The 54,155-nt window shown below is 70.7% G+C and carries 59 protein-coding genes (1 of these 59 running past the window's edge); 14 read left to right on the top strand and 45 right to left on the bottom strand.

Annotation, left to right across the window (positions count from 1 at the left end):
• Positions 1–96 precede the first annotated feature (96 nt).
• From ASG87_RS07990 to ASG87_RS08005, 4 genes are all read left to right on the top strand, one after another.
• Positions 97–816, top strand: a complete 720-nt coding sequence (locus tag ASG87_RS07990; protein ID WP_056003482.1) for a pseudouridine synthase — start codon at positions 97–99, stop codon at positions 814–816.
• A 186-nt stretch (positions 817–1,002) separates the two neighbouring features.
• Complete coding sequence (gene arfB / locus ASG87_RS07995; RefSeq protein WP_056003485.1) at positions 1,003–1,425, top strand: alternative ribosome rescue aminoacyl-tRNA hydrolase ArfB; 423 nt, start codon at positions 1,003–1,005, stop codon at positions 1,423–1,425.
• The gene (locus ASG87_RS08000; protein ID WP_056003489.1) at positions 1,422–2,018 is read left to right on the top strand and encodes a lysophospholipid acyltransferase family protein; all 597 of its coding nucleotides are present in this window, start codon (positions 1,422–1,424) and stop codon (positions 2,016–2,018) included. The genes arfB and ASG87_RS08000 overlap by 4 nt, the downstream gene beginning before the upstream one ends.
• A gap of 37 nt (positions 2,019–2,055) precedes the next feature.
• Complete coding sequence (locus tag ASG87_RS08005; RefSeq protein WP_056003490.1) at positions 2,056–2,685, top strand: LysE family translocator; 630 nt, start codon at positions 2,056–2,058, stop codon at positions 2,683–2,685.
• Positions 2,686–3,300: 615 nt separating this feature from the next.
• On the opposite strand, the gene ASG87_RS08010 is transcribed toward ASG87_RS08005, so the two are convergent.
• Positions 3,301–4,326 (bottom strand): LysR family transcriptional regulator, encoded by a 1,026-nt coding sequence (locus ASG87_RS08010; protein WP_056003493.1) that lies wholly within the window; start codon positions 4,324–4,326, stop codon positions 3,301–3,303.
• A 128-nt stretch (positions 4,327–4,454) separates the two neighbouring features.
• On the opposite strand from ASG87_RS08010, the gene aceB reads away from it, so the two are divergent.
• Positions 4,455–6,071: a malate synthase A gene (gene aceB / locus ASG87_RS08015; RefSeq protein WP_056003496.1), complete on the top strand. Its 1,617-nt coding sequence runs from the start codon at positions 4,455–4,457 to the stop codon at positions 6,069–6,071.
• 85 nt (positions 6,072–6,156) lie between these two features.
• The gene (gene aceA / locus ASG87_RS08020; protein WP_056003499.1) at positions 6,157–7,452 is read left to right on the top strand and encodes an isocitrate lyase; all 1,296 of its coding nucleotides are present in this window, start codon (positions 6,157–6,159) and stop codon (positions 7,450–7,452) included.
• 95 nt (positions 7,453–7,547) lie between these two features.
• On the opposite strand, the gene ASG87_RS08025 is transcribed toward aceA, so the two are convergent.
• The 3 genes from ASG87_RS08025 to ASG87_RS19280 all read right to left on the bottom strand — a co-directional run bounded on the left by ASG87_RS08025 (position 7,548) and on the right by ASG87_RS19280 (position 11,524).
• Complete coding sequence (locus ASG87_RS08025; RefSeq protein WP_056003767.1) at positions 7,548–9,386, bottom strand: sodium:proton antiporter; 1,839 nt, start codon at positions 9,384–9,386, stop codon at positions 7,548–7,550.
• A gap of 227 nt (positions 9,387–9,613) precedes the next feature.
• Positions 9,614–11,119 carry a YifB family Mg chelatase-like AAA ATPase gene (locus ASG87_RS08030; RefSeq protein ID WP_082582838.1) on the bottom strand — a complete coding sequence of 502 codons (1,506 nt, stop codon included), beginning with the start codon at positions 11,117–11,119 and terminating at the stop codon, positions 9,614–9,616.
• Between the two features lie 147 nt (positions 11,120–11,266).
• The gene (locus ASG87_RS19280) at positions 11,267–11,524 is read right to left on the bottom strand and encodes an accessory factor UbiK family protein (RefSeq protein ID WP_082582839.1); all 258 of its coding nucleotides are present in this window, start codon (positions 11,522–11,524) and stop codon (positions 11,267–11,269) included.
• Positions 11,525–11,713: 189 nt separating this feature from the next.
• On the opposite strand from ASG87_RS19280, the gene glnK reads away from it, so the two are divergent.
• Positions 11,714–12,052 (top strand): P-II family nitrogen regulator, encoded by a 339-nt coding sequence (gene glnK / locus ASG87_RS08040; RefSeq protein ID WP_056003506.1) that lies wholly within the window; start codon positions 11,714–11,716, stop codon positions 12,050–12,052.
• A gap of 21 nt (positions 12,053–12,073) precedes the next feature.
• Here glnK and ASG87_RS08045 read toward each other — a convergent pair whose 3' ends face one another.
• Positions 12,074–12,598: a hypothetical protein gene (locus ASG87_RS08045; RefSeq protein WP_056003509.1), complete on the bottom strand. Its 525-nt coding sequence runs from the start codon at positions 12,596–12,598 to the stop codon at positions 12,074–12,076.
• A 109-nt stretch (positions 12,599–12,707) separates the two neighbouring features.
• Complete coding sequence (gene gpmA, locus ASG87_RS08050; RefSeq protein ID WP_056003511.1) at positions 12,708–13,451, bottom strand: 2,3-diphosphoglycerate-dependent phosphoglycerate mutase; 744 nt, start codon at positions 13,449–13,451, stop codon at positions 12,708–12,710.
• A 147-nt stretch (positions 13,452–13,598) separates the two neighbouring features.
• Here gpmA and ASG87_RS08055 point away from each other — a divergent pair, with 147 nt between their 5' ends.
• On the top strand, positions 13,599–14,246 hold the full coding sequence (locus ASG87_RS08055; RefSeq protein ID WP_056003514.1) for a hypothetical protein: 648 nt from the start codon (positions 13,599–13,601) through the stop codon (positions 14,244–14,246).
• 73 nt (positions 14,247–14,319) lie between these two features.
• Here the strand turns inward: ASG87_RS08055 and hemF are convergent, their stop codons facing one another.
• From hemF to ASG87_RS08070, 3 genes are all read right to left on the bottom strand, one after another.
• Positions 14,320–15,222, bottom strand: coding sequence for an oxygen-dependent coproporphyrinogen oxidase (hemF, locus tag ASG87_RS08060; protein WP_056003517.1), 903 nt, complete (start codon positions 15,220–15,222; stop codon positions 14,320–14,322).
• A 90-nt stretch (positions 15,223–15,312) separates the two neighbouring features.
• Positions 15,313–15,813, bottom strand: coding sequence for a hypothetical protein (locus tag ASG87_RS08065; RefSeq protein ID WP_056003520.1), 501 nt, complete (start codon positions 15,811–15,813; stop codon positions 15,313–15,315).
• 97 nt (positions 15,814–15,910) lie between these two features.
• Positions 15,911–16,627, bottom strand: coding sequence for a YdcF family protein (locus tag ASG87_RS08070; RefSeq protein WP_235499593.1), 717 nt, complete (start codon positions 16,625–16,627; stop codon positions 15,911–15,913).
• A 139-nt stretch (positions 16,628–16,766) separates the two neighbouring features.
• Between ASG87_RS08070 and ASG87_RS08075 the strand changes: the two genes are divergently transcribed.
• Genes ASG87_RS08075 through ASG87_RS08085 form a run of 3 tightly spaced genes read left to right on the top strand, consistent with a single transcriptional unit; the run spans position 16,767 to position 19,533 of the window.
• Entirely contained in the window at positions 16,767–17,972 is a 1,206-nt protein-coding gene (locus tag ASG87_RS08075; protein WP_235499594.1) for a beta-ketoacyl-[acyl-carrier-protein] synthase family protein, read from the top strand.
• On the top strand, positions 17,969–18,766 hold the full coding sequence (locus ASG87_RS08080) for a beta-ketoacyl synthase chain length factor (protein ID WP_056003523.1): 798 nt from the start codon (positions 17,969–17,971) through the stop codon (positions 18,764–18,766). The genes ASG87_RS08075 and ASG87_RS08080 overlap by 4 nt, the downstream gene beginning before the upstream one ends.
• Positions 18,763–19,533 (top strand): glycosyltransferase family 2 protein, encoded by a 771-nt coding sequence (locus ASG87_RS08085; RefSeq protein ID WP_056003526.1) that lies wholly within the window; start codon positions 18,763–18,765, stop codon positions 19,531–19,533. The genes ASG87_RS08080 and ASG87_RS08085 overlap by 4 nt, the downstream gene beginning before the upstream one ends.
• A gap of 12 nt (positions 19,534–19,545) precedes the next feature.
• Here the strand turns inward: ASG87_RS08085 and fabG are convergent, their stop codons facing one another.
• The 8 genes from fabG to ASG87_RS08125 form a co-directional block, all read right to left on the bottom strand.
• A complete protein-coding gene (gene fabG, locus ASG87_RS08090) occupies positions 19,546–20,277 on the bottom strand; it encodes a 3-oxoacyl-ACP reductase FabG (RefSeq protein ID WP_056003530.1) in 732 nt (243 codons plus the stop codon).
• A gap of 70 nt (positions 20,278–20,347) precedes the next feature.
• The gene (locus ASG87_RS08095) at positions 20,348–20,788 is read right to left on the bottom strand and encodes a hypothetical protein (protein WP_056003533.1); all 441 of its coding nucleotides are present in this window, start codon (positions 20,786–20,788) and stop codon (positions 20,348–20,350) included.
• Complete coding sequence (locus tag ASG87_RS08100) at positions 20,781–23,105, bottom strand: MMPL family transporter (RefSeq protein WP_200949032.1); 2,325 nt, start codon at positions 23,103–23,105, stop codon at positions 20,781–20,783. The genes ASG87_RS08095 and ASG87_RS08100 overlap by 8 nt, the downstream gene beginning before the upstream one ends.
• 2 nt (positions 23,106–23,107) lie before the next feature.
• Entirely contained in the window at positions 23,108–23,722 is a 615-nt protein-coding gene (locus ASG87_RS08105; RefSeq protein WP_235499595.1) for a LolA-related protein, read from the bottom strand.
• Positions 23,670–24,623 carry an acyltransferase gene (locus ASG87_RS08110; protein WP_056003542.1) on the bottom strand — a complete coding sequence of 318 codons (954 nt, stop codon included), beginning with the start codon at positions 24,621–24,623 and terminating at the stop codon, positions 23,670–23,672. The genes ASG87_RS08105 and ASG87_RS08110 overlap by 53 nt, the downstream gene beginning before the upstream one ends.
• Positions 24,620–24,940 (bottom strand): hypothetical protein, encoded by a 321-nt coding sequence (locus ASG87_RS08115; RefSeq protein WP_056003544.1) that lies wholly within the window; start codon positions 24,938–24,940, stop codon positions 24,620–24,622. Before ASG87_RS08115 ends, ASG87_RS08110 begins: the two co-directional genes overlap by 4 nt.
• Positions 24,937–25,647 (bottom strand): xanthomonadin biosynthesis protein, encoded by a 711-nt coding sequence (locus ASG87_RS08120; RefSeq protein WP_235499596.1) that lies wholly within the window; start codon positions 25,645–25,647, stop codon positions 24,937–24,939. The genes ASG87_RS08115 and ASG87_RS08120 overlap by 4 nt, the downstream gene beginning before the upstream one ends.
• Positions 25,648–25,735: 88 nt before the next feature.
• The gene (locus tag ASG87_RS08125) at positions 25,736–26,005 is read right to left on the bottom strand and encodes a phosphopantetheine-binding protein (RefSeq protein WP_056003547.1); all 270 of its coding nucleotides are present in this window, start codon (positions 26,003–26,005) and stop codon (positions 25,736–25,738) included.
• A 91-nt stretch (positions 26,006–26,096) separates the two neighbouring features.
• Here ASG87_RS08125 and ASG87_RS08130 point away from each other — a divergent pair, with 91 nt between their 5' ends.
• Positions 26,097–27,089 (top strand): hypothetical protein, encoded by a 993-nt coding sequence (locus ASG87_RS08130; RefSeq protein WP_056003550.1) that lies wholly within the window; start codon positions 26,097–26,099, stop codon positions 27,087–27,089.
• 7 nt (positions 27,090–27,096) lie between these two features.
• Here the strand turns inward: ASG87_RS08130 and glmU are convergent, their stop codons facing one another.
• From glmU to queD, 13 genes are all read right to left on the bottom strand, one after another.
• Positions 27,097–28,464 carry a bifunctional UDP-N-acetylglucosamine diphosphorylase/glucosamine-1-phosphate N-acetyltransferase GlmU gene (glmU, locus tag ASG87_RS08135; protein WP_056003553.1) on the bottom strand — a complete coding sequence of 456 codons (1,368 nt, stop codon included), beginning with the start codon at positions 28,462–28,464 and terminating at the stop codon, positions 27,097–27,099.
• 551 nt (positions 28,465–29,015) lie between these two features.
• Positions 29,016–29,543, bottom strand: a complete 528-nt coding sequence (locus ASG87_RS08140; protein WP_056003556.1) for a hypothetical protein — start codon at positions 29,541–29,543, stop codon at positions 29,016–29,018.
• A 185-nt stretch (positions 29,544–29,728) separates the two neighbouring features.
• The gene (locus tag ASG87_RS08145) at positions 29,729–30,157 is read right to left on the bottom strand and encodes a F0F1 ATP synthase subunit epsilon (protein WP_056003559.1); all 429 of its coding nucleotides are present in this window, start codon (positions 30,155–30,157) and stop codon (positions 29,729–29,731) included.
• A 116-nt stretch (positions 30,158–30,273) separates the two neighbouring features.
• Complete coding sequence (atpD, locus tag ASG87_RS08150) at positions 30,274–31,707, bottom strand: F0F1 ATP synthase subunit beta (protein ID WP_056003562.1); 1,434 nt, start codon at positions 31,705–31,707, stop codon at positions 30,274–30,276.
• 126 nt (positions 31,708–31,833) lie between these two features.
• Positions 31,834–32,763: a F0F1 ATP synthase subunit gamma gene (gene atpG / locus ASG87_RS08155; RefSeq protein ID WP_056003565.1), complete on the bottom strand. Its 930-nt coding sequence runs from the start codon at positions 32,761–32,763 to the stop codon at positions 31,834–31,836.
• 126 nt (positions 32,764–32,889) lie between these two features.
• A complete protein-coding gene (atpA, locus tag ASG87_RS08160) occupies positions 32,890–34,440 on the bottom strand; it encodes a F0F1 ATP synthase subunit alpha (protein ID WP_056003568.1) in 1,551 nt (516 codons plus the stop codon).
• Between the two features lie 112 nt (positions 34,441–34,552).
• Positions 34,553–35,086: a F0F1 ATP synthase subunit delta gene (locus tag ASG87_RS08165; RefSeq protein ID WP_056003571.1), complete on the bottom strand. Its 534-nt coding sequence runs from the start codon at positions 35,084–35,086 to the stop codon at positions 34,553–34,555.
• A 3-nt stretch (positions 35,087–35,089) separates the two neighbouring features.
• Positions 35,090–35,560 carry a F0F1 ATP synthase subunit B gene (locus ASG87_RS08170; protein WP_056003574.1) on the bottom strand — a complete coding sequence of 157 codons (471 nt, stop codon included), beginning with the start codon at positions 35,558–35,560 and terminating at the stop codon, positions 35,090–35,092.
• 83 nt (positions 35,561–35,643) lie between these two features.
• On the bottom strand, positions 35,644–35,931 hold the full coding sequence (gene atpE / locus ASG87_RS08175) for a F0F1 ATP synthase subunit C (protein WP_038622390.1): 288 nt from the start codon (positions 35,929–35,931) through the stop codon (positions 35,644–35,646).
• A gap of 79 nt (positions 35,932–36,010) precedes the next feature.
• The gene (atpB, locus tag ASG87_RS08180) at positions 36,011–36,850 is read right to left on the bottom strand and encodes a F0F1 ATP synthase subunit A (protein ID WP_056003577.1); all 840 of its coding nucleotides are present in this window, start codon (positions 36,848–36,850) and stop codon (positions 36,011–36,013) included.
• Positions 36,851–36,853: 3 nt separating this feature from the next.
• Positions 36,854–37,219, bottom strand: coding sequence for a hypothetical protein (locus ASG87_RS08185; protein WP_082582840.1), 366 nt, complete (start codon positions 37,217–37,219; stop codon positions 36,854–36,856).
• A gap of 244 nt (positions 37,220–37,463) precedes the next feature.
• The gene (locus ASG87_RS08190; protein ID WP_056003584.1) at positions 37,464–37,853 is read right to left on the bottom strand and encodes a phasin family protein; all 390 of its coding nucleotides are present in this window, start codon (positions 37,851–37,853) and stop codon (positions 37,464–37,466) included.
• A 149-nt stretch (positions 37,854–38,002) separates the two neighbouring features.
• Positions 38,003–38,365 (bottom strand): 6-carboxytetrahydropterin synthase QueD, encoded by a 363-nt coding sequence (gene queD / locus ASG87_RS08195; RefSeq protein WP_056003782.1) that lies wholly within the window; start codon positions 38,363–38,365, stop codon positions 38,003–38,005.
• 136 nt (positions 38,366–38,501) lie between these two features.
• Between queD and ASG87_RS08200 the strand changes: the two genes are divergently transcribed.
• Together ASG87_RS08200 and ASG87_RS08205 are read left to right on the top strand one after the other, a co-directional pair.
• On the top strand, positions 38,502–39,476 hold the full coding sequence (locus ASG87_RS08200) for a DUF2974 domain-containing protein (protein WP_056003587.1): 975 nt from the start codon (positions 38,502–38,504) through the stop codon (positions 39,474–39,476).
• A gap of 168 nt (positions 39,477–39,644) precedes the next feature.
• Entirely contained in the window at positions 39,645–40,313 is a 669-nt protein-coding gene (locus tag ASG87_RS08205; RefSeq protein WP_056003590.1) for an ankyrin repeat domain-containing protein, read from the top strand.
• A 40-nt stretch (positions 40,314–40,353) separates the two neighbouring features.
• On the opposite strand, the gene ASG87_RS08210 is transcribed toward ASG87_RS08205, so the two are convergent.
• The 15 genes from ASG87_RS08210 to sctC all read right to left on the bottom strand — a co-directional run.
• Positions 40,354–41,460 carry an ABC transporter permease gene (locus ASG87_RS08210; RefSeq protein WP_056003593.1) on the bottom strand — a complete coding sequence of 369 codons (1,107 nt, stop codon included), beginning with the start codon at positions 41,458–41,460 and terminating at the stop codon, positions 40,354–40,356.
• Positions 41,457–42,395, bottom strand: a complete 939-nt coding sequence (locus tag ASG87_RS08215; RefSeq protein WP_157510974.1) for an ABC transporter ATP-binding protein — start codon at positions 42,393–42,395, stop codon at positions 41,457–41,459. The genes ASG87_RS08210 and ASG87_RS08215 overlap by 4 nt, the downstream gene beginning before the upstream one ends.
• Before the next feature lie 7 nt (positions 42,396–42,402).
• Positions 42,403–43,371, bottom strand: a complete 969-nt coding sequence (locus ASG87_RS08220) for an HlyD family efflux transporter periplasmic adaptor subunit (protein WP_056003598.1) — start codon at positions 43,369–43,371, stop codon at positions 42,403–42,405.
• The gene (locus ASG87_RS08225) at positions 43,358–44,026 is read right to left on the bottom strand and encodes a TetR/AcrR family transcriptional regulator (protein ID WP_056003601.1); all 669 of its coding nucleotides are present in this window, start codon (positions 44,024–44,026) and stop codon (positions 43,358–43,360) included. The genes ASG87_RS08220 and ASG87_RS08225 overlap by 14 nt, the downstream gene beginning before the upstream one ends.
• Positions 44,027–44,188: 162 nt before the next feature.
• Entirely contained in the window at positions 44,189–45,520 is a 1,332-nt protein-coding gene (locus tag ASG87_RS08230) for a LysM peptidoglycan-binding domain-containing protein (RefSeq protein ID WP_056003604.1), read from the bottom strand.
• Positions 45,521–45,533: 13 nt separating this feature from the next.
• Positions 45,534–46,265 (bottom strand): type III secretion HpaP family protein, encoded by a 732-nt coding sequence (locus ASG87_RS08235; protein WP_056003607.1) that lies wholly within the window; start codon positions 46,263–46,265, stop codon positions 45,534–45,536.
• Between the two features lie 10 nt (positions 46,266–46,275).
• Positions 46,276–46,764 carry a hypothetical protein gene (locus tag ASG87_RS08240; RefSeq protein WP_056003609.1) on the bottom strand — a complete coding sequence of 163 codons (489 nt, stop codon included), beginning with the start codon at positions 46,762–46,764 and terminating at the stop codon, positions 46,276–46,278.
• A gap of 16 nt (positions 46,765–46,780) precedes the next feature.
• Positions 46,781–48,121 carry a FliI/YscN family ATPase gene (locus tag ASG87_RS08245; protein ID WP_082582842.1) on the bottom strand — a complete coding sequence of 447 codons (1,341 nt, stop codon included), beginning with the start codon at positions 48,119–48,121 and terminating at the stop codon, positions 46,781–46,783.
• Positions 48,102–48,740, bottom strand: a complete 639-nt coding sequence (locus ASG87_RS08250; RefSeq protein WP_056003612.1) for a FliH/SctL family protein — start codon at positions 48,738–48,740, stop codon at positions 48,102–48,104. Before ASG87_RS08250 ends, ASG87_RS08245 begins: the two co-directional genes overlap by 20 nt.
• Positions 48,737–49,420 carry a hypothetical protein gene (locus tag ASG87_RS08255; protein WP_056003615.1) on the bottom strand — a complete coding sequence of 228 codons (684 nt, stop codon included), beginning with the start codon at positions 49,418–49,420 and terminating at the stop codon, positions 48,737–48,739. Before ASG87_RS08255 ends, ASG87_RS08250 begins: the two co-directional genes overlap by 4 nt.
• Positions 49,410–50,204 (bottom strand): type III secretion inner membrane ring lipoprotein SctJ, encoded by a 795-nt coding sequence (gene sctJ / locus ASG87_RS08260; RefSeq protein ID WP_162258334.1) that lies wholly within the window; start codon positions 50,202–50,204, stop codon positions 49,410–49,412. The genes ASG87_RS08255 and sctJ overlap by 11 nt, the downstream gene beginning before the upstream one ends.
• A gap of 26 nt (positions 50,205–50,230) precedes the next feature.
• Positions 50,231–50,632 (bottom strand): hypothetical protein, encoded by a 402-nt coding sequence (locus ASG87_RS08265; protein WP_157510965.1) that lies wholly within the window; start codon positions 50,630–50,632, stop codon positions 50,231–50,233.
• 30 nt (positions 50,633–50,662) lie between these two features.
• On the bottom strand, positions 50,663–51,004 hold the full coding sequence (locus ASG87_RS08270; RefSeq protein ID WP_157510966.1) for a hypothetical protein: 342 nt from the start codon (positions 51,002–51,004) through the stop codon (positions 50,663–50,665).
• A 133-nt stretch (positions 51,005–51,137) separates the two neighbouring features.
• The gene (locus ASG87_RS08275; protein ID WP_056003624.1) at positions 51,138–52,400 is read right to left on the bottom strand and encodes an FHA domain-containing protein; all 1,263 of its coding nucleotides are present in this window, start codon (positions 52,398–52,400) and stop codon (positions 51,138–51,140) included.
• Positions 52,401–52,416: 16 nt separating this feature from the next.
• A protein-coding gene (gene sctC, locus ASG87_RS08280) for a type III secretion system outer membrane ring subunit SctC (protein WP_162258335.1) crosses the window boundary here: on the bottom strand, positions 52,417–54,155 show its 3' portion. It continues 226 nt past the right edge of the window; only the last 1,739 of its 1,965 coding nucleotides appear in the window; the start codon falls outside the window, past its right edge; it ends in the stop codon at positions 52,417–52,419.

Here is a 54,155-nt window from a genome sequence, read left to right on the forward strand (position 1 = left end):
ACTTGTCACCAGCACTTTGGTTGCGGTGAGAAAGGCACTGGATTCCGGCTTTCGCCGGAATGACGGTTCAGAAAGCACATTGCCCCCCGAATCCCCATGCTCGACATCCTCCACCAGGACGACACCCTCATCGCGGTGAACAAGCCCGCCGGCCTCGCCGTGCACCGTTCGAAGATGGTGGGCAACGCCGACACCTTCCTGATCGACCTGCTGCGCGAGCAGGTCGGCGGCAGCGTGTACCTGGCGCACCGGCTGGACCGCGCCACCAGCGGCGTGCTGCTGGTGGCGCGCTCGACCGAAGTCGCCACCGCGCTCGGCGAGCAGTTCATGGGCCGCGAGGTGCACAAGCAGTACCTCGCCGTGGTGCGCGGCTGGCCGGAGCCGGAAGAGGCCCTGGTCGACTATCCGCTGCCCGGCTCGCGCGACAGCGGCCCGCGCCGCGAAGCGCGCACGCGCTACCGGCGGCTGGCTACGGTGGAGGTGCCGATCGCGCTTGGCCGCTATCCGCAGCAGCGCTATGCGCTGGTGCTGGCCGAGCCGGAGACCGGCCGCTTCCGGCAGATCCGCAAGCACATGGCGCACCTGCACCATCCGATCGTCGGCGACTGCCAGCACGGCCGCAGCGACCACAACCGCCTGTACAAGCAGCACTTCGGCTGCCACCGCATGCTGCTGCACGCGTGGCGCTTGCACTTCAGGCATCCGGCCAGCGGCGAGCCGATGACGCTGCGGGCGCCGCTCGACGAAGCCTACGCAAACCTGCTCGCCCGGTTCGGATGGACGCTGCCCGGGGATGCCGGGAACGGCATCGGCTAAAGCCCCGCTGGCTGCCTCCGTCTCGCCTGCGCCCGTCCTGCGCACGGCGGCGACGGCATGCGCGGCCCTGCCGGTTCCGGTTCCTCGCTTCCCAAAGCCATGGCCGTCCCGTGCGCCCCGCATGCGACCCGCCGGGCCGCCATGCAGGTTCTCGCTCCCTGCGGCGCCAGCCCCTAAACTTCCCGCATGCTGACGATCAGCCGCACCCTGTCCCTGCCCGAGTCCGAGCTGGTCGAGCGCTTCCTGCGCGCCGACGGCCCCGGCGGCCAGCACGTGAACCGCACCGAGAGCGCGGTGGAGCTGCGTTTCGACGTGGCCCGCTCGCCCTCGCTGCCGGACGAGGTGCGCGCGCGATTGCTGGCGCGGCGCGACCGCCGGCTCACCGACGACGGCGTGCTGGTGATCCAGGCGCGTCGCTTCCGCGACCAGGCGCGCAACCGCGACGACGCGCGCGAGCGGCTGGCCGAGATCGTCCGCGGCGCGCTGACCGCGCCGAAGAAGCGGGTGGCGACCCGGCCCACGCGCGCCTCGAAGGAACGCCGCCTGGCCGGCAAGCAGCAGCGCGGCCGGATCAAGCAGAACCGCTCGCGCAAGCCGGACCTCGAATGAAGGGATACCTTCCGACGCCCGCGCAACTGCCGCCGCGGATGCCGCAACTGCGCGACGGCTGGCAACGCCGCCTCTGCCGCGCCGTGCTGCGCCTGTGCGGCTGGAGCCTGTCCGGCGAATTCCCGGACGTGCCGAAGCTGGTGCTGATCGCCGCGCCGCATTCGTCCTGGTGGGACGGTGTGTGGGGCCTGCTGATCAAGGTGGCGATCGGTGCCGACGTGCACTTCATGGCCAAGCAGGAGCTGTTCCGCGGGCCGCTCGGCAGCCTGTTGCGCCGGCTCGGCGGCATGGCGATCGACCGCGGCGCCGCCAAGGGCGTGGTCGAGCAGATGGTCGACCAGTTCCGCCAGCGCGACCGGCTATGGCTGGGCATCGCGCCGGAAGGCACGCGCAAGCCGGTGGCGCGCTGGAAGAGCGGTTTCTGGCACATCGCCCGCGAGGCCGGCGTGCCGGTGTTTCCGGTGGCCTTCCACTACCCCGACAAGACCATCCGGCTCGGCCCGCTGTTCGCCGCCAGCGCCGACATGGACGCCGACCTTGCCCGCCTGCGCGCGTACTACGCGCCGTTCAAGGGCAAGCACCGCGACGTATGAACCCCGCCAGCAACCCCACTTTCGCCCTGGAATCCCCATGCTCGGCATCCAGCATTTCGACGCCTTCCTGCTCGCCTGCATCGCGCTGAACCTCACGCCCGGCCTGGACACCTTCTACATCCTCGCGCGCAGCGGGCGGGAGGGCCACGCGGTCGGCCTCGGCGCCGCGCTGGGCATCAATGCCGGCTGCGTGGTGCACACGCTGGCCGCGGTGCTGGGCATCTCGGCCCTGCTGATGGCCTCGGCGCTGGCCTTCAACGTGCTCAAGTACCTCGGCGCCGCCTACCTGGTCTGGATCGGCCTGCGCATGCTGCTGGCCCGGCAGGCGGCGCGCGCGCCCACGGTCACCCGCGGCACCGGCTTCGCCGCCGCGTTCCGCCAGGGCATGCTGACCAACGTGCTCAACCCGAAGGTGGCGCTGTTCTTCCTCGCCTTCCTGCCGCAGTTCGTGTCGATGCACGCGTCCCATCCGCAGCTCGGCCTGCTGGTGCTCGGCCTCAGCTTCATCGGCACCGGGCTGAGCTGGTCGCTGGTGCTGGCCCTGCTCGGCGGCCGCATCCATCGCCTGCTGCAGCGCCGCCCCACGCTGGGCCAGTGGATGGACCGCGTGTGTGGCACGGTGCTGCTCGGTTTCGGGTTGAAGCTGGCGTTGCAGCGCCAGGCTTGAAAGGCCGCTGGCAGATGGCCGTTGCGCGCACATTCAAGACAAGAACGACCTCTCCCGCACGACACGCGCGCTCCGCCCCCCATCCGTCATCACGGAAGCAAGGAGCCAGTGTCTTTGAAACCGAAGGCGCTGGATTCCTGCTTTCGCAGGAATGACGGGGGGTGAGGTTTCGCCCAGGCTGGGCGCTGCTTTTTTCGTGACACCTTACGGAAAGCTATCCGGGACTCGTCATCCTCGCGGAAGTGAGGAGCCGGTGACTTTGGAGCCAGCGGCGCTGGATTCCTGCTTTCGCTGGAATGACGGGGTGTGAGGTTCCGCCCAGGCTGGGCGGCGCTTCTTCGTGACACCTCACGGAAACCCATCCGGGACTCGCCATCCTCGCGGAAGCGAGGAGCCGGTGTCTTTGGAGCCAGAGGCGCTGGATTCCTGCTTTCGCGGGAATGACGGGCGGGAGATTTTGCCCGGGCACCGGCATCCTGATTCGCCGGGATGACCGCGCCATCGCGGTGGCGGCGTTCGTGGCCGCCTCGGCCGCGGGCAAGGCGGAGCGCGACGGGATTTGTCGCGGAACTTGCCCCCAAGGATGGTCGCCACATCCCAGCCGGCGCGAACCCCCTACCGTCCCGAATGCCCCGGCTCGTCGTAGTCGCGGTGGGTCAGCAGGCCGGGGCGGATCAGGTCGACGAAGGCCTGCGCCTCGGCGCTGAGGAACTTGCCCTTGCGCATCACCACGCCGTAGGCCCGCTGCGGGAAGTACTGGCGCATGTTGCGCACGGCCAGCCGCGCACGGTCGGCCCCGGTGATGCAGATGCCGGTGACGATCGAAATGCCCATGCCCATCGCGACGTATTCCTTGATCACGTCCCAGCCGCCGACCTCGATCGCCACCCGGTAGGGCACCTGCCGCTGCTGGAACACCAGGTCGACCAGCCGGTAGGTGGACAGCCGCTGCGGCGGCAGGATCAGGCCGTACGGCGACAAGTCCTCCAGCGCGATCCGCTCCTTCGCCGCCAGCGGGTGATCCGGCGGCATGATCAGCATCGGGTCGTAGTGCTGCACCGGCGCCCAGGCGATGTCGTTGGGCACGTCCAGCATGGAGCCGACCGCGAAGTCGGCCTCGTCGGCGCGCAGCATCGCCATGCCGTCCTTGCCGGTGACGTTGGCCAGTTGCAGTTGCACCGCCGGGAAGCGTTCGCGGTAGCGGCGCACCAGCTCCGGCAGCAGGTACTGGATGGTGGAGGTGCCCGCGGCGATGGTGAGCTTGCCGGCCTGCATGCCCTGCACCCGCGCCTGGAAATCGCGGTCGAGGTTGTCCCAGCCTTCCACCAGCGGGCGCGCCAGCTCGTACAGCGCCTCGCCGGCGTCGGTGAGGTTGATGCGCCGGCGGCTGCGTTCGAGCAGGGCCATGCCCAGCTCGCGCTCCAGGGCCTGCAATTGCAGGGTCACCGTGGGCTGCGACAGGTACAGCGCCTCGGCGGCGCGGCTGAGCGTGCCCAGCTTCACGATCTGCACGAAGGCGCGCAGTTGCTTGTGCCGGTTGCCCTTGTAGTAGAAACGCGCCGCCTCGGCGGCATCCCGCGCTTTCGGGGCGGCACGCGACCGTTTCCTGGGCTTGTTTGGCTTGCCGACAGGGGATTTCATGGCTTGAGCGTCAATACCTTGCAGTATGTATTGAGTATGACAATACCAAAGATTGAAACATTTGCTTTGTCAAAGCTTATTTCGACGCCCTAGTTTCCATCGTGTCGCAACGCAACGGAAACTTCGCCATGGCCGTCCCCAAGGAACAGATGCAATCCTCCCGTCCGGCGACCCTGCTGGGCACGCCAGAGCCGCGCCATGCGGCGATCCTCACCCCGGCCGCCCTGCGATTTCTCGGCGGGCTGCATGCGCGCTTCGACGCCACCCGCCGCTGGCGCCTGCACGAGCGCCGCCAGCGCCAGGCCTGCTACGACGCCGGCGCCCTGCCCAACTTCCGCGGCGATACCCGCGCGATCCGCGAGGCCGACTGGACGGTGGCGCCGATCCCGGCCGCGCTGCAGGATCGCCGCGTCGAGATCACCGGGCCGGTCGAGCGCAAGATGATCATCAATGCGCTGAACTCCGGCGCGAAGGTGTTCATGGCCGATTTCGAGGACTCATCCTCGCCCAGCCTGGCCAACCAGCTCGACGGCCAGCTCAACCTGCGCGACGCGGTGGCCGGCACCCTCGCGTACACCTCGCCCGAGGGGAAGGCCTACCGCGTCGGCGCGAACCCGGCGGTGCTGGTGGTGCGCCCGCGCGGCTGGCACCTGCCGGAGAAGCACCTGCTCGTCGACGGCGAGCCGATGTCCGGCGCCCTGGTCGACTTCGGCCTGTTCGCGTTCCACAACGCCCGCGCGCTGCAGGCGCGCGACCGCGGCCCGTACTTCTACCTGCCCAAGCTCGAATGCATGGAGGAGGCGGCGCTGTGGGACGAGGTGATGGACTACGCCGAGGACGAGTTGAATCTGCCGGCCGGCTGCATGAAGGCCACCGTGCTGATCGAGACGCTGCCGGCGGTGTTCCAGATGGACGAGATCCTGCACGCCCTGCGCAAGCGGGCGGTGGGCCTGAACTGCGGGCGCTGGGACTACATCTTCTCCTACCTGAAGACCCTTCGCGGCCACCGCGACCGCCTGCTGCCCGAACGCGGCCAGGTGCAGATGACGGTGCCGTTCCTGAAAGCCTATTCGGAACTGCTGATCCGCACCTGCCACCGCCGCGGCGCGTTCGCGATGGGCGGCATGGCGGCGCAGATCCCGATCAAGGGCGACGAGGCGGCAAACGAGGCCGCGCTCGCCAAGGTGCGCGCCGACAAGCTGCGCGAGGTGCAGGCCGGCCACGACGGCACCTGGGTGGCGCACCCGGCGCTGGTGCCGGTGGCGCAGGGCGTGTTCGACCGGCACATGCCCACGCCGAACCAGTTGCACGTGCTGCGCGAGGACGTGCAGGCCAGCCGCGACCGGTTGCTGGCGCCGTGCGCCGGCACGATCACACGCGCCGGCTTCGACAACAACGTCGAGGTGGCGCTGCGCTACACCGCCGCCTGGCTGGACGGCCTGGGCTGCGTGCCGATCCATCACCTGATGGAAGACGCCGCCACCGCCGAGATCGCCCGCGCGCAACTGTGGCAATGGCTGCACCACGCCGACGGCGGCGCGGGCGGCCTCGAATTCCCCGATCACGCGCCGATCGACTTCGCCCTGTTCGACCATGCGCTCGCCGCGCACGCCCACCGGCTGCGCGAGAGCCGGCATCCCGGCGCCGCGCGCGCCGACGACGCCGCCGCACTGCTGTCGGAACTGGTCCACGCCGACACGCTCGCCGACTTCCTCACCCTGCCCGCCTACGGCCGGCTCGCCTGAGTCGTCCTTCCGCAAAGCGGCTCCAGCACCGCGACCCGACGCGGCAGCCGCCCGCATACGAAATCCTCTGCCACGGAGTCCCGCCATGAAGAGCCCCCTGCCCACCGCCGAACAGATCGCCCTGGACTGGAAGAACAATCCCCGCTGGGCCGGCATCCGGCGCAATTACTCCGCCGAGGACGTGGCGCGCCTGCGCGGCACCGTCGCGGTCGAGCATTCGCTGGCCCGGCGCGGCGCCGAGCGGCTGTGGACCTCGCTGCACAAGGAGGATTTCGTCAATGCGCTCGGCGCGCTCACCGGCAACCAGGCGATGCAGCAGGTCAAGGCCGGCCTGCAGGCGATCTACCTCAGCGGCTGGCAGGTCGCCGCCGACGCCAACGTGGCCGGCGAGATGTATCCGGACCAGTCGCTCTACCCGGCCAACTCGGTGCCGCTGGTGGTCAAGCGCATCAACAACACCCTGCTTCGCGCCGACCAGTTGCACCACGCCGAAGGCAACGATGCGATCGACTGGCTGGTGCCCATCGTGGCCGACGCCGAGGCCGGCTTCGGTGGCGTGCTCAACGCCTTCGAGCTGATGAAGGCGATGATCGAGGCCGGCGCCGCCGGCGTGCACTTCGAGGACCAGCTCGCCTCGGTGAAGAAGTGCGGCCACATGGGCGGCAAGGTGCTGGTGCCGACCCGCGAGGCGGTAGACAAGCTCAACGCCGCGCGGCTGGCCGCCGACGTCGCCGGCGTGCCGACCCTGATCGTGGCGCGCACCGACGCGGACGCGGCCGACCTGCTCACCTCCGACATCGACGCCAACGACCGGCCGTTCGTCACCGGCGAACGCACCGTGGAAGGCTTCTTCCGCGTGCGCCCCGGCCTGGACCAGGCGATCAGCCGCGGCCTCGCCTACGCGCCCTACGCCGACCTGGTCTGGTGCGAGACCAGCAAGCCGAACCTGGACGACGCGCGCCGCTTCGCCGAAGCCATCCACGCAAAGTTCCCGGGCAAGCTGCTGGCCTACAACTGCTCGCCCAGCTTCAACTGGAAGAAGAACCTCGACGACGCCACCATCGCGACATTCCAGCGCGAGCTCGGCGCCATGGGCTACAAGTTCCAGTTCATCACCCTGGCCGGCTTCCACAGCCTCAACTACGGCATGTTCGACCTGGCCCACGGCTACGCGCGGCGCCAGATGAGCGCCTTCGTGGAGTTGCAGGAGAAGGAGTTCGCCGCCGCCGAACGCGGCTTCACCGCGGTGAAGCACCAGCGCGAGGTGGGCACCGGCTATTTCGACCAGGTGACCCAGGCGATCCAGCAGGGCCAGTCCTCGACCACCGCGCTGAAGGGCTCGACCGAGGAAGCGCAGTTCAGGCAGGCCTCGGCCGCCTAGACGCCGCGATGCCGGCCGGGGTCGCGCCGCGAGGCGGCCGGCCCCGGGCACGCCAGACGCCCCGCTGCCCGGCGGCCGGCATAACCCCGCTCCGATCAGGCATCGGGCAGCTCGGACAGCGGCCGGTCGCCCGCAGGCGGCGCGCCCTGTTCCACCATCGGCGGCACCAGGGCGATCACCTGCCAGCCCGGCTTCGGTTCCAGCACGCGCTTGGACGAAGCCACGCGCAACGCACCGCGCTCCTCCACGCCGAACAGCAGCACCGAGTCCGCACCGTACTGCGCGATGAAGTGCGGCCAGTCGAACGCCGCGGTGAGCCGGGTCGACTTGATCCGCCAGCCCTGTTCCAGCAACTCGGCGAAGCGGGCATGGGTCATCGATTCGTCGAACAGCGGCGGCGCCAGCAGGCTTCCGGCGAGCGCCGCGCGGTCGGTGTTCTCGTGCGGCGCCAGGTTGCGCAGGCGGTAGACCTTCTCGCGGCCGAACTCCTGGCGGTAGTGCACGCAGGCCAGCGAGTTGCGCTCGCGGTGGGTCGACATCGCCAGCAGCCGGCCGATGCCGGTGAGGTCGAGATTGCGCTCGGCGTGCGGCGAGGCCGGGTTGCCGTAGAACGTGGTGAGCCCATCCATCCGCGCGCGGCGAATGCCGTCCCATTCGTCGTCGGCCAGCACCACGCGGAAGCCGGCGTCGGCCAGCGCCTTGGCCACCGCGCGCGCCACCGTATCGGAGCCGAACACCAGCACGCCGCGCGGCTCCGGCTCCGCCACCTTCAGCCATAGTGCAAGCGGCCGCGCAGTGGCGCTCTGCAGCACCACGGTGCCGATGATCAGGATGAACACCAGCGGCACCAGCGCGTCGGCGCCAGGCATGCCCAGGTCTTCCAGGCGCAGCGCGAACAGGGCCGATACCGAGGCCGCCACGATGCCGCGCGGCGCCACCCAGGCGATCAGCGTGCGCTCGCGCCAGTTCAGCGAACTGCCGATGCTGGAGATCAGCACGGTCAGCGGCCGCACCACCAGTTGCGCGACCAGGAAGATCGCGATGCCCGCCCACAGCATGCCGTCCGGCAGCGGCCATTGCAGCCGCGCCGCGAGCAGGATGAACAGGCTCGACACCAGCAGCGTGGTGAGGTTTTCCTTGAAGTCGAGGATGTCGTCGATGTGCACGCCGCGGATGTTGCCCAGCGCGATGCCCATGATCGTCACCGCCAGCAGGCCCGACTCGTGGGTGATCGCGTTGGACGCGCTGAAGGTCAGCAGCACCGCCGCCAGCACGCCGTAGTTCTGCAGGTATTCGGGAATAAGCTGGCGCCGCAGCAGGAAGGCCAGCACCCATGCCGCCAACGCGCCGCTGCCGGCGCCGCTGGCCAGCGTGGCGAGGAAGATGCCGATGGTGTGCCCTTCCTGGCGCGACACGATCGCCTCGTAGATCAGCACCGCGAACAGCGCGCCGAGCGGGTCGATCACGATGCCTTCCCAGCGCAGCGTGTTGGCGATGCGCGCGTTGGGCCGCAGCGTGCGCAGCATCGGCGCGATCACGGTGGGCCCGGTGACGCAGGTGAGCGCGCCGAACAGCAGGGCGATCGGCCAGGCCAGCCCCGCGATCAGGTGCGCCGCCAGCGCCAGCAGCAGCAGCGCGGCGATCGCGCCGTAGCTGACCAGCCCGCGCACCGCGCGGCCGATGCCTGGCAGTTCGTGGAAGCGCAGGGTCAGGCTGCCCTCGAACAGGATCAGCGCCACCGACAGCGACACCATCGGGAACAGCAGGTCGCCCAGCAGCCTGTCCGGCAGCAGCAGCCCGCTGACCGGCCCCAGCACGATGCCGGCCAGCAGCAGGAACAGGATCGCCGGCAGCTTCACCCGCCACGCCAGCCACTGCGCGAGGAAGCCGATGCCGAGCATGCACGCCAGCGTGAAGCCGAGTTCGAGTGTCATCCGCAGTCCTTCGCCATGCGAGCCGGGCACGGTATCGGAACACGCGCGAAACGGCGCGTCCAGCAACGAAAGGGAGGGGAGAAAAGAGCAGCCCCGGTATCGGGCGGGAGGGGGGAGGGAGACCGATACCGGGGCGCGGGCCGGTTATTAGAAAACCGACAAGTGCAGATATTACCCAGGGCCGGGCACAAGTCAATACCCGTCAGTACAAAAATTGCATCCCGTCCTCAGAAACGCCGGTATTGCAACGCCTCGGCCAGGTGCGAGCGGTCCAGCAGGCCCGCCCCGCCGTCCAGGTCGGCGATCGTGCGGGCCACCCGCAGGGTGCGGTGGTAGGCCCGCGCGGACAGGCCCAGCCGTTCCAGCGCACCCTCGAACCAATGCCGCTCGGCGGCTCCCAGGGCGCAATCGCGCTCCAGTTCGCGGGTGCTGATCTCCGCATTGGGGCGGCCGGCCCGCTTCAGCGATTGGTGGCGGGCCTTGATCACCCGCTCCCGCACGGTGGCCGAATCCTCGTCGTAGAGACTGCGCGGCGCGCCCAGTTCGGCCAGCGGCACGCGCGGCACCTCCACGCACAGGTCGATCCGGTCCAGCAGCGGCCCGGAAATGCGCGCGCGGTAGCGCTGGATCTGGTCCGGCGTGCACTGGCAGCGCTGGCGCGCGTCGCCGGCATAGCCGCAGGGACAGGGATTCATCGCGGCCACCAGTTGGAACTGCGCCGGGAACGCGGACTGCCGCGCCGCGCGCGAGATCACGATGTGGCCGGACTCCAGCGGCTCGCGCAGCACCTCGAGCACGTGCCGGCTGAACTCCGGCAGCTCGTCGAGGAACAGCACGCCGTTGTGCGCCAGCGAGATCTCGCCCGGCCGCGGGCACGAGCCGCCGCCCACCAGGGCCACCGCCGAGGCGGTATGGTGCGGCGCCCGGAACGGCCGGCGTCGCCACAGCGCGGGGTCCACGCTCTGCCCCGCCACCGACAGCACGGCGCAGGTCTCCAGCGCCTCCGATTCGGTCAGCGGCGGCAGGATGCCGGGCAGGCGCTCGGCCAGCATGGTCTTGCCGGTGCCCGGCGGTCCGACCAGCAGCAGGTGGTGGCCACCGACCGCGGCGATCTCCAGCGCGCGCCGCGCCTGCAGTTGCCCGCGCACGTCGATCAGGTCCGGACCGTGGCCGGCAGCCTCGTCCGCGGCGGCCGCGCCGGCCTGCGGCGCCGCCAGGTCCTGGGCGCCGCGCAGCCAGCCGCAAACCTCGGCCAGGTTGTCCGCCACCAGCACGTCGGCATCGGCGACCAGCGCCGCCTCGTTCGCGTTCGCACGCGGCACCACGATGCGGCGGCCGCGCGCGCGCGCGCGCAGCAGGGCGGGCAGCACGCCCGGCACGCTGCGCAGGTCGCCGGACAGCGCCAGCTCGCCCAGGAATTCGCAATCGTCCAGCCGCTCGCGCGGCACCTGGCCGCCGGCGGCCAGGATGCCCAGCGCGATCGCCAGGTCGAAGCGGCCGCCTTCCTTGGGCAGCTCGGCCGGCGCGAGATTCACCGTCACCTTGCGGTTGGGATATTCGAACGCGGTGTTCTGGATCGCCACGCGCACGCGATCGCGCGCCTCGCGCACGGCCGCCTCGGGCAGGCCGACGATCTGGGTGCCGGGCAGGCCGCCGGAAAGGTGGACCTCCACCATCACCTGCGGCGCCGTCACTCCCTGCTGTGCACGGCTGAGCGTAACCGCCAGGCTCATGCGGGCGGCAGGCCCTGTTCCACGATGTTGCCGCTGCCATGCACCGACATCGAGCGACTCCATCGACGAGCGAATAAATAACCGCCCCCGATCGTTCTCGGGGTGAGGGTGACTGATCGGGGGCGGCTCCCGGGAGCTTGGGTGATGCTAGGGTCCGCTTGGAGCTGCGGCGGCCTCGAGTTCGGCCACGCGCCGCTCCAGTTCGTCGACCTTGGCGCGGGTGCGCGCCAACAGTTGGCACTGGACGTCGAACTCTTCGCGGGTGACCAGCTCGAGGCGACGCAATCCTTGCGCCAGGACATCGCGAAAGTTGGTTTGCAGATCCTGATGCGCCCGTGCCAATCCTGGCGGTACCAACGAAACAAGTCGCAGGGCAATTTGGTCGATATCCCGCCGATCCATCATGGATGGCACCTCGAACTTGTCGGGATGAAGTCTAGATAAACGGGATGTAGGGGCGCCATCGGCCTGCTCCGCTTGAGGTTGTAGGCATTTTCCTACAAGAGGCAAAGTGAGGCGACAGTCGCAGATCCTCGCGGCACAATGTCAGGCCCTGCCGCGAACCGGGGTTCGCGGCCAACGAGAGGAGCATCCATGAAGCTGGTCGTGGCGGTGATCAAGCCGTTCAAGCTGGACGACGTGCGCGAGGCGCTGGCCGAGGTCGGCGTACAGGGCATCACGGTGACCGAGGTGAAGGGTTTCGGCCGCCAGAAGGGCCACACCGAGCTGTACCGCGGCGCGGAGTACGTGGTCGACTTCCTGCCGAAGATCAAGCTGGAGGTCGCCGTGGCGGACGACCAGTTGGACCGGGTGATCGAGGCGATCCAGCAATCGGCCCGCACCGGCAAGATCGGCGACGGCAAGATCTTCGTCAGCCCGCTGGAGCAGGTGATCCGCATCCGCACCGGCGAGCTGGACACCGACGCCCTGTGAGCGCCGGCCGCGGCGCCGGGGTCAACCGGTCGCCTGCGTCCGCTCGAACCGGCGGTGGTGGACCAGCAGGCCGGCGTAGTAGCTGACGTAGTAGCCGATCGTCAGGCCGAGCACGAGCAGGGTCAGCGGGCTGTTGCCGAACTGCGGGGCATGGGCCGCGGCGACGCTCTGGCCCATCGCCGGCGTCAGTACCAGGAAGCGCCAGGCGATGCGTCCGGCCAGCAGCACGGTCAGCGCGCCGCCGATCCACGGGTTCGGTATATAGGCGTCGGCTCCATCGGCGCCGCGCTCGAAGCGGGTCAGCCGCAGGCCGAGCAGGCCCAGCGCGACGCCGCCGGCGAGGCCGCCGAGCAGTCCCTCCAGCAACCGCACATCCTGCAGTCCGCCCAACCCGCAAAGCACGGCGAGCGCGCCCAGGATCGCGATGCGCGCGACCATGCGCCCGCGGCGGATCGGCTGGCGCCCGAAGCTGCCGCGCACGCGGCGCCATACGGCGAATGCCATCAGCGGCGCCATCACCATCGGCATGACCATTTGCGGCGTCATCGGCGAAACCCTCCCAGGAAGATGCCGACAGGCTAGCGGCCGGAGCGGCGCCCGGCCATCGACACACCGCAGCCATCGCGGATGACGGCTGTCACCCGCGATGCGCGGTTCAGCCGGCCTTGCCCTGGCTGGCCACCGCGGCCATCTTGGCGGCGATCGCCTCGGCGTCGCCCAGGTAGTAGCTGCGCTGCGGCTTGAGCGCGGCGTCGAACTCGTACACCAGCGGCACGCCGTTGGGCACGTTCATCTCCACGATCGCCTCGTCGGAGATGTTGTCCAGGTACTTGATCAGCGCGCGCAGCGAATTGCCGTGCGCCACCACCACCACGCGCTGGCCGCTGCGGATCGCCGGCGCCAGCACTTCGTGCCAGTACGGCAGCACGCGGGCGACGGTGTCCTTCAGGCATTCGGTGTCGGGGATGTCCTTCGGGTCGAGGCCGGCGTAGCGCGGATCGTCCAGCAGCTCGTTCGCCGCGCGGTCCAGCGCCGGCGGCGGGATGTCGTAGCTGCGGCGCCAGATCTTCACCTGCTCCTGGCCGTACCTGGCGGCGGTCTCGGCCTTGTTGAGGCCGGTCAGCGCGCCGTAGTGGCGTTCGTTGAGGCGCCAGTCGGTGAGCACCGGGATCCACATCAGGTCCATCGCGTCCTGCACGCCCCACAGCGTGCGCACGGCGCGCTTGAGCACCGAGGTGTGCGCGACGTCGAAGGCGTAGCCGGCCTCCAGCAGCAGGCGTCCGGCCTCCTGCGCCTCGGCCATGCCCTGCGCGGTGATGTCGACGTCGGCCCAGCCGCTGAAGCGGTTGTCGAGGTTCCATTGGGACTGGCCGTGGCGGATCAGTACGAGCTTGTGCATGGCGGCGGATCGCTGGTCGGAAACGCGAAATGGTGAGGCGCGGGCGCGGAACCGTCAAATCGCCCCTGCCGAAGGTCACCCTAAACCAGGCTCGCGGCCGGCGCATCGAAACCGCAGACTATCCCGACAGCCCAAGGAGACACCCCCATGCGCCGCATCCTGCTCACCCTCGCGCTCGCCCTGCCGCTGGCAGGCCTTGCCCAGGACAACGACATCGACAAGGTCAACGGCACCGCGCGCGTCGAGGCCGGGCAGCAGGCCGGCGACGTCAGCACGGTCAACGGCGCGGTGCGCATCGCCGAGCGCGCCGTGGTGAAGGAAGCCAGCACGGTCAACGGCGAGGTGGAGCTGGGCGAGAAGGCCCAGGCCAGCAAGCTCGGTACGGTCAACGGCTCGGTGGACATGGGCGCCGGCAGCCGGGTCAGCGGCGAGGTGGAAACGGTCAACGGCGGCATCCGGCTCGGCAAGGGCGCCGACGTCGCCGGCAAGCTGTCCAACGTCAACGGCACGATCGCGCTGGACGCGGCGCACGTGGGCGGCGGCATCGCGACGGTCAACGGCGACATCGACATCGGCGCCGGCTCGCGCGTCGAGGGCGGCATCCTGGTCGACAAGTCCAATAGCTGGTTCCACTTCGGCACGAGCCGCGTGCCGCGCGTGGTGATCGGCCCGCACGCGGTGGTGCAGGGCACCCTGGAATTCCGCCACGAGGTGGTGCTGCAGGTCAGCGACAGCGCGCAGATCGGCCCGGTGAAGGGCGCCACGCCGGTGAAGTTCAGCGGCGCGCAGCCGTAGCCCGAGGGGCGGGCGGGAACAGGCCCTGAAAGAAGGGGCGCCGGCATACCCGCCGCGCGCCCTTCGCGCGCGCCTACAGCCAGTCGCGCGGCTTCAGGTAGTCGGCCAGCCGAGCCTCGGGCGAACCGGGCTCGGGCGCGTAGGCGTATTCGAAGCGCACCCGCGGCGGCAGGCTCATCAGGATCGATTCGGTGCGCCCGCCCGACTGCAGGCCGAACAGGGTGCCACGGTCCCACACCAGGTTGAACTCCACGTAGCGGCCGCGCCGGTACAGCTGGAACTCGCGTTCGCGCTCGCCGTAGGGCGTGTCGCGGCGGCGCTCGACGATCGGCGCGTAGGCGTCGAGGAAGCCCTGCCCTACCGCCTGGGTGAAACCGAAGCAGCGCTCGAAGCCGCCTTCGTTGAGGTCGTCGTAGAACAGCCCGCCGACGCCGCGCGTCTCGCCTCGGTGCCTGAGGGTGAAGTACTCGTCGCACCATCGCTTGTAGCGCGGGTATACGTCGCCGCCGTAGGGCGCGCACAGGTCGCGCGCCACCGTGTGCCAGTGCACCACGTCCTCGTCGAACGGATAGAACGGGGTCAGGTCGAAGCCGCCGCCGAACCACCACACCGGCTCCACGCCCTCCTTGCTCGCCTCGAAATAGCGCACGTTGGCGTGCGTGGTCGGCACGTAGGGATTCTTCGGATGCAGCACCAGCGAGACGCCGGTGGCGACGAAGCTGCCGCCGGCCAGCTCCGGCCGGTGCGCGGTGGCGCTGGGCGGGAGCTGGTTGCCCGATACCCGGGAGAAGTTGACCCCGGCCTGCTCGAACACCGCACCGTCGCGCAGCACGCGGGTGCGCCCGCCGCCGCCGGCCTCGCGTACCCAAGCGTCCTCGACGAAGCGCGCGCCGCCATCGAGCTGCTCGACGGCGGCGCAGATGCGGTCCTGCAGGGCGCGCAGGAAGGTTTCGGCCCGGTCGGCTTGCTGGCTCATCGGATCGTCCGTCTTCGATTCACCGCGGCAGCTTAGCAAGCCGCGCACGCGGCGCCGCTGCGTCACGGCGCCGCGCGGGACTGATCCGGATCAGGGCGGGCTGCGTCGCAGGTTGGCGCGGATGTCGCCGGTCAGGCGGTCGATCGGTTCCAGGTAGCGCGCGTGGATCTGCCGGTTGCCGGCGCGCTCGCCCTCATCCTCGCCCAGGTTCGCGCCGTCCACGTAGGCGACGTGTACCGCCTGCGCGTCGTAATCGATGCGGATGCGCGCCTCGTGTGCGCGCAGGCGCAGCGTGGCATCGAAATGATCCGCCCGCTGCGCCGTCACCGCCCAGTGGCGATATGCCAACGCCTGCTCGATCGACCGGGCCACGTCGGCAAGTGCGACGCCGGCCGGCACACCGACCGGGGCCGGGTCGGCCAACGCATCCGCCCGCGCCGAGCGCCCGGCCGACAGGATCGCCAGCAACGCCACGAACAGCGCCAGGCAGGCCACCATCCAGCGCCTGGGCATGGCCGGGTGCGGCCGCAGCATGCGCCACGCCAGCCAGAACGGCAGCGCCGCCAAAGACAGCACGCGCGAACGCGGCATCGGACTCCCCCACGAAGTACCGCGGTCGTCGCGGCCGCGGCAGTCTGCTCAGATCGAGGCCGACAAGCAAGTCAGCGAATGCCGACACGTTGCGTCTTCAACTGATCCGCTGCGCCATCCGCCGGTGGCCGATCAGGCGCGCCCAGCGCACGCCGAGGTCGATCCACATCAGGTAGGTGGCCTCCACCAGCAGCAGGCCGACATAGCGCCGGTCCAGCACCAGCGCCTCCTCGGCGGCCACCGGCAGGCCGTCGAAGCCGAGCCGCCGCGCCAGCGACAGGCAGCGGGCCAGGTGGTAACGGCTGGTCAGCAGGGCGACCGGCGGCCGCAGGCCGGCGGCGTCCGAGGGCAGCAGGGCGCGGGCGTGGCGCAGGTTCTCCAGCGAATCGACCGAATCCTGCTCCAGTTGCACCGGCAGTTCGCCCGGCAGGCCCTGCTGGCGCAGCCAGGCATAGCCGGCGGCGGCCTCGCTGAGCCGGCCGCCGCCGTGCCCGCCCAGCAGCAGCAGGGAACTGGCCAGCCGCGCCCGCGCCAGCGCGAAGGCGCGGCCCAGCCGCTGGCGGTAGTCCGGCCCGGGCAGGTCGCCGTGCAGGCGCCGCCCGAACACCAGCACGGCCATCGGCCGCGGCGGCGCCACCGGGCTGCGCGCGGCGACGCGCCACACGTGCAGCAGGTAGCCCAGCCAGACCAGGCCGCCGCTCGCCACTATGGCGAACAGCGCGACCACCGCCGCGTGCAGCACGTCGCAGTCGCCCAGATAGCGCCAGGGCGAGCGCGGGGCGGACGGGATTGTCGCGGGAGGGATCGTCGACACGAAGCGGGCCGGCCACGGGTGGCCCGCGAGTGTGCGCAGCCGGTCCGGCCGATGCAATCCCTTCACCTCGATGAATGCCGGCGTGCCCCGGCGCAGCCCAGGCTAGGCAAGCTTCCGCGCCGCCGCTAGGCTCCCGCGGATGCCTGTTCCGATTCCTCCCCTCGCGGTATCCGCGTATACCGCCACCTCCGCCATGGGCCATGGCCTCGATGCGCACCTGGAAGCCTTGCACGAACGGCGCAGCGGCCTGCGCCCGAACGATTTCGGCAGCGCGCCGCTGCCGTGCTGGATCGGCCGCGTGGACGGCGTGGAAGCCGTCGCGCTGCCGGCCGACCTGGCCGGCTGGGACTGCCGCAACAACCGGCTGGCCTGGCTGGGCCTGAACCAGGACGGCTTCCTCGACCGCGTGCTCGCGGCGCGCGACCGCTACGGGGCATCGCGCGTCGCGCTGCTGCTGGGTACGTCCACCGCCAGCATCGGCGCCACCGAGGAGGCCTACCGGCGGCTCGACGCCGACGGCCGCTTCCCGCCCGACCTGCAGCGCCCGCCGGTCCATGCCCCGCACTCGCTGGCCGGCTTCGCCGCCGCGGCGCTGGGACTTGAAGGCCCATGCCTCACCGTGTCCACCGCCTGCTCGTCCAGCGCCAAGGTGTTCGCCAGCGCCGAGCGGCTGATCCGCCTGGGCCTGGCCGACGCCGCCGTGGTGGGCGGCGTCGACACGCTGTGCGACAGCGTGCTGTTCGGCTTCAACGCGCTGGAACTGGTCGCGCGCGAGCCGTGCCGGCCGTTCGACCGCACCCGCGGCGGCATCTCGATCGGCGAGGCCGCCGGCTTCGCCCTGCTCGAACGCGCCGAGGCCGCGCCGCACGCGCCGCGCCTGCTCGGCTACGGCGAGGCCAGCGACGCGCACCACATGTCCACCCCGCATCCGGACGGGCTCGGCGCCGAGCTGGCGCTGCGCGACGCGCTGGCCCGCGCCGGCCTGCAGCCGGCGCAGGTCGACTACGTCAACCTGCACGGCACCGCCAGCCTGAAGAACGACGAGGTCGAGGCGGCGCTGGTGGCGCGCGCCTTTCCGCCCGCGACGCGCGCCAGCGGCACCAAGGGCTATACCGGCCACACGCTGGGCGCGGCCGGCGCCGTCGAGGCGGCCATCGCGCTGCTGGCGATCGAGCACGGCCTGGTGCCGGGCAACCTCGGCGGCGACACGCCGGACCCGGCCTGCGGCCCGCAATTCGCGTGGGAGAACGAGCAGCGGCCGGTCGACGTGGCGCTGAGCAATTCGTTCGGCTTCGGCGGCAACAACGCCTGCCTGGTGTTCGCCCGCGCGGGAGCGCCGGCATGAGCGCGCTGCGCGTCCACGTGGCCGGCATCGGGCTCTGGTCGGCGCAACTGGCCGATTTCGCGGCGCTGCGCGAGTGGCTGGCCGGCCGGCCGGCCGCCGCGCCGGCCGCGAAGCCGCCGGCCGCCGCGCTGCCGCCGAACGAGCGCCGCCGCGCGCCGGAAAGCGTGCTGCTCGCCGCCGAGGTCGCCGGCCAGGCGGTCGCGATGAGCGGGCTGGCCGCCAGCGAGCTGGCCTGCGTATTCGCCTCCTCGCACGGCGACCAGGCGATCACCGACTATATGTGCGCGACGCTGGCGCAGGCGCCCGCCGAGCTGTCGCCGACCCGCTTCCACAATTCGGTGCACAACGCGCCGGCCGGCTACTGGACCATCGCCACCGGCTGCCACGCGCCCTCCACCGCGGTCTGCGCGCACCGCGCCAGCTTCGGCGCCGGCCTGCTGGAAGCCGCTGCACTGGTCGCGGCCGATCGGCGCCCGGTGCTGCTGGTGTGCAGCGATACGCCGGGCAGCGGCCCGCTGGGCAGGATCACCGGCTGCACCGACGCATTCGCCTGCGCTCTGGTGCTGACCGCGCAGCCCGACGCCGCGACGCTGGCCCGTCTCGACCTGGCGCTGCAGCCGGCCGGCGACGCGGCGGCGAGCTGGCCCGAGGCCCTGCCCGCGGCATGGCGACAGGGCAGCCCGTCGGCGCCGGCCCTGCCGCTGCTGGCCCTGCTGGCGCAGGCGTCGGGGCATTGCCGGCTGGACGTGGCGGATGGGCTGGCCATGGACGTGACGATGGAGAAGCCCGCTTGAACGCAGCCGTTCCGCGCTGGTGCGTGCTGATTCCCTGCCTCAACGAGGAGGCGGCGATCCGCCAGGTGGTCGAATCGGTGCTGGCGCTGGGCGCCCCGGTGATCGTGATCGACGACGGTTCGGACGACCGCACACCCGAGATCGTCGGCGCACTGCCGGTGACCCTGCTGCGCCACGCCACGCGGCGCGGCAAGGGCGAGGCGCTGCGCCACGGCTTCCGCGAGGCCCTGCGGCAAGGTTTCGAGGCGGTGCTGACGATGGACGGCGACGGCCAGCACCTGGCCAGCGACATCCCGCGCATCGTCGCTGCCGCGCGCCGCTATCCGGAGCACATCGTGATCGGCGCGCGCCTGCTCGACCGCGCGCAGCAGCCCAAGGGCCGCCGCCGCGCCAATGCGGTGGCCGACTGGGGCATCTCCTGGGCCTGCGCGCAGCCGATCGCGGACACCCAGAGCGGCCAGCGCTGGTATCCGCGCGCCGCGCTGGACCTGGTCGAGCTGCCGGCCGAGCACTTCGTGTTCGAGGCCGCGCTGCTGATAAGCGCCACCCGCGAAAAACACCTCGGCGTGGTCTCGGTGCCGATCGCCTCGCGCTACCACGGCGAATTCCGCCACAGCCACTTCAGCCCGGTGCGCGACGTCGTCCGCATTACCGCGTTCACCATCGGCCAGGTGGTGCGCCACGGCCACATCGTCCGCAGCTACCGGCGCTCGCGCGCCACGCCGCCGCTGATCGTCCGGGACGAGGCCGACCGGCCGGCCGGCTGACCGCGGCGGCGCTCAGCCCATGCCGCCGTTGACGCCGATCACCTGGCCGTTGACGTAGCCGGCCTGCTCCGAGCACAGGAAGGCGACCAGCGCGGCGACTTCCTCCGGCTTGCCCGCGCGCTGCGCCGGCACCATCTCGCGGATCCGCTCGGGCGGAAAATCCTCGCCGATCATGCGGCCCTCGATCACCCCGGGCGCCACCACGTTCGCGGTGATGCCGCGCGAGGCCATCTCGCGCGCCAGCGACTTCACCGCGCCATGCAGGGCGGCCTTGGCGGCGGCATAGTTGACCTGGCCGCGATTGCCCAGTTGCGCCGCCACCGAGCCGATCGCCACGATGCGGCCGAAGCGCGCGCGCGCCATCGGCAGCAGCAGGGGCTGGGTGACGTGGAAGAAGCCGTGCAGCGACACGTCGATCACCCGGTGCCACTGGGCCGCCGACATGCCTGCCATCGGCGCGTCGTCGTGGATGCCCGCATTATTCACCAGCACATGGATCGGGCCTTCCGCCAGCAGCGTTTCCAGGGCCGCGCGCGCGGCGTCGGCGTCGGTCAGGTCGAACGCCACCGCCTGCGCGCTGCCGCCGTCCGCGCGGATCGCCGCGGCTACGGCCTCGGCGCGCACCAGGCCGCTGTGCGCATGCACGATCACGTGGTGGTCGCGGCCGAGCGCGGCGCAGATCGCGCCGCCCAGGTCGCCGCTGCCGCCCGTGACCAGCGCCCGCCGGATCGCCTGTACGCTCATGCTTCCCTCATCCCGAGCCAAAGCCCGCAGTCTAGCCGAGCGGCCCGCGGCCCTGCTCCGCCGCACGGGTTCATGCGGCGCCCCGAGGATGGATCGCCATGGCGCGGCCTTCGGCCAGCAGGCGCCCGCGATGCTCCACGCGGAAGGCGTACTGCGCACCGCCATCGTCGGCATGCAGGCATTCGGCATGGACGTCCAGACGTCCGTCCAGGCGATCGACGTACTCGACATGCAGCGACACGTCGCGCAGGCTGACCAGCATGCCCGGCCGCGCCGTCTCGACGCCTTGCGCGCGCGCGCGCAGGGCGCCGTGCACCGCCATCGCCTGCGCGCCGTATTCGGCCAGGTGCACGGCGTGCAGGCCGCGCACGCCGCGCAGCGGATGATCGGCCCGCGCATGGCCCGTGCCGACCGCGTGGATCGTGCGCTCGTCCCACGCCGCCACCGCGTCCAGCAGGCACATCGCGCCGGCGTGGGGAATCAGGTGCGCCCAGTCGCCGCGCTCAAGCATCGCCCTGTCCCGCGTGCGGCGCCATCAGGATCGACAGGCAGAAGTGGAAGGCCACGCCCAGGCTCACGGTGAGCCCGATCGCGCGCAGCACCGGGATCGACGCCCACGCCAGCATGCCGAACACCAGCAGCGCGGACAGCACGCAGACGAGGGTCGCGTGCAGGGTGCGCCGCTGCTCGGCCGGATCGCCGGTGTCGCGCTCGAAGAACAGCGCGTAGTGCAGGCCCAGCCCCGCCGCCAGGATCAGCGCGACCAGGTGGAACAGCGAGACCTCGATGCCCATCGCGCGCTCCACCGCCAGCACCAGGAAGGTCGCCAGGGTCATCGGCGCCAGCACGTGCCAGGCGCGGCGCAGGCTGCGCAGGGCCACGCTGATCGTCAGCACCAGCAGCAGCGTGGCCACGCCCAGCGCCCGCAGGATGCGCGTGCGGTAGCTCGCCACCAGCGATTCGGCCGCGCCCTTCAGGTCGAGCAGGCGCACCGCGCCGCCGCTGCGCTCGGCCCAGGCCTGCAGCGCCGCCGCGTCGTGCAGGCCGCTGACCGTGCCCAGCCCCAGCCAGTGGCCGTCGCGCTGCACCAGCATCGCGGCGAGCCGCTGGCCCAGCGGGCTGCCGGCGAACGCCTGCGGCGTCAACGGCGCCAGCGTGCGCGCCACCGCCACATCGGCGATGAACGGCGCGAACAGGTCGTGCCGGAAGGGCAGTCCCTGCAGCGCCTGCGCCAGCGCCTGCTGCAGGGTCGCCTGGTCCGGCAGCTTCGTCTGCCGCGCGCGCTGAGTCGCGATGCTCGGCAGATAGCGCGAGGGCAATTCCAGCGCATCGGCGACGTGGCGTGCCACCAGCGCGTCGGCTTCCGGCTCGAGCCGTTCGGACATCGCGAGCACGCCGTCGGCACTGTCCGCCTGCAGGATCAGCAGGTAGCGGATGTCCGGCGCGCCCAGCGATGCGCGCAGGCGCGCGTCGCGCTGCAACAGATCCTTTGGCAGCGGCGTCAACGCCGCCAGGTCGTTCTGCCAGAACGGGCCGGGCGCCAGGGCCAGCATCAGGACCGCGGCCGCGGCGACCAGCAGCGGTATCCAGCGCGGCCGCGGCAGCCGGTCGACGAAGCGGCGCGCGGCGATCAGCCAGCGCGCATCGGCCACGTCGCGCACGCGCGCCGGCAGCAGCCGCGGCAGCAGGTAGCGCGTGCTGAAGCCGGCGGCGAGCAGGCCGACGATGGTGAACACCGCCAGCTGCTTCAGCCCGTTCACGCCGGACGCATAGAAGGCCAGATAGGCAATGCAGGCCGAGGCGATCGCGGTGAGCAGCAGCGGCCACAGCGCGCGCACGCTGCGCACCGCATCCTCGCCGGCGCGGCGATGGCTGAGCACGCGGATCGGATACTCCTGCGCCACGCCGAGCAGGGTGAAGCCGAAGGCCAGCGTGATCCCATGCACCTGCGGGTAGACCAGGGTCAGCGCAGCGATGCCGGCCAGCGCCCCGCTCGCCACCGGCAGCGCGGCCAGCAGCAACGAACTCAGGCTGCGATAGGCGAACAGCAGCAGGACGATGAAGCCGACCGTGGAGATGCGCCCGATCCAGTCCGCCTGCGCGCGCGTCTGCGCATTGGCCACCACGCTGAAATAGCCGGGACCGGAGAACGCCAGCGTCGCGCCGGCGCTTCCCGGCAAGGCATGGAAAGCCTGCTCGATGCCGTCGATCGCCTGTTGCTGCGCCTGCGGGTCGAAGCCCGGCGCCACGGTCTGCACCAGCAGCAGCGCCTCGTCCTGGCCGGAGAACCACACGCCTTCGCGCACTTGCGGCGATTTCGGCGGCGCCCAGCGCTCGGCCAGCTTCAGCACCTCCAGCGTGGGGTCGCGCGGCAGCAGGCCCTTGAGCAGGCTCGCCGCCGGCGAGGACAGGTCGTCCAGCCGCTGCTGCAACTGGTCGGCGAGGAAGTCCGCGTCCATCGACTCGTGGTCGAGCGTGGGCGACAGCAGGTAGCGGTACGGCAGCAGCCTGGGATCCAGCGCCGCGAGATCGAAGCTGCCGTTGAGCACCTGGGCGTAGCGCGGATCGCCTTTCAGCCTGGCCGCCAGCGCCTGGCTCAACGCCGCCAGCTCGCCGTCGCTCTTGCCGTGGATCGCCAGCAGCAGCAGGCGCGATCCCGGGCCTTCGCCGACCTGCTCCATCAGCAGGCGCTGGTCCGGCGTGGCCGGCGCGGGCATGAAGCTGCGCAGGTCGGTGCTCACCTGCAGGCGCTGCGCGATCAGCAGGCCCAGCCCGGCCAGCGCCAGCAGCCACCCGAGCAGCAGCGCGATCCGTGCGCGCAACGGCATGTTCAGCCGCCCCGGCACAGCGCGGCCAGCGCCTCGCGCGTCGGCGCGGGCGGCATCTTCGCCGCAAGCGGGCCGAGCAGGTCGATCGCCACGTCGCCGTCGGCCTCCTCCATCTGCATGCAGCGCGGCTCGTTGCCGTAGCCGTCGATGCGGATGCGCGCCACCGTCTTCGCCACCCGCGCGTCGCGCGGGGTCAGCGTCAGCGTCCATTGCGCGGCGGCATCGCCGCCGTGCTCGAGCGTGAAGGCCTGCCGCAGCCGCACGGCATCGGCGCCGAACAGCGCGACGAAGCTGTCGACCAGCACCTGCAGTTGCGGCGCTCGCTTCAGCGAGAAGCTGCGCGGCTTTTTGCCGTCGCGCTGCTGGGTCACTTCGCCGTCGGCGATCGTGGCGGTTTCCCGGCGCGGCTTGTCGACGCGGCGCTCCAGCTTGTCGCCGCCCAGCCAGGCCATCTCGCCGGAGACCACCAGCGGCTGCTCCAGCACCGCCATGAAGCGCGCCTCGGCGAATGCGGTGCGCGCCGGCGCCGGCCGGGCCAGCGCGCGGACCAGGGCCGCGCCGTCGTCAGGCGCCGAGGCGCTCGCCTGCCACGGCAGCGTCAGGCCGAGCAGGAGCATGCAGATCTTGCTGCCAGAAATCATAGAAGTTGAACCAGTTGTAGGGAGCGACGTGGACGTAATGCTCCAGCCGCTGGGCGTAACGGGCGATGAGCGCGTCCAGCGCCGGGCCGCGGCCGTGGCGCGGAATCTCCACCCGCTCGGCGAACGGCTCGAACACCAGCTTGTAGCGGCGCCCGCCCAGGTACAGGCCGAAGCACAGCACCACCGGCACCTGCAGCGTGTGCGCCAGCAGCCACGGGCCGACCGGGAACGGCGCCGGCTGGCCCAGGAAGTCGGCATGCCGCAGCGCCTCGCGGTCGCGCCCGCGGTCGGCCAGCAGCGCCACCAGGGCGCCCTGCGCACAGGCCTCGGCGATCGCCAGGGTCACCGAGGTGCCGTCCTTGGAGGCGTCGATCACGCAGGCGCCGACCTCGGGCGCCAGCGCCTCCAGCAACTCGGTCATCGCCGGCGTCTTCTGCTTGTCCAGCAGCACGCGCAGCGGCATGTCAGGGCGGCGCGCGCCGATCGCCCGCAGCGCCTCGAAGCTGCCCTGGTGCGAGCCGAACAGCAGCACGCCGCGGCCGCGCGCGTAGTGCGCGTCGAGCATGTCCAGCCCTTCGGTCTCGATCTCGAACGCGCGCTCGCCGCGGGCGAGCAGGTAGACCCGGTCCATGATCGTGGCGGCGAAGCAATGGATGTGCTTGAGCACCTGCCAGGCCGTCACCGGCCGCGGCAGCACGCGCTGCAGGTACTGCCGCGAGGCGGCACGCTCCGGCGCGCGGCGCAGGTAGAAGTACAGCGTGATCGGATACAGGCACAGCCGGCCGAAGGCGCGGCCGCCATACAGCGCGATCGTGCGGATGAGCCACAGCGCGATGCGCCCCCCGCCTTCCGGACGGCTCTGCCAGTGCCCGCTCATTCCGCCGCCGCCCCCTCGTCCGTGGCTCCCTCGATGACTCCGCGCGCCACCAGCACCTCGTCCCGGCGGATGTCGAAACGCACCCGGCCGGCCGCTTCGCTCAGGTGCAGCGCGGCGGTCTCGCCAGGCTTCAGCGGCGCCACGAACTTCGCCTCGCAGACGCGCGCCAGGCGCTGCCCGCGCCACGCGCGCAGCGCCAGCGCCACCTGCTCCAGCAACACCACGCCAGGCACCAGCGGCCTGCCGGGGAAATGCCCCGGCAGGCAGGGATGCCCGCCGTCGATGCAGAACCTGCCCCGGTAGTCCGCCGCCGTCATGGTTCCGCCCTGCCTCCGCGCACCAGCTGCGGCCAGCGTAGCGCCAGCCGCATGACGAGGTCATGCAGGCGCATGTGCTCGAGATGGCGCAGGTGCCAGCGGCGGAACAGGTACTCGGCGAGGAAGGCGGCCACGAGCAGGGCATAGCCGCCCAGGTGGACGTAGCCCATCGCCCAGCCGGCCGGCAGGGCCAGCGGCGGCGCACGCCCCAGCCTGGCGAACAGCCCGCCCGGCACCGCCAGCGCCTGCAGCACCCCGAGCAGCACGGCCTGCGCGGCCAGCAGCATGGTCCAGAACCAGGTCAACTGGCGCGCATAGCGCGCGATCCCGGGCTGCGCCAGGCGAGACTCGCCCTCGACCGCCTCGATGATGCGCGCGATCAGCGGCTGGCGGCCGGCGCGCAGGCTGCGGCCGAACAGCCAGGACAGCAGCGCGCTCACCAGCACCGGCACCGTGTCGAGCACCTGTGCCGCCAATCCGTGCGAGGCCAGCCATACCATGCCGCCGGCCAGGCCCACCCACAGCAACCAGGCCAATGCCTGCCGTGCGCGCAGGGCCGGCCACATCAGCACGGTCAGCAGCAGCATGAGCGCGGCCAGCGACCAGCCCTGGCGGTGGGTCCACGCGCCGGCCAGCGCCAGCAGCGGATAGGCGACCAGCAGCCAGGACGGCCCGCGCCGCAACGCGCCATGCTCGGGGGAACGCACGGCGGAAACCGGCGCGCGGCTCAACATGCGCCGCGGCATGGCGCGGTGGCGGAATGCGTCCCGTACATTGCGGCGGCCTGCCTGGCGATCAGCCCGCGCGATGCTGCTCGATGTGCTCGGACAGGCTGCGCAGGCTGGTGAAGATCGTGCGGTTGTCGGGATTGTCCGAGCGCAACTGGAAACCGTAGCGCTTGGACACGGCCAGCGCGATCTCCAGCGCATCGATGGAATCGAGCCCCAGCTCGCCGCCGAACAGCGGGGCATCCGGATCGATCTGTTCGGGCGCGACCGCTTCCAGGTTCAGGCTCGCCACGATCAAGGTGGCCAATTCGTGCTGTGCTGCGGTCTGCTCTGCCATGCTCGGTCCCATACTTCATTGTTGCCTCCCCCCGGGCGGCAGCGGCCGCGGAGTGTAACATAGCGACCTTGTCGCTCCCGGTTGGCAATACATGATTCAGGGTTGTGAAAACGTACGGATGGACCCCCTGCTGCGCCGTGCGCCGCGGGTGGCGTACCGCAACGGCGGCGTCGACGAGGCGCTGCGCGAAGAAGGCACCCTGGCCGTGCTCGGCTTCGGCAGGGGCGCCGCGACGGCTAACGATCCGCGCTGCTTCGAAGTGGCGCTGGAATGCTTCGACGCACCCGCGCCGCTGGAGGTCTGGCAGGTCGATGCGCCGGTCGTCCACGGCGCGGAAGGCGCCTTGCGCTGGTCCGCCGGCGGCGGCTGGCTGTTCGTGTCGATCGAGCTGGACGAACGCGAGTGCGGCGGCCCCCGCGACACCGCGTTGCGCGCCTACGAAACGCTGCGCCGCTTCGTGGGCCAGCGCGACGAGCGGCACGTGCTGCGCGTGTGGAACTACCTCGGCGCGATCAACCAGGGCGACGGCGACGCCGAACGCTACAAGCTGTTCTGCGACGGCCGCGCCAGCGGCATGGGCGACTTCTTCGCCGAAGGCTTCCCGGCCGCCACCGCGATCGGCCACCACGCCGACGCCCCGTGCCTGCAGGTCTACCTGCTGGCCTGCGACCAGGCCGGCGCGCGGGTGGAAAACCCCCGCCAGGTCAGCGCGTGGCGCTACCCGCGCCAGTACGGCCGCACGCCGCCGAGCTTCGCCCGCGCGATGACCCTGCCGGCGCAGGATGCGCTGGCGATCTCCGGCACCGCCGCGGTGGTCGGCCATGCCTCGGCGCACGCGGACGACTTGCAGGCGCAGTTGCAGGAAACCTTCGCCAACCTGGAAACCCTGCTCGCCAGCGCCGGCATGGCCGCCGGCTTCGACACCCACTCGCCGCTGAAGGCTTACGTGCGCCACCCGGCCGACGTGCCGCAGGTGCGCGACTTCGTGCGGCAGCACCTGCCCGGCGTGCCCGTGCTGCTGCTGCACGGCGACATCTGCCGCAGCGAGCTGCTGGTGGAGCTCGACGGCTGGCGCTACGCGTAGGGCGCGCTCACTTCTTGGCGGGACGCTTCCAGCCCGGCAGCGTCTGCTGGCGGCCACGGGCGATGGTCAGCTCGCCGTCCGGCGCGTCCTTGGTGATCACCGAGCCGGCGCCGATGGTGGCCTGCGCGCCGATCGTGACGGGTGCCACCAGCGCACTGTTCGAGCCGATGAAGGCGCCGTCCCCGATGCGGGTGACCGACTTGTTCACGCCGTCGTAGTTGCAGGTGATCGTGCCGGCGCCGACGTTGACGCCGCGGCCGACCACCGTATCGCCCAGGTAGGTGAGATGGTTGGCCTTGCTGCCCTCGCCCACGCGGGTCTTCTTGGTCTCGACGAAGTTGCCGATGTGCGCGCCCGCCTCCAGCTCGGTGCCGGGCCGCAGCCGCGCGAACGGGCCGATCGTGCACGGGCCGTGCGTGACCACGCCTTCCAGGTCGCAATGCGGCTGCACCACGGTGCCGGCGGCCAGCCGCACGTCCTTCAGCCGGGTGAAGGCGCCGACGCGTACGTCGTCGCCCAGCGCCACCGCGCCCTCGAGGATCACGTCGATGTCCAGCTCGACGTCGCGGCCGGCCTCGACCTCGCCGCGCACGTCGATGCGCACGGGGTCGCAGACGCGCACGCCGGCGTGCAGCAGTTCGTGCGCCCGGCGCCGGCGGTACTGCGCTTCCAGCTCGGTCAGTTGCAGCGGGTTGTTGGCGCCCGCCGCCTCCATCGGGTCGGCGCATTCGACGCAGCCAGCCGCGCGGTTCTCGCCGGCCGCCATCGCGAAGACGTCGGTGAGGTAGTACTCGCCCTGCGCGTTGTTGCGGTCGAGCTTGCCGATCCAGCGCCGCAGCGCCGCCGCCTCGGCGACCAGGATGCCGGTATTGATCAGGTTGACCGCGCGCTGGCTGTCGTCCGCGTCCTTTTCCTCCACCACCGCGCGCACCGCGCCGTTGCCGTCGCGCAGCACGCGGCCGTAGCCCTGCGGGTTGTCCACGCGGGTGGTCAGCAGGCCCAGGCTGCCCTCGCTCGCCACCAGTTCGTGCAGGGTCTCGGCGCGGGTCAGCGGCACGTCGCCGTACAGCACCAGCACCCGCGCCTCGTCGGGCACGTTGCGCAGCGCGGCCCCCACCGCGTGCCCGGTGCCGAGCCGCTCGGCCTGCAGCACCCAGCTCAGGTCCGGCTGGCCGGCGAAGGCGGCCTGCACCTGCTCGCCGCAATGGCCGTAAACGACGTGGATCGCCTGCGGCCGCAGCGCGCGCGCGGCGGCCAGCACGTGCGCCAGCAGCGGCCGGCCGGCCAGCGGCATCAGCACCTTGGCGCGGCTGGACTTCATCCGCTTGCCCTCGCCTGCGGCGAGGACGACGACGTGCAACGGGAGGCTGGGCATGGGCCTTATCCTGGCTTGGCAGCCGTTGAGGATAACAGCCGGGCATGTTCCGCGGCTGACCCGGGCCAAGCCCCTGCCTCAGAGCCTGCTCAAGGTCTCCCTGTCGGACAGGAATCCCTCATTGCTCCCCCGCTCGTTCCGAAACCTAAAAGGCACTGGATCCCAGCTTGACCGGCCCTGCGGCCGTTGAAAGCCACTGGGATGACGCTTCGTAGGAAGATACTCGGGAAACTGGAATCTCTCACGCTCCCCGCTCGTCATTCCTGCGAAAGCAGGAATCCAGCGACTTTCTACCTTCCTCAAACCTTGAGGCACTGGATCCCAGCCTGCACTGGGATGACGCTTCATTGGGGATACCTGGGAGACCCCGCTCGTCATTCCTGCGGCCTTCAACGGCCGCAGGGCCGGTCAAGCAGGAGGCGCTTTTCAGATAGCCGAAGGGCTGGTCATCCAGCGACTTTCCACTTACCCCAAACCTAGAGAGGTGCTGAATCCCAGCCTTCGCTCGGATGACGCTTCATTGGGGTACCGGGGAGACCTTGAACAGGCTCTCAGGGCGTAGCGGCAGCGTTCGACGACACCACCGCCTGGCCGTCGCGGCATTCGAAGCGGAACACGTAGTCGTAGCTGAAAGGCTGCGCGCCGCCGTCGACCCGGTGGCTGTTGCCATCCGCGTCGGCGGCCCAGCGGTCGATCACCAGCGGCGTGAAGCGCCAGCTCAGCACGGCCTGGCGCACCGCGTCGGCAAAGCGCTGCCGATTCTCGTCGCTCCCCGCGTCGATGCGCACCTCGCCGACGCGGCCGGCGGTATCGACGACCAGCTTGGCCTGCAGTTCCACCGGCGGCAGCCGCAACGGCAGCAACTCCGGCGGGTAGACCGGCGCCGGATTCGCCTCCAGCGTGGCGCCGCGCGCGACCTGGCCCAGGGCGAGCTGGTAGTGCCGGGCTCCGGGCGGCTCGACCATGCGGTAGGAAGCGTCGCCCTGCGGCGGTGGCACTGGCGGCGCGCCGGTGCTGGCACACCCTGCCAGCACGGCGCTCGACGCCATGGCGAGCCATGCGAGCGGATTCCGGGCCATCGGCGTGTTCCTCGCGACATGTCGAAGGCCATAGATTACACGCGTAATCTTTTGATCGCCAGCCCGCCGTGCAAGGCATCGTCTCCACGGCGACGGGCGAGTGGGCTATCGCCGGAAAGCAGAACGCCGGCACGAGGCCGGCGTTCGCGTTTCCCGCAGGTCCGCGGCGGAGCCGCGGCGCTGGGTCAATGCTTGAGGGTCCTGCGCAGGCGCTCCAGCGCCTGCAACTGGGTCAGGGCTTCGGCCAGCTTGGCCTGGGCCTCGGCGATCTCGACCGCATCGGTGCGGTTGGCCAGGGCGGCCTCCGCCTCCTGCTTGGCCGCCAGCGCGGCCGCCTCGTCGATGTCCTCGGAGCGGATCGCGGTATCGGCCAGCACCGTGACGACCTGCGGCTGCACCTCGAGGATGCCGCCGCCGGTGATCGAGATGTCGATCTTCTGGCCGCCGGCCTCGGTCACGACGACCTTGCCCGGCTTCAGGCGCGTGATCAGCGGCGCGTGGCGCGGCGTGATGCCCAGCTCGCCGATCTCGCCGGTGGCGACGACCATCGTCGCCTCGCCCGAGTAGATCTCGGCCTCGGCGCTGACGACTTCGACGCGGATGGTGTGGGTCATTGCTTGTCTCGCTTTGCTCGACGAAATTCGGGATTCGGGATTCGGGATTCGTCGAGCGGGACCGGCTTCGCTTTCACGAACCCCGAGTCCCTAATTCCCGAATCCCGAAAGCCGCCTCAGGCGGCTTTCTTGGCACCCATCTCCTCGGCCTTCTTGATCGCCTCGTCGATGCCGCCGACCATGTAGAACGCCTGCTCGGGGATGTGGTCCACCTCGCCGTCCACGATCATCTTGAAGCCGCGGATGGTTTCCTTCAGCGTGACGTACTTGCCCGGCGCGCCGGTGAACACCTCGGCCACGTGGAACGGCTGCGAGAAGAAGCGCTCGCACTTGCGCGCGCGGTACACCACCTGCTTGTCTTCCTCGGACAGCTCGTCCATGCCGAGGATGGCGATGATGTCCTTCAGCTCCTTGTAGCGCTGCAGCGTGCCCTGCACGCGGCGGGCCACGTCGTAGTGCTCCTGGCCGACCACCTGCGGGTCGAGCTGGCGGCTGGTGGAGTCCAGCGGGTCCACCGCCGGGTAGATGCCCAGCGAGGCGATCTGGCGGCTCAGCGTTACCGTGGAGTCCAGATGCGCGAAGGTGGTGGCCGGCGACGGGTCGGTCAGGTCGTCCGCGGGCACGTACACGGCCTGGATCGAGGTGATCGAGCCGGTCTTGGTAGAGGTGATGCGCTCCTGCAGCACGCCCATTTCGTCGGCCAGGGTCGGCTGGTAGCCCACCGCCGACGGCATGCGGCCGAGCAGCGCGGACACCTCGGTGCCGGCCAGGGTGTAGCGGTAGATGTTGTCCACGAAGAACAGCACGTCCTTGCCCTTGCCGTGCTCGTCCTTCTGGTCGCGGAAGTACTCGGCCATGGTCAGGCCGGTGAGCGCCACGCGCAGGCGGTTGCCCGGCGGCTCGTTCATCTGGCCGTACACCATCGCCACCTTGGACTCCGGCAGGTTGTCGACCTTGACGACGCCCGCGTCCTGCATCTCGTGGTAGAAGTCGTTGCCCTCGCGGGTACGCTCGCCCACGCCGGCGAACACCGAGAGGCCCGAGTGCTGGGTGGCGATGTTGTTGATCAGCTCCAGCATGTTCACCGTCTTGCCCACGCCGGCGCCGCCGAACAGGCCGACCTTGCCGCCCTTGGCGAACGGGCAGACCAGGTCGATCACCTTGATGCCGGTTTCCAGCAGCTCGTTGGCCAGCGCCTGCTCGTCGTAGCTCGGCGCCTCGCGGTGGATCACCCACTGCTCTTCGGCGTTGATCGGGCCGACCTCGTCGATCGGGTTGCCCAGCACGTCCATGATGCGGCCGAGGGTGGCGTTGCCGACCGGCACCTTGATGCCCTCGCCGGTGTTGCGCGCGACCAGGCCGCGGCGCAGGCCTTCGGTGGAGCCCAGCGCGATCGTGCGCACCACGCCGTCGCCGAGCACCTGCTGCACTTCCAGCGTGATCTCGGTGCCGTCGATCTTCAGCGCGTCGTAAACCTGCGGCACCTGGTCGCGCGCGAACTCCACGTCGATGACCGCGCCGATGATCTGTACAACTTTGCCCTGGCTCATTGGGATAGCTCCACCTGATAACTTGAATGTGTCGTAATGGGAATCGGGAATGGGGAATGGGGAATCGTCGAAGCGCGGATCGCTGCTGTTTCGATTCCCTATTCCCTATTCTCCATTCCCGGATGCTTATACCGCCGCGGCGCCACCCACGATTTCCGAGATTTCCTGGGTGATCGCGGCCTGGCGCGCCTTGTTGTAGCTCAGCGTCAGCTCGCCGATCACCTTGTTCGCGTTGTCCGAGGCGCTCTTCATCGCGACCATGCGCGCGGCATGCTCGCTGGCCAGGTTCTCCAGCACGCCCTGGTACACCACCGACTCGATGTAGCGGCCGAGCACGTGCTCGAGCACGGTCGCCGCGTCCGGTTCGTAGATGTAGTCCCAGTCGTGCTTCTGCTCCAGCTTCAGGCCGGCCACCGGGTAGCTGGGCGTGCTGGACGGCTCGGCCTCGGTCGCGATCATCTCCGCCGCGACCACCGGCAGCGGCAGCAGCGCCGATATCGTCGGCTTCTGCGTCATCGTGTTGACGAAGTCGTTGTAGGCCAGGAACACGCGGTCGAGCTTGTCCGCCGCATACGCGTCCAGCACCACCTTGATCACGCCCACCAGTTGCTCCAGCTTCGGCTTCTCGCCGAGGTGGCTGGCGCTGCCGATCAGGTTGACGCCCTTCAGGCGGCGGAAGAACGACACCGCCTTCTGGCCGATCGCCACCACGTCCACCTGCACGCCCTTGTCCTGCCACTCGACGATCTGCGGCAGCAGCCGGCGGAACAGGTTGGAGTTGAGGCCGCCGCACAGGCCGCGGTCGGTGGAGACCACCACGAAGGCGACCCGCGCCACGTTCTCGCGCTGCACCAGGAACGGATGGCTGAAGTCGGTGTTGGCCTGGGCGATGTGCGCGATCACCTTGCGCATCGCACGCGCATAGGGACGCGACGCCTTCATCAGATCCTGCGCCTTGCGGATCTTCGAGGCCGAGACCATCTCGAGCGCACGCGTCACCTTGCGCATGTTCTGCGTGCTCTTGATCTTGGTTTTGATTTCGCGTCCGCTTGCCATGGGTTCTCGCTCGCTTTGCTCACTCGGGGGAATCGGGAATGGGGAATAGGGAATGGTTCAAAGCAGAGCGCGATGCGCCGGTGCTGTTCCGATTCCCGATTCCCGATTCTCGATTCCCGGCTTCTCTCACCAGCTACCAGTCTTCTTGTACTCGTCCAGCGAGGCCTTGAAGGTGGCCTCGATGTCCTTGTCCCAGTTGCCGGTGGCGACGATGGTCTTCATCAGTTCGCCGTGGTTCTGGTGCATGAAGGCATGCAGGCCCTTCTCGAACGGCAGCACCTTGTTCACCGGCAGGTCGTCCAGGTAGCCCTGCTCGGCGGCGTACACCGACAGCGCCAGCTCGGCGATCGACAGCGGCGCGTACTGCTTCTGCTTCATCAGCTCGGTGACGCGCTGGCCGCGGTCGAGCTGGGCGCGGGTGGCCGGGTCCAGGTCGGAGGCGAACTGCGCGAACGCGGCCAGCTCGCGGAACTGCGCCAGCGCCAGCTTCACGCCGCCGGACAGCTTCTTCACGATCTTGGTCTGCGCCGAACCGCCCACGCGCGACACCGAGATGCCCGCGTTCACGGCCGGGCGGATGCCGGCGTTGAACAGGTCGGTCTCCAGGAAGATCTGGCCGTCGGTGATCGAGATCACGTTGGTCGGCACGAACGCGGACACGTCGCCGCCCTGGGTCTCGATGATCGGCAGCGCGGTCAGCGAGCCGGTCTTGCCCTTCACTTCGCCGTTGGTGAACTTCTCGACGTACTCCTCGGACACGCGCGACGCACGCTCGAGCAGGCGCGAGTGGAGGTAGAACACGTCGCCCGGGTAGGCCTCGCGGCCCGGCGGGCGCTTCAGCAGCAGCGAGATCTGGCGGTACGCCACGGCCTGCTTGGACAGGTCGTCGTACACGATCAGCGCGTCCTGGCCGCGGTCGCGGAAGTACTCGCCCATGGCGCAGCCGGAATACGGCGCGATGTACTGCAGCGCGGCCGCCTCGGACGCCGAGGCCACCACCACGATGGTGTTGGCCAGCGCGCCGTACTCTTCGAGCTTGCGCACCACGTTGGCGATCGACGAGCGCTTCTGGCCGATCGCGACGTAGATGCACTTAATGCCGGAATCCTTCTGCGCGATGATCGCGTCGATCGCCAGCGCGGTCTTGCCGGTCTGGCGGTCGCCGATGATCAGCTCGCGCTGGCCGCGGCCGACCGGGATCATCGAGTCGACCGACTTGTAGCCGGTCTGCAGCGGCTGGTCGACCGACTTGCGCCAGATCACGCCCGGCGCAACCTTCTCGATCGGGGCCTGGAGCTTGGCGTTGAGCGGGCCCTTGCCGTCGATCGGGTTGCCCAGCGCATCGACCACGCGGCCGAGCAGCTCGGGGCCGACCGGCACTTCGAGGATGCGGCCGGTGGTCTTGGCGACGTCGCCTTCGCGCAGGTGCTGGTACTCGCCCAGCACCACCGCGCCGACCGAGTCGCGCTCGAGGTTCAGCGCCAGCGCGTAGGCGCTGCCCGGCAGCTCGATCATTTCGCCCTGCATCACGTCGGCCAGGCCGTGGATGCGCACGATGCCGTCGGACACGCTGATGATCGTGCCCTCGTTGCGGGCTTCCGCGCCGAGCTTGAACTGCTCGATGCGGCTCTTGATCAGTTCGCTGATCTCGGACGGGTTCAAGGTGGTGCTGGACATGGGTCGTTATCCTAAAGATCTAGAAACGAGTTAAGAGGAGTGAGTGGTGAGTCGAGAGCGGTGGCGGTTGCGTGTCCACTCGTTTCTCACTTCTCCCCGCTCTTTTCTGCTGTCAGTTGGCAAGCGCGCCGGACAACCGCGCCAGGCGGCCGCGCGCGGAGCCGTCGATCACTTCGCTGCCGGTGTCGATCACCACGCCGCCGAGCAGCGACGCATCGACCCGGGTCTCCAGTTCGATCTCGCGCTTGAAGCGGCGCTTCAGCGAGGCCTTCAGCTGCTCGGCCTGCGCGGCGTCGAGCGCCATCGCGCTGGTCACCTTGACCAGCAACTGCGACTCGGCCTCGCGCTTGTGCGCCTCGTACAGTTCGGCCACTTCCGGCAGCAGGTTCAGCCGGCGCTGGTCGGCCAGCGCCAGGAGGAACTGCGCGAACGGCGCGTCGGACGCCATGCCCTGCGGCAGGTGCAGCGCGGCGAGCTGCGCCGGCAGCACGCGCGGATCGCTGATCAGCGCCGCCACCTGCGCGTCCTTCGCCACCGCGGCGGCGAAGGACAGCGCCTGCGACCAGGCGCCCAGCGCGCCGGCGTCGTGCGCCAGCTCGAAAGCGGCGCGCGCGTACGGACGGGCGAGAGTGATTGCCTGGGCCATGGTTTAGATCTCGGCCGCGAGCTGGTCGAGCATGGCCTTGTGCGCCGATGCGTCGATCTCGCGCTGCACGATCTTCTCCGCGCCCTGCACCGCCAGGCGGCCCACCCAGCCGCGCAGCTCCTCGCGGGCGCGCTGCTGCATGCTGGCGATCTCGTCGGCGGCGACGGCCTTCAAGCGGGCGGCCTCGGCCACCGCGTCCGCGCGCGCCTTGTCGACGATCTGGTTGGCCTGCTGCTGCGCCTTGTCGACGATCTCGGCGGCCTGCTGGCGCGCCTGCTTGATCTCGACGGCCACCTTGGCGTCGGCATCCTTCAGCTCGGCGCGCGCGCGCTCGGCCGCCTCGAGGCCTTCGGCGACCTTCTTCTGGCGCTCCTCGATCGCGTGGTTGAGCTGCGGCCAGATGAACTTGGTGGTGAACCAGACCAGGATGGCGAACGACACCATCTGGCCCAGGAAAGTCAGGTCGATATTCATGAGCTTTCCAATTAACTCCGGTAACGCGTTAAACCGCCGATCGCCGCAGCATGTCCGTGCTGCGGCGACTCACCTCGGGCAGATCAGCCGCCGACGGCGGTCTTCAGCGCGGCGATGAGCGGGTTCGAGAACGCGAACAGCAGGGCCACGGCCAGGCCGATGATGAACGCCGCGTCGATCAGGCCGGCGAGCAGGAACATGCGGCCCTGCAGCAGCGGCACCAGCTCCGGCTGGCGGGCGGCGGATTCGAGGAACTTGGAGCCCATGATGGCGATGCCCAAGCAAGCGCCCAGCGCGCCCAGGCCGATGATGACGCCGATGGCGATGGCGGTGAGGCCCTGGACGTGAGCGACGAGTTCGACGAGGTTCATGGAGTTCTCCTGTGAATCTTTCTAAAGAAAAGTGTGGTTGAGGCTAAGCGGATTAAAGCGGAACCGGATGGAACAAACGTCAGTGATGCTCACGCGCCGTGGCGATGTACACGATCGTCAGCATCATGAAGATGAAGGCCTGCAGCAGGATGATCAGGATGTGGAAGATCCCCCAGGCGGTGTTGAACAGCACGCCCGGCACGAAGCTGATCCAGCTCGCGAACAGGCCCGCGATCAGCATGAACACCAGCTCGCCGCCGTACATGTTGCCGAACAGTCGCATCGCCAGCGACACCGGCTTGGACAGGTACTCGACCAGGTTCAGCAGGAAGTTGAACGGCATCAGGACCAGCTTCACCCCGAGGCTTTCCGCATGGAACGGCGCGGTCAGCAGCTCCTTGCCGAAGCCGAAGCCGCCCTTGGCCTTCATGCCGTGCGCGATGATGATGAAGAACACCGCCACCGACAGGCCCACCGTGGTGTTCAGGTCGGCCGTCGGCACCCAGCGGAAGAAGGTGTGGTGCGCGGCCTCGGCGCCGGCCACGGCCTTCACCGACCAGCCCGGCGCGTCCAGCGGCAGCAGGTCCATCGTGTTCATGAAGGTGACCCACATGAAGATCGACAGCGCCAGCGGCGTGATCGTGCGGCGGTCGCCGTGGAAGGTGTCCTTCACCTGGGTATCGACGAACTCGACGATCATCTCGACGAAGGCCTGGCCCTTGGACGGCACGCCCGCGGTGGCGCGGCGCGCCTTCAGCCAGAACCACAGGCAGAACAGCACGCCCAGCGCGAACGCCACGACCAGCGAGTCCAGGTGGAGCCGCATGAACGGGTTGCTGCCATCGTCCAGCACCAGCGTGTTGTGGTGCAGGTGATGCTGGATGTATTCGGTTAGACCGCCCTGCGGCTCGCTCGCCATGCCTCAACCCTTGAATCTGAATGCCAGCAGATTTATTGCGTACGCAGCCACCAGCCCCGTGATGGCGGCCAGCGGCGGCAATTTGAATTGACCCAGGATCACGACCAGCCCTCCGACGATCGCGATCCATTTGAGGATCATGCCCGCCAACAGCCGTCCCATCGCCAGCCCCGCTCCGCCCAGCCCGGCAAACGCCCGCGCGGAAAGCAGCGCGGTACCGAGCGCCACCAGCGTGGCGCCCGCAGCGGCCGCCATCGCTTCACGGCGCCCCTGCGTCAGGAAAGCGAGACCTACCACAGCCGCCACCACCAGCTGCAGCATCACGATGCGCAGCGCTAGACGTCGACCGGAGGCAAGACTGTTGAGCACGTGAGATTCCCGCGCGGCTTCGCACTAAGCGTCACCCTTGCAGCTACGGGCCACGATCCAATCCCAAAAAGTATATCAGCGAGGCATTTACAGCGACAAGCCGCAGCCGCTGCGACATCTTGTCCTGCGCGGTCCGCATTCACATTCGGGGCGACCGGCCGCCGGGCCAAAGAAAAGGGCCGGAGCGCAGGCTCCGGCCCTAGGCGTCAATCGCGGGGAGGGCAGGCGACGCCAGTCAGTCGAATTACTTGGCGGCGGCCTTCTTGACCGCGGCGGCGACCGGCGCGACGGCGTCGTTGGCGGCCTGCTGCTGCTCCTGCGCCAGCGCATTGAGCGACTCGGCGGTCTTCTGGGTCACGGCGAAGATCTCCTGGCCCACCGCAACGGCGCGCTCGGCGGCCTCGCGGTTCAGGGCGACGCCCTTTTCCCACAGGCCGCGCAGGCCGTCGGCGTCGCGCGCTTCCACCGCGCCGGCGAAGAAATCGGCGGCGTTGCGGGACTGCTTCTCGAGCGCGCCCAGCTGCAGCGCGGCGACCTGCTCGATGCCCTTCAGGGCAACCGCCTGGGCGCGGAAGGCGTTGTCGGTGAACTGCTTGGCGTAGGCGAAGATCTGGTTGTTCAGTTGCTGCGTCATGGCTTGTCCCCTCGCGGGAATTGGGAGTGGAACAAGCCTAGCAAGGAATTTTGTGCAGTGCAATATATTTTTCGTGAACGAACCGATCCGTCATCGAAAATTCAATCAATGCAACCTGTTATGACAAGGCCGCGAACTTCCGCGCCGCGTCAAAAACTGTCCCGGCTGCAGCTCGCGCCGGAGGTGCAGGTCTCGTGCACCACCACCTTGTCGAGGCCGGGCAGCGCCGGTTCGAGGCGGCGGAAGATCCAGCGCGCCAGCGTCTCGCTGGTGGGATTCTCCAGGCCGGCGATGTCGTTGAGGTAGTGGTGGTCGAGCTGGTCGTACAGCGGCGCGAACGCCGCCTTGACGTCGGCGAAGTCCATCACCCAGCCCAGTTCCGGCGACGGTTCGCCGGCCACGTGGATCTCGATCCGGAACGAATGCCCGTGCAGGCGCGCGCACTTGTGCCCGGCCGGCACGTTCGGCAGGCGATGCGCCGCCTCGATCTGGAACACCTTGAAGATATGCATGCCGCGCATTCTAGCGCCCGGGCCCCGACCGCATCACCGCACCGCCTCGGGCAAACCCCAGCTAGGGATCGCCCTAGCTGATCGTGCGGCGACGCCGGTCTATGGTGGGGGCCACATGCCCCGGGGAGGTGTTGCGATGTATCTGGAAACGCAGACCTATCGCAACCATGCGACCGGCCTGGCCACGGACACGGCCTCGCCGGCCGGCGCCGCCCCGCCGGCAGCGGCCGGCACGCCGCACCGGTCCACCCCGCAGCTCGCGTTCAATCCGGCCCTGGCTGGTCTTGCGCGGCAGTTGTTCGCCGGCGGCAACGGCGCGGCCGCCTTCGACGCCCGGGTCCGCGGCACCGATGCCCGGTCGATCGACATGCAGCTGGCGCGGATCAGCCAGGATGTGTACGACCCGTCCAGCCGCGGCATCGATGGCTGGCAGCGGCTGGACGACGGCCAGTTGCGCGCCGCCGGGATCGACCCGGCCTCGCTGGAAGACCCCTCGACCGGCTTCCGCGCGGCTGTCTACCAGGACGCTGGCGGCAACCACGTGCTCGCCTTCGCCGGCTCCAACGACATCAAGGACTGGCTGGACAACGCCCGCCAGGGCGTCGGGCTGCCGGCCGCCGAGTACAACCAGGCGGTGGCGCTGGCGACGCAGGCGAAGGTGGCCTTCGGCCACGACCTGGCGATCATCGGGCATTCGCTCGGCGGCGGCCTCGCCTCCATGGCGGCGCTGGCCACGGACACGCCGGCGGTCACCTTCAACGCCTCCGGCCTCAACGACGCGACCCTGCGCCGGCTGATTCCCGAAGGCGATCCCGCGGCGCTGAAGCGGCAGGCGGAGCAGGGCCTGGTGCGCCGCTATGCGGTCGATGGCGAAGTGCTCACCAGCGCGCAGGAAGGCACGCCGCTGCCGGACGCGGTCGGCCACAAGATCGCGCTGCACGACCCGGCGCCGGTGGCGGCCCCGCAACTGCACTGGTACGACTGGCTGTACGGCAAGGCGGAAGTGCTGGAAGCCGGCTACCAGGCGGCAAAGCTGAAGCATTCGGTCGACCTGCACATGATCGACCCGGTGATCGACGCGCTGGGCAAGGACCATCCCTGGACCGCATGATCCTCCGCCACGCCGCGGCAGCACGCGACGGCGCAGCCGCATCGCCGGCACGCAGGACCACCGCCCATGCCCAGCCGCCATCGGAACAGTAGTCATCGGGTCCGCCGTTGGGCATGCTGGCTGCTATCCGCCGGCCTGCTGGCCGGCAGCGCTTCGGGAACGACACGGATGGAACACGCCCACGCGGACCAGGTTTTCCCCGATACGCGGGTCGCCGCGCTGGCCGACGCCGCCGCCGCGGGCAATGCCGCCGACGTGCGGTCGCTGGTGGCCGGGGGCGCCGATCCCAATGCCCATGGCGAGCACGGCGTCACTCTGCTGGAATGGGCCCTGCTGCAGAAGAACCTTGCCGGCCTGCGCGCGCTGCTCGACGCCGGCGCCCGGCCCGGGCAGCCCGGCATCGGCGGCGCCACCGTCCTGCACATGGCCGCGATGGCGGACGACCCGGCCTACCTTCGCCTGCTGCTCGACCACGGCGCCGACCCGAACGCGCCGCACGGCTCCACCGGCGCGCCGCCGCTGGCTGCCGCACTGATGAATCCGCGCGAGGACGCCTTCGACCTGCTGCTTGCGCACCACGCCGACCCCAACCGCGCCGACCACCTGGGCAACACGCCCCTGCACGTCGCCGCACAGGTGCACAAGACCGCCGCCGTGCTGCGGCTGCTCGAAGCCGGCGCCGACCCGGCCTTGCGCAACCGCCGCGGCGACACCTTCCAGGCCTATTTCAACGTGCTGCCGGCCGGCGGCCTCAATCCCGCCGCCAAGGCGCAGCACGAACGCGTCCACCAATGGTTGCGCGAGCATGGGGTGGCGGTGGAAGGTCCGGCCGGCTAGCCGCGGAACATCGCCGGGCCGGCCACGATGGCCATGCCCGTCAATCCAGCCGTTTGTGGAAGCGCAGCACCGCCGCGGCCAGCGCGACGGCGGAGAACGCCGCCAGCGCGGCCAGTTCCGGCCACAGGTCGCCCAGCCCGGCGCCGCGCAGCACGATGCCGCGCACCAGCCGGATGAAATGGGTGAGCGGGAACAGTTCCGCCAGCCATTGCGCGATCCGCGGCATGCCCTCGAACGGGAACATGAAGCCGGACAGCAGGATCTGCGGCAGGAAGGTGAAGATCGCCGCCTGCATCGCCTGGAACTGGGTTGAGGCCAGGGTGGAGATCAGCACGCCCAGGGCCAGGCAGGCGACGATGAAAAGCAGCGCCGCCGCGTACAGGTCGGGCAGCGCCCCGCGCACCGGCACGCGGAACACGAAATAGCCGAGCAGCAGGACCAGCGTGGTCTGCAGCAGGCCGATCGCGACGAACGGCAGCACCTTGCCGAGGGTCAGCTCCAGCGGCGACAGCGGCGTGGTGATCAGGAACTCCAGGTTGCCGCGCTCGCGCTCGCGCACCAGCGCGATGGCCGTGAACATCACCATGGTCATGGTCAGGATCACGCCGACCAGGCCCGGCACGGTGTTCAGCGGCGCCAGCCGCTGGGGGTTGTAGTAGCTGGCGATCTCCACCTGCGCCGGCGGCGGCGACACCGCCCGCCCGGCCAGCAGCTCCCGCACCGGCAGCGCGCCGACCTGCCGCGCGGCCTGCTGCACCACCTGGTCGGAACCGTCGACCACCATCTGCACGGCCGGTCGGTCCGGCTCGGCCAGGCGGTGCTCGAAGTCCGCCGGGATCACCAGCGCGGCGCTGATCCGGCCTTCCTTGAGCAGGCGGTCGATGCCGGCCGGCGTGGTCAGCCGGTAGCGGAAGTCGAACACCTGCGACTGCGCCAGCTCGGCCACCAGCTCGCGCGCGTTGCGCGTCTGCGCCTGGTCGACCACCGCCGCCGGCAGGTGCCGCACGTCCAGGTTGATGGCGTAGCCGAACAGCAGCAGCTGCATGGCGGGAATGCCTACGATCATCGCGTAGGTGAGCCGGTCGCGGCGCAACTGGCGCAGCTCCTTCACCACCACCGCCCACAGCCGGCGCAGCGCGGCGCTCATGCCGCCGGCTCCGTCGCCGCGCGCGCATCGTCGGGGGCATGCGTGGCGGCGACGAAGACGTCCTCCAGGTTCGGCCTGACAGGCTCGACCTTCGCCTCGATGCCGGCCTGCGACAGCGCGCTGCCGATGCGTCCGGCGACATCGTCGCCATCGTCGGCCAGCACGCGCAGGCTGGCGCCGATCTGCGCACAGGAGCGCACGCCGTCGAGGCGTTCCAGCGCCCGCTGCGCCTTCCGCGGCGCCTCGCATTCCACCTGCAGTACGCGTCCGGGCAGGGCATCCATCAGTTCGCGCGGACGGCCTTCGGCCATCAGCCGGCCGCGCTGCAGGATCGCCAGGCGGTGGCAGCGCTCGGCCTCGTCCATGTAGTGGGTGGAAACCAGCAGGGTGGTGCCGGCGTCGGCGAGCGCGAACAGCGCGTCCCAGAAGTCGCGCCGCGACTGCGGATCGACCGCGCTGGTCGGTTCGTCCAGGAACAGCAGCTCGGGACGGTGCAGCACCGCCGCGGCCAGCGCCAGGCGCTGCTTCTGGCCGCCGCTCAGGGTGCCGGCGAGTTGCGCGCGCTGTTCGCCCAGGCGGTAGACCTGCATCAGCTCATCCAGCCGCCGGCCGGCCGCTGCGCGGTCCAGCCCGTGCACCTTCGCCACGAAATCGAGGTTCTCGGCCACCGTGAGGTCGTCGTACAGCGAGAACTTCTGCGTCATGTAGCCGATCCGCCGCCGCAGCGCCTCGGCCTCGCGCGGGATCGCCAGGCCGAGCACGCGGATCTCGCCTTCGCTGGGCAGCAGCAGTCCGCACAGCATGCGGATGGTGGTGGACTTGCCGCAGCCGTTGGGGCCGAGGAAGCCGAACACCTCGCCGCGGCGCACGGCGAGGTCGAGATGGTCGACCGCGACCAGCGCGCCGAAGCGGCGGGTCAGCCCGTGCGTCTCGATCGCGGTTTCAGCGTCGCTCATCCGGTGCCTCGGCGTGGCAGGGCAGGCCGGCCGGCAGCCGGCGCGCGGCCACGCCCTGCAGCACCAGCTCGGCGCGGTACGACAGCCGTGAGGCGTCGTCGCCGGTGAGCGCGTAGTACGGCGTGAACGCCGGCTCGCTGCGCACGCTGCGCACCACCGCGTCGAACGGCGCATCCACGCCATCGACGTGGACCGGCAGGTGCTGGCCCGGCTGCAGCGAACTGCGCAGGCGCTCCGGCACGTAGATCCGCGCGTACGGCTCTTCGCCGGCGAGCAGGCTGAGCACGGTCGCACCCATGGGCGGCTGGTCGCCGAGCCGGAACGGCAGCGCATCGACGCGGCCGGCGCGCGGCGCGCGCACGTCCAGGCGCTCGCGGGCGACGGCGAGCTGGCGGGCCTTGGCCTGAGCACCGGCCAGCGCCGCCTCGGCCTGTTCCAGTTGCTCCGGCCGGGTGCCGTGCAGCAGTTCGGTGAGCTGTGCGCGCGCGGCATCCGCGCTGGCCTGCGCCATCCGCAAGGCGGTGGCGGCATCGTCGAGCTGCGCCTGCGCGATGGTGCCGCTGCGGCGCAGGGCGAGCGCGCGCTCGTGCGCGCGGCGGGCATTGGCGGCATCGCTGTCGGCACGGGCCAGTTGCGCGCGGCTGGCGTCGATGGTCTCGATGCGCGCGCCGTGGCGCAGTTCGTCCCGTTGCGCGCCGAGCCGCTGCACGTCGGCGCGGGCGGCCGCCAGTTCGGCGTCGGTGCGGCGCGGATCGAGCTGCAGCAGCAACTGGCCGGCCTGCACCGTATCGCCTTCCTTCACCGCCAGCGCGATCACCGGCTCGGAGGCTTCGGCCAGCACGTTCACGCGGTCCCATTCCAGGGTGCCGGGCATGTCGGCCGGCGCCTGGCGATGGCAGGCGGCAAGCAGCAGCGCGGCCGCGCACGGCAGCCAGCGGCGGTCAGTTCGAGGCATGGGGTGGCTCCAGTCCGCTGCCCAGCAGGGCGAGCACGTGGCGGCTCAGGGTCTCGGTGTCGATGTCGGCGCTGTCCGGCAGCCGCCGCCATACCGGCGCGGCGGCGAGCGCGAAGATGGTCAGGCCGACCAGCGACACCAGCAGCAAGCGCGGATCGAGCCCGGGATTGAGCAGGCCCGCGGCCTGTCCCCGCTGCACCAGCTCGCGCAGGCGCAGGGCGATGCCGGGCGCGATCCGGGCCAGCAGGTGTTCGCGCAGCAGGCCCTCCTCGGCGAGGATCTCGCGCACCCACAGCGGCGGCAGCCACGGCGTCGCCGATACCGTGGCGAGGATGCCGGCCGCAAGCCGCCGCAGCGCCTCGCGCGGATCGGCGCTGTCGATCTCCCCGAGCGTGCCGGCCACCCGCTCGACCAGCGGCTGCAACCGCTCCTGCACGACCGCGCCGATCAGCGCGTCGCGGCTGTCGAAGTAGTAGTGCAGCAGGGCCGGCGTGACGTGGGCGCGGCGCGCGATCGCGTTCAGCGGCGTGGCGGCGATGCCGCGCTCGCCGAACAGGTCCAGAGCGGCATCGAGCAGGCGCTGGCGCTGCTCGCCGGATTTCGCTGCGGGCGGGCGGCCGCGGCGGCGCGGGGGGCGTGGAGTGCGGGTTGCCATGCCGGCACATTATTTAAATTTGAATTCAATTTCAAATCATGGCCACGAAGCGGGGAGACCGGCTGGCCGCACGGTTGCAAGCCTTCTCGAAAGCCGATTTCCGGCGTTGCGGCCTGCCGGGCCGGGACGCGGTCGCGTTATCGCAACCGGCCAAAAGCTCCGCTACGGGCGATCGCCTTTGTCCGCCGCGCCGTCCTGGTGGCGCTGCCACAGGTAGCGCGGCAACTGGCGGCTGCGGAACTCCGCCAGATCCACCCCCGACGGGTAGCGCCCGCCCTCCCGGCACAAGGCCAGACGCAGGCCGCGGCGATAGCGGCAGCGCACGCTGTGCATGCGCCTGCGGCGGCGCAGCGCGGCCACCGCGGCACGGCGACGGCGCCCTTCCTCGCGCTGCTCGTCGGTAGGCGCGGCTTCCTCGTCCGGCTCGGCCTGCCGGGCCCGCAGCTCGTCGAGCCCGTCGCCGGTGCGCCGGGTCGCGGCCTGGCCTTCCCGGCCGATCGCATCGATCCGGCCCAGCCGGTCGTTCACCAGGCTGACCTGCATGCTGCGCCCGGCGCCCAGGTCGATCACCCGGCCGGCGCGCAGGCTGGCGGCCTGCGCCGCCAGCGCCTGCGGATCGATGAAGCCCGGTCCCTGCGGCATCGACGACGAGGAGGCCATCATGCTGCCGCCCAGTTGGGCCACCAGCAGCGCCATGATCTGCAGCTTCGCCTCGTCGTTGCCGGCGGCCACCGGCACGACGCTCCAGCTCGCCGAGGGCGACACACTCCAGCCGCCCTGCAGCGGCATTGCCTGGGTCACCGGCGGCGCACGGTCCGTGCCTGACGGTGGTGGCATGGGCGGCGGTGGCGGCAGCTGGCGGTCGTCGGTGCGCTGGCTGTTGGCGGCCTGCATCAGCAATCCGGCCGCCTGTGCATAGCTGAGCGCCTGGCCGGCGCCGTTCGCGCTGCCCGCACCGCCCGCGCCGCTGGCCAGTTGTACGCCATAGCCTGCGGGGACGGCAGCGGCATTGCCCGCCGACGGATTCGCCGCCAGCGGCACCGCCCGGCCGGCCGTGGCGATGCCCGCGTCGTTCGCCGGCTGGCCGGCCAGCCGCACGTCCACCTGCTGCGGCGACGTCGCCAGCACCACCGTGAAGCTGCGCGGCAGCGCAGGCGCGGACGGCAGCTCGTGCCAGTTCTGGCCGGGCGGCGGGTCGCGCGGGACCTGGCCGCGGTTCGCCTCGCTGCCATCGTCGTGCGGAACCTGCCCCGCGCCGGCAGGCAGGTTCAATTGCATGCCCGGCGTGAGCGGCGTATCGGCGCGCAGTCCCGGGTTGACCCCGAGCAGGGCGTCGACCGTGAAGCCCAGGGTCCGCGCCAGCCCGCCAACCGTATCGCCGGGCGACATCGCGTAGCGGAACGGCATGCCGTCGCCACCGCCGTAATCGCCCCGGTGGCCGCGCAGGCCAAGCATCGACAGATCGTGCGACAAGTGCGATGACAGCCAGCCCATGGGAATGCCTCCGTCAGCCGAGCAGGATCGGGTCGATTTCGAGCGTGCCGAGGTTGCCGGCGGCGAACCGCTCGATCAGTTGCGGCGCGCCGTCGACCAGGGCGCGGTAGCTGTCCGCCGAGCGCGTGTCCGCACGCAGGCGCCAGCCCTGTTCGGTGCGGCTCAGCCACAGCTCGGTGCCGGGCAGCACGTCGTCCTTCAGCGTGAGCATGATCTCGCGCGTCTGCGCCGAGCTGCGCGAGCTGGCGTCCGGCACCAGCAACTGCTTCACGTGCCGCTCGATCAGCTCGGCCAGCGCCGGCGCCAGCATGGCCGGGCCGGCCGCGGCCGGCTGCTGCGCGGCATGCAGGATGACCTGCTGCGCCTGCTGCTGGAACTGCAGGCCCACCGGCAGCCCGCCGAGCGATTGGCCGTCGCCCTGGCCCTGCTGCTGCCCGTCGCCGTCCCGCCCGTCGTCGTCGCCCCGCGGCGGCACGAGCGGCTTGCCGTCGGCGGCGCCGAGCTGGCTCTGCAGAAGCTCGCGCAGGGCCTGCTCGTCGGGCGATGCTTTCCTGCCGGTGCCGCCGGCCGTCCCGGCGACCTCTTCGTCGGGCGTGTCGCCGCGCTTTTCCATCAGCTTGCGGAAGCGCGGGGCGTCCTCGCGCTCGCGCGCCGGATCGGCCTTGTCGCGCTGCTTGTGCGTCGCCTGCCGGGCGGCGGCGGCATCGCGCGAAGAAGACGATGATGAAACGGATTCACCGTGCATGGTATGGCCCTCAGCGTGCCGGCGCCTGGTGCAGCAGCAGCTCTTCCAGGCTCTGCTCCTCGCGCCATTCGATGCGGTTGCGCGCCTCGCGCAGCCACCCTTGTTTCAGTTCGCCCACCGCGTCGAGCTTGCGGCGCGCCTGCCGCCACGCCGCGGCGGCCGCTTCCAGTTCGGCCGCCGCCTCGGCGCACTCGCGCTCGCGCTCGGCCAGCACCAGCCGGCTCGCGCCGATGCCGTGGTCGAGCAGGGCCAGGTGGCGCTCATAGCGGGCCATCGCCAGCGCGGTGGGCACGCCGTCGTCGAAGAGATCGCGCCATGAGGAGGTGGCGAACGATTGGCGGTCGGCCTGCGCCTGCTCCAGTTGCGCCTGCGCCGCGGCGCGCTGCCGCTCGGCCTCGTCGTGCCGCGCGCGGCAGCGCTGCAATGCCGACTCCAGCGCGCGCAGGCGGATGTCGCGTACGTGGCGCAGCGGTTCCAGCGGGAATTGGTTCGTACTCATGCGCTTCTTCCGTCTTTCACGTGCATGCCGTGCTCAGCCGGCTGCGCGTCGCGGCGAAGTCGGCCTGTTCGTGGGTGCCCTGGCGCAGCAACTGGTTGATCGCCTCGATCCGCGCGATCGCGGTATCGGCATCGGCATCGCCGCCGGGCTTGTACTCGCCCAGTTGCAGCAGCATCTCGATCTCGCGGTACTTGGCGAGGTAGCGCCGCAGCAGGCCGGCGGCGCGCTGCTGCGCCGGCGCGGCGACGCGCGGCATCAGGCGGCTGGCGCTGGCGAGGATGTCGATCGCCGGGTAGTGGTTGGCCTGGGCCAGCTTGCGCGACAGGTAGATGTGGCCGTCCAGGATCGAGCGCACTTCCTCGGCGATCGGGTCGGTGCCGTCCTCGTCTTCCATCAGCACGGTGTAGAAGGCGGTGATCGCCCCCTTCTCGTTGGTGCCGGCGCGCTCGAACAGGCGCGGCAGCGCGGAGAACACCGACGGCGTGAAGCCGCGCCGCGACGGCGGCTCGCCCATCGCCAGGCCGACGTCGCGCAGTGCGCGCGCGAAGCGGGTGACCGAATCCATCATCAGCAGCACGTTCATGCCGCGGTCGCGGAAATACTCGGCGATGGCGGTGCCGAGCCAGGCGACGCGGCTGCGCTCCAGCGCCGGGCGGTCCGACGTGGCGACCACCACCACGCTGCGCTTCAGGCCTTCCTCGCCGAGGCTGTCGTGCAGGAACTCGCCCACCTCGCGGCCGCGCTCGCCGACCAGCACGATCACGTTGACCTCGGCCTGCGCGTTGCGCGCCAGCATGCCGAGCAAGGTGCTCTTGCCGCCGCCGGCCACGGCGAAGATGCCGGTGCGCTGGCCGCGGCCGATGGTCAGCGCGGCGTCGATTGCGCGCACGCCGGTCGGCATCGCCTCGTCGATCGCGCGGCGCCCCAGCGGGTTGGGCGAGGGCGCGTACAGCGGCACGCGCTCCACGCCGGCCAGCGGGCCGAGCCCGTCCAGCGGCTCGCCGTGCGCGTCCAGCACGCGGCCGAGCAGGCTCAGGCCGGCCGGCGCGGTGGCCTGCTTGCCGGTGGCGGTGACGATGGTGGCGCTGGAGATGCCCTCCAGCGGGCCCAGCGGGGTCAGCAGGGTCTGCTGCTGCGACACGCCGACCACCTCGGCCGGCAGGCTGAAGCCGGTATCGGGCTGTTCCAGCAGGCACAGCTCGCCGATCGCCGCGCGCACGCCGGTGGCGCGCACCAGGGTGCCGTAGGCCTCGGCGACGCGGCCCACGCGCTGCAGGGTGTCGCGCCGGCTCAGCGCACGCAGCAGCGGGTCGTCGCCCGTCGGCAGCGGCTGGAATTCAGGCGTCTGGACGGCCATGCCGGCCTCCGCTGGCCTGCTCGGCGGCGGCGAGGATCACCCGCGCCTGGTCGAGCTGTTCGTTGAACCCGGCGCGCACCACGCCGCCGGCCGATTCGATGATGCAGTCGAAGCGGTCCAGCTCCGGGTCGCCGATGATCTCGGTGTCCGGCGCCACTGCCGCGCCCAGCGCGGCGACCTCGGCGCGCGCCTGCTCGGCCACGTCCGGATGCACGCGTACCAGCAGGTGAGGCTCGAACACCAGCTTCTGCATCGCCTCGGCGACCAGCGCCGCGACCAGCCGCTCGGCGCCCAGCGCCGGCGCGATGTGCCGCACCACGCCGATCGCGATGTCGCCGGCGCGGCGGCGCAGGTCGGCGGTGGCGGCAGCGCGCGCCTCGGCCAGTGCCTTCAACGCGTTCGCGCAGTCGCGCAGGCCGCGCTCGCGCCCTTCCACCAACCCCTCGTGGCGCGCCTGCGTGCGGATCTGCTCGACCTCGGCCTCGGCCTGGCGCAGCAGCGCATTGGCCTGCTCGACGATCTGCTGCGCCTGCTCCAGCGGCGTCCACGCCGACGCCGGCACGACGCCGGCATCGAGATAGAGCCGGAAGCGCTCGCGGTCGGTGACCAGTGCGTTCATGCCGCCGGCTCCGCTTCGTCGTCGCCGGCAACTTCCGCGGCGAGGCCGACGTAATGCGCCAGCCGCTGCGCCACCGCGTCGGCCGGCAGCCAGCACTCGCGCGCGCACGGCTCGGCCGGGATCGCCGCATAGGCCAGCCCCAGCCGCGCCGCCAGCACGCCGCCGGCGCGCTCGGCATGGCCGAGGAATTCGATCTTGCCCCGCTCGAACAGCGACGAGCGCAGCGCCGCGGCGTCGTGCCCGCAACGCTGCAGCAGGGCGTTGCCCATCAGGCGGATGGTCTCCGAGGCGCGGCCGCGCCAGGGGTCGGCCGCCTGCACCAGGCGCCACAGCTCGGCGCCGACCGCCTCGCGCAGGAAAAGCACCGCGTTGCGCTCCAGCACCACGCGCAATGCCGGCGCCAGCGACAGCGCGCCGAGCTCGCGGGTGAAGTCCATCAGCCGCGGCTGCGGCCACAGCAGCCAGGGCTGGTCGTCCTGCCAGGCCTGCCAGCGCTCCTGGTCCGGCTCGAACAAGGCCGGCGCGCGCGCCAGGGCGGCGCGGGTCAGGTGGCGGCGGCCGAGCGCGGAATGGCGGGCACGCTCGTGCAGCGCCGCCGGGAAATTGCCGCAATGCTGCGGATGCAGGCCGTCGAGCAGGGCCTGCGCATGGCACTGGCGCAAGGCGCGTTCAGCGCTCACCCGGCACCTCGCGGCGGCTCAGCGAACGGGTCTGCCGGCCCATCAGCGCATAGCGGTTGCGCCACAGCAGCACGCCGGCAAGGACCAGCGCCAGCACGGCGAAGCCGATCAGCAGCAGCGAGGCGACGTCGCCGCGCATGCTGCCTGCGAGCACGCCGCCGCGCGTCGCGGTGGGCGCCACCTCGGTCGGCGTGCGCTGGAAGAACTGTACGGTGACCCGGCTCGGGTCGGTGAGCCCCTCGGTGCCGTTCATCACGATCGACTTGATGTCCGGCGCGCGGCTCTCGATGCCGGCATTGGGCCGGGCGATGATCATCACCGCCGCCGAGCCGACCGGCGGCTTGTCGGCGATCGGGTCCTTGTCGGGGATCGACAGGCTGACCGAGGCGTCGACCACGCCGTCGAGCTTGCGCAGCGCGCCGGCCAGCAACTGCTCGCGGGCGTAGATGAAGCGCTGCTTGTCCTCGGTCGGCGAGGAGACGAAGCCGTCCTTCTTGAACAACTGGCCGACGCTGTCGGTGCTCTGGCGCGGCAGCCCGGCGTCGTTCAGCACGGCCACGGCCGCCGGCATGTCGCGGCGGTCCAGCACCACCTGCCAGCCGTCGCCGCGCTCGGCCGGCTGCTTGCCGGCATCGATGCCGTGGTTGAGCAGGGCCGCCACCACCTCGTTCGCCTGCTGCTCGTCGAGCTTGGAATACAGCACGTCGCGGGCACAGCCGGCCAGCAGCCCGAGCACGAGCAGCAGGGCCGCCAGCCGCCATGGCCGCGACAGGGAACGAGGCATCGTCCAGCTTTTCACCATGTCGATCCTCAGGACTGCTGGCGGAACAGTTGCTGCACGCCTTCCGAACTGCGGTTGGCGACGTTCGAGGTGAGCTCGGCCTGGAACACCAGCTCGTGGCACTTCAGCGTCATGTCGATGATCTGGCCGGGCGAGAGGTCGCGCGAGTTCGCCTTCATCGCCTCGGACAGCTTGCCGAGGCGGCTGGCCTGGCCGTTGAGCGAATCGAACTGGCCGAGCACCGCCTTGAGGCTGGGCGACAGCTCGTGCGACACCGGCGTCACCGCCTCGGTGGCGGCCGGCTTGGGCGCGGCGTCGGCGAAGCTCTGCTTGAACTTGGCGACGTCGTCGAGATGCGCCGGCGCCGTGTTCGCCGCCGGCGTGGCGGCGAAGTTGGCGACGCTGAGCATCTGGGTCGGGAGCACATTCATGTATCCACCTCCACGTGGGTCCGGACGGCGTTACTGCTTGCGACCCAGCGTTTCCAGCGCCTGGCCCACGGCGTTGTTGGAGGTCGAGGCATTGGTCGAGAGGAACTGCATCTTCAGGCTCTCGGCGGTCAGTTGGGTCATCACCGACGGGGTGTCGCCGCCGCTCTCGCTGATCTTCGAGGACAGCGCGGTGACCTTGGAGGCCTGCTGGTCGAGCGCGTTGCCCCACGCCTTGGCCATCGCCTCGAACCAGCTCTTGGAATCGTCGGCGCTGGCCGACTGCCCGGCGCTGGCGCTGCCGGCGGCGATGGTGCGGGCCAGGTCGGGGAACTGCGTGGTGCTGCCGTTGCCGTTGATCGGGTTGCTGCTCATGTTCATCTCCTCGATTGGATGACGGGGCCACGCCGATCGATGGTGGGCTCCGGGGTGGACCGGCATCGCCGATCCGGTCGGCGCGAACGGCAACCGCCGCACGCGCCCGTGGACCGCAAGGTCCGTCTTGCGTCTATGGCCGCGGCGATGGCGCCTCCGCCGCGGATGAGGACGGCGCCGCCGAACCGGCGGGCGCCGGCGTGATGGCGGCCGCCATCCCGCTGGGGTCCAGGTCGTGCAGCTTCTGGTATTCGTCGCTCTTTTCGAGCTGCTTGATGCTGCCGTCCGGCAGCCGCACCAGCACGTCGTCGCGCTCGTCCACGCTCAGGAACACCCCGCCTTGCGGCAGGGGGTTGCCCGGGTAGTAGCGCGACTGGTCGGCCGTGACCAGGTAGGGCTCGTCGCCGCTGATCACGCGGCGGATGCGCTTGCCGGGGTCGGCCTTCGGCGGCTCCGGCTTGCCCTCGTCGACGTTCTTCAGGGCCATGCTGAGGCCGAGCGCGTCGGTGTTGAGGTTCTGCATGTCGGCCGAACCGAGCACCTCGCGCTTCACCTTCTCGGCGTGGGCCGGGTCGCCGAAGTGGCCGGTCACCTCGATGCCGCCGGTGTCGAGCAGGTGGCTCTCCACGGTGTAGCCGTGCATCGCGAAGATGTCGCGCACCTGGCTCGCCACGCTGGGCCAGTCGCGCACGCTCAGTTCGGTGATCAGGCCGGCGGCGCCCAGGCGCTGCTTGAGCTGCGGCAACTGCGCGGCATTGCCCACCACGCCGCGCACCAGCAGCCGGTCGCCCGCGCCGCTGGTCGCGCTGACGTGGAACAGCGACATCTGCTTGAGGATGCCGCGCACCTGCTCCAGTTGCTGCGCCACGTTGCGCTCCGGCAGGGCCACCGGATGGGTGACCTGCCAACTGCCGAACAGCACCAGCGCCGCCACCAGCAGCAGCAGGCCGACCACCGCCAGCACGCCGCGCCGGCGGCCGGCCATCTGCTTCTCGGTCAGCGCCGCGACGCCGTCGCCGGCGCTGTCGGCGACGTGCTGCCACTGTGCGCTCCAGTGCGGCCCCACCGCGAACTGCACGTCGCCCAGGCGCACCAGCGCGAAATGCTCCAGGCTGATGTTCTCGCCGACGGCGATGCTGCCGTCGTCGGTCTCCACCGTACCTTCCATCGCGCGCAGCAGTACCTGGTCGCCGACCGCGGTGAGCACGCAGTGGTGCGCGGCGATCGCCGGGTCGGCCAGGATCAGGTCGCAGTCGTCGGCCTGGCCGATCATCAGGATGCCGCGCTGCGGCAGGCGCACTTCGGCGCCGGCATGCACGCCGCTGAACACGCGCAGGCTCAACTGGACCTTGGCGGTCCGTTCGAGGCTGCGGTGCTGGGCGGCGGGCCGGCTCATGGGGCGTCCTCCGTGCTCAGCGCCGCGCCGGCACCGGCGCCACCGGCACCGCCTGGATCACGCCGTCGTTCGGCACCGGCGAAGGCGAGGGCAGTGGCTGCTGCACCTGGCTGCGCTTGTGGTTCCACCAGGCGTCCTTGCGCTCTTCCTGCTTGTCCAGCTGCTGCTGCGTCTCGATCGTGACCTGCGAGGAACTGGGCGTCGCCTGCCCGCTGATGCGGTTCAGCGCGACCAGCCGCGGCGTGATCAGGAACAGCCGCTCGGTATGCGCGCGCTGCTTCTGCACGGTCTTGAACAGGTAGCCCAGCAGCGGGATGTCGCCGAGGATCGGGATCTTGCTCTCGGCGTTGTCCAGCTTGTCCTGGGTCAGCCCGCCGAGCAGCAGGCCCTGGCCCTCGCGGATGATCGCCTGCGTGTTCACCGCATTCTGGTAGACGATCGGGTAGCGGATCTTGTTGGCGTCCTTCGCCTGGAAGGTGACGTTGCCGTCCTCGATCTGCACCAGCATGCGGATCTCGCGCTGGCCGTTCTCGGTCACCACGTGCGGCGTCACGCGCAGGGTGGTGCCGGCGATGATGTTGTAGAGGTCCTGGCTGTAGGCGCCGGCGACCGGCACGTAGACGGTCTGGTTGCTCTGGATCACCGCCTCGGCGTCGCTCATGGTGATCACCTGCGGCCGGGTCAGCACGTGGGTGACGCCGTCGTCCTCCAGCGCGTTGACGCTGGCCACGAACTTGCCGGGGTTGCCGAGGATCGCGCCGAGCTGCAGGCCGTTGCCGAACAGGCCGGGGATGCCGCTGGTGTCGCCCAGGCCGAGCGCCGCCAGCATCAGCGCCTGGTTCGCCAGCGAATCGCTGCCGATGCCGGACGTCGCGTTGCCAGTCTGGAAGCCGACGGTGGTGCGGTGGTTGCGGTAGAACCAGTTGACGCCGAGCTTGCGCGCCTTGCTCTTGTCGACGTCGATGATGGTGGCTTCGATCTCCACCATCTGCGGCGCCACGTCGAGGTTGCGGATCAGGTCGTCGTACATCGGCAGCCGCTCGGGCGTGTCGCGCACGATGATCGCGTTGCGGAAGCTGTCGGCGACGATGCGCACGTCGCCGGCGCCGTCCACCGCCTGCAGTCCGCCCGACGATCCGCGCGGCCCCAGCGGCGCCGCCGGCGGTACCAGGCCGTCGTCGTCTGGCTGGCTGCCGTAGTCGCCCAGCGGGGGCGGCAGTTGCTGCCCCTGCGCGGCCAGCCCCTGCCCGCGCAGGCCCTGCTGGCGCGACGGCAGCAGCCGGCTGGCACCGTCGAAGCGGCCCTCGCCGGCCTCGCCGACCAGCGCGCGCAGCACGCTGGCGACGCCGGGGATCGTCACCTGCCGGTTGCCCACGGTCATCGTGGTATCCGAGGCCCAGGCGTACTTGAGCGGGTAGAACTTGAAGCGGGTGTCGACGTTGCGGCCCAGCCCGGACACGGTCTGCGCCATCTGCTTCACCTGCTCGACGAAGCGCTTGGTGCCGGTGGCGGTGACCAGGCCGGTGCTCGGCTCCATCTTCCACACGTTGGCGCTGTCGGACCAGCTCACGCTGGCCATCGCGGCGAGGAACTGCTTCTCGGCCGGCAGCGGCACGCTGGTGTAGTCGGTCTGCCGCTCGGCGGTCAGGTAGATGTAGACGGCCGAACCGTCGTAGTAGGCGAGCAGGTCGTTGCTGTTGGCGATGCGGCGCCACACCTGCGCGTAGCTGCCCTTGAAGTTGCCGTTGACGGTGC

The organism is Frateuria sp. Soil773 (assembly GCF_001428405.1).
Classification (GTDB): Bacteria; Pseudomonadota; Gammaproteobacteria; order Xanthomonadales; family Rhodanobacteraceae; genus LMSL01.

Bases quoted from the DNA above. Each gene is read 5' to 3' on its own strand.
- ASG87_RS07990 (WP_056003482.1), top strand. From the start codon at position 97: ATGCTCGACATCCTCCACCAGGACGACACCCTCATCGCGGTGAACAAG.
- arfB (WP_056003485.1), top strand. From the start codon at position 1,003: ATGCTGACGATCAGCCGCACCCTGTCCCTGCCCGAGTCCGAGCTGGTC.
- ASG87_RS08000 (WP_056003489.1), top strand. From the start codon at position 1,422: ATGAAGGGATACCTTCCGACGCCCGCGCAACTGCCGCCGCGGATGCCG.
- ASG87_RS08005 (WP_056003490.1), top strand. From the start codon at position 2,056: ATGCTCGGCATCCAGCATTTCGACGCCTTCCTGCTCGCCTGCATCGCG.
- ASG87_RS08010 (WP_056003493.1), bottom strand. From the start codon at position 4,326: ATGAAATCCCCTGTCGGCAAGCCAAACAAGCCCAGGAAACGGTCGCGT.
- aceB (WP_056003496.1), top strand. From the start codon at position 4,455: ATGGCCGTCCCCAAGGAACAGATGCAATCCTCCCGTCCGGCGACCCTG.
- aceA (WP_056003499.1), top strand. From the start codon at position 6,157: ATGAAGAGCCCCCTGCCCACCGCCGAACAGATCGCCCTGGACTGGAAG.
- ASG87_RS08025 (WP_056003767.1), bottom strand. From the start codon at position 9,386: ATGACACTCGAACTCGGCTTCACGCTGGCGTGCATGCTCGGCATCGGC.
- ASG87_RS08030 (WP_082582838.1), bottom strand. From the start codon at position 11,119: ATGAGCCTGGCGGTTACGCTCAGCCGTGCACAGCAGGGAGTGACGGCG.
- ASG87_RS19280 (WP_082582839.1), bottom strand. From the start codon at position 11,524: ATGATGGATCGGCGGGATATCGACCAAATTGCCCTGCGACTTGTTTCG.
- glnK (WP_056003506.1), top strand. From the start codon at position 11,714: ATGAAGCTGGTCGTGGCGGTGATCAAGCCGTTCAAGCTGGACGACGTG.
- ASG87_RS08045 (WP_056003509.1), bottom strand. From the start codon at position 12,598: ATGACGCCGCAAATGGTCATGCCGATGGTGATGGCGCCGCTGATGGCA.
- gpmA (WP_056003511.1), bottom strand. From the start codon at position 13,451: ATGCACAAGCTCGTACTGATCCGCCACGGCCAGTCCCAATGGAACCTC.
- ASG87_RS08055 (WP_056003514.1), top strand. From the start codon at position 13,599: ATGCGCCGCATCCTGCTCACCCTCGCGCTCGCCCTGCCGCTGGCAGGC.
- hemF (WP_056003517.1), bottom strand. From the start codon at position 15,222: ATGAGCCAGCAAGCCGACCGGGCCGAAACCTTCCTGCGCGCCCTGCAG.
- ASG87_RS08065 (WP_056003520.1), bottom strand. From the start codon at position 15,813: ATGCCGCGTTCGCGCGTGCTGTCTTTGGCGGCGCTGCCGTTCTGGCTG.
- ASG87_RS08075 (WP_235499594.1), top strand. From the start codon at position 16,767: ATGCCTGTTCCGATTCCTCCCCTCGCGGTATCCGCGTATACCGCCACC.
- ASG87_RS08080 (WP_056003523.1), top strand. From the start codon at position 17,969: ATGAGCGCGCTGCGCGTCCACGTGGCCGGCATCGGGCTCTGGTCGGCG.
- fabG (WP_056003530.1), bottom strand. From the start codon at position 20,277: ATGAGCGTACAGGCGATCCGGCGGGCGCTGGTCACGGGCGGCAGCGGC.
- ASG87_RS08095 (WP_056003533.1), bottom strand. From the start codon at position 20,788: ATGCTTGAGCGCGGCGACTGGGCGCACCTGATTCCCCACGCCGGCGCG.
- ASG87_RS08100 (WP_200949032.1), bottom strand. From the start codon at position 23,105: ATGCCGTTGCGCGCACGGATCGCGCTGCTGCTCGGGTGGCTGCTGGCG.
- ASG87_RS08105 (WP_235499595.1), bottom strand. From the start codon at position 23,722: ATGCTCCTGCTCGGCCTGACGCTGCCGTGGCAGGCGAGCGCCTCGGCG.
- ASG87_RS08110 (WP_056003542.1), bottom strand. From the start codon at position 24,623: ATGAGCGGGCACTGGCAGAGCCGTCCGGAAGGCGGGGGGCGCATCGCG.
- ASG87_RS08115 (WP_056003544.1), bottom strand. From the start codon at position 24,940: ATGACGGCGGCGGACTACCGGGGCAGGTTCTGCATCGACGGCGGGCAT.
- ASG87_RS08125 (WP_056003547.1), bottom strand. From the start codon at position 26,005: ATGGCAGAGCAGACCGCAGCACAGCACGAATTGGCCACCTTGATCGTG.
- ASG87_RS08130 (WP_056003550.1), top strand. From the start codon at position 26,097: ATGATTCAGGGTTGTGAAAACGTACGGATGGACCCCCTGCTGCGCCGT.
- glmU (WP_056003553.1), bottom strand. From the start codon at position 28,464: ATGCCCAGCCTCCCGTTGCACGTCGTCGTCCTCGCCGCAGGCGAGGGC.
- ASG87_RS08140 (WP_056003556.1), bottom strand. From the start codon at position 29,543: ATGGCCCGGAATCCGCTCGCATGGCTCGCCATGGCGTCGAGCGCCGTG.
- ASG87_RS08145 (WP_056003559.1), bottom strand. From the start codon at position 30,157: ATGACCCACACCATCCGCGTCGAAGTCGTCAGCGCCGAGGCCGAGATC.
- atpD (WP_056003562.1), bottom strand. From the start codon at position 31,707: ATGAGCCAGGGCAAAGTTGTACAGATCATCGGCGCGGTCATCGACGTG.
- atpG (WP_056003565.1), bottom strand. From the start codon at position 32,763: ATGGCAAGCGGACGCGAAATCAAAACCAAGATCAAGAGCACGCAGAAC.
- atpA (WP_056003568.1), bottom strand. From the start codon at position 34,440: ATGTCCAGCACCACCTTGAACCCGTCCGAGATCAGCGAACTGATCAAG.
- ASG87_RS08165 (WP_056003571.1), bottom strand. From the start codon at position 35,086: ATGGCCCAGGCAATCACTCTCGCCCGTCCGTACGCGCGCGCCGCTTTC.
- ASG87_RS08170 (WP_056003574.1), bottom strand. From the start codon at position 35,560: ATGAATATCGACCTGACTTTCCTGGGCCAGATGGTGTCGTTCGCCATC.
- atpE (WP_038622390.1), bottom strand. From the start codon at position 35,931: ATGAACCTCGTCGAACTCGTCGCTCACGTCCAGGGCCTCACCGCCATC.
- atpB (WP_056003577.1), bottom strand. From the start codon at position 36,850: ATGGCGAGCGAGCCGCAGGGCGGTCTAACCGAATACATCCAGCATCAC.
- ASG87_RS08190 (WP_056003584.1), bottom strand. From the start codon at position 37,853: ATGACGCAGCAACTGAACAACCAGATCTTCGCCTACGCCAAGCAGTTC.
- queD (WP_056003782.1), bottom strand. From the start codon at position 38,365: ATGCATATCTTCAAGGTGTTCCAGATCGAGGCGGCGCATCGCCTGCCG.
- ASG87_RS08200 (WP_056003587.1), top strand. From the start codon at position 38,502: ATGTATCTGGAAACGCAGACCTATCGCAACCATGCGACCGGCCTGGCC.
- ASG87_RS08205 (WP_056003590.1), top strand. From the start codon at position 39,645: ATGGAACACGCCCACGCGGACCAGGTTTTCCCCGATACGCGGGTCGCC.
- ASG87_RS08210 (WP_056003593.1), bottom strand. From the start codon at position 41,460: ATGAGCGCCGCGCTGCGCCGGCTGTGGGCGGTGGTGGTGAAGGAGCTG.
- ASG87_RS08220 (WP_056003598.1), bottom strand. From the start codon at position 43,371: ATGCCTCGAACTGACCGCCGCTGGCTGCCGTGCGCGGCCGCGCTGCTG.
- ASG87_RS08225 (WP_056003601.1), bottom strand. From the start codon at position 44,026: ATGGCAACCCGCACTCCACGCCCCCCGCGCCGCCGCGGCCGCCCGCCC.
- ASG87_RS08230 (WP_056003604.1), bottom strand. From the start codon at position 45,520: ATGGGCTGGCTGTCATCGCACTTGTCGCACGATCTGTCGATGCTTGGC.
- ASG87_RS08235 (WP_056003607.1), bottom strand. From the start codon at position 46,265: ATGCACGGTGAATCCGTTTCATCATCGTCTTCTTCGCGCGATGCCGCC.
- ASG87_RS08240 (WP_056003609.1), bottom strand. From the start codon at position 46,764: ATGAGTACGAACCAATTCCCGCTGGAACCGCTGCGCCACGTACGCGAC.
- ASG87_RS08245 (WP_082582842.1), bottom strand. From the start codon at position 48,121: ATGGCCGTCCAGACGCCTGAATTCCAGCCGCTGCCGACGGGCGACGAC.
- ASG87_RS08250 (WP_056003612.1), bottom strand. From the start codon at position 48,740: ATGAACGCACTGGTCACCGACCGCGAGCGCTTCCGGCTCTATCTCGAT.
- sctJ (WP_162258334.1), bottom strand. From the start codon at position 50,204: ATGCCTCGTTCCCTGTCGCGGCCATGGCGGCTGGCGGCCCTGCTGCTC.
- ASG87_RS08265 (WP_157510965.1), bottom strand. From the start codon at position 50,632: ATGAATGTGCTCCCGACCCAGATGCTCAGCGTCGCCAACTTCGCCGCC.
- ASG87_RS08270 (WP_157510966.1), bottom strand. From the start codon at position 51,004: ATGAGCAGCAACCCGATCAACGGCAACGGCAGCACCACGCAGTTCCCC.
- ASG87_RS08275 (WP_056003624.1), bottom strand. From the start codon at position 52,400: ATGAGCCGGCCCGCCGCCCAGCACCGCAGCCTCGAACGGACCGCCAAG.